56 protein-coding genes and 1 riboswitch (1 of these 57 only partly in view) are annotated in these 56346 nt (G+C 66.6%); of the genes, 33 read left to right on the top strand and 23 right to left on the bottom strand.

The genetic code is table 11. From position 1 onward, the window contains the following. The 5 genes from FQU96_RS26690 to FQU96_RS26670 all read left to right on the top strand — a co-directional run. Positions 1–936 carry the 3' portion of a carotenoid oxygenase family protein gene (locus FQU96_RS26690; RefSeq protein ID WP_146544416.1) on the top strand. It extends 558 nt beyond the left edge of the window, so only the last 936 of its 1494 coding nucleotides appear in the window; the start codon falls outside the window, past its left edge; it ends in the stop codon at positions 934–936. Positions 937–989: 53 nt separating this feature from the next. After that, a riboswitch (cobalamin riboswitch) is annotated at positions 990–1183 on the top strand. A gap of 82 nt (positions 1184–1265) precedes the next feature. Then, positions 1266–3230: a TonB-dependent siderophore receptor gene (locus FQU96_RS26685; protein ID WP_146544415.1), complete on the top strand. Its 1965-nt coding sequence runs from the start codon at positions 1266–1268 to the stop codon at positions 3228–3230. 216 nt (positions 3231–3446) lie between these two features. After that, on the top strand, positions 3447–4250 hold the full coding sequence (locus FQU96_RS26680; protein WP_178130722.1) for an ABC transporter substrate-binding protein: 804 nt from the start codon (positions 3447–3449) through the stop codon (positions 4248–4250). Beyond that, entirely contained in the window at positions 4247–5260 is a 1014-nt protein-coding gene (locus FQU96_RS26675; RefSeq protein ID WP_146544413.1) for an iron ABC transporter permease, read from the top strand. Before FQU96_RS26680 ends, FQU96_RS26675 begins: the two co-directional genes overlap by 4 nt. After that, positions 5251–6057 carry an ABC transporter ATP-binding protein gene (locus FQU96_RS26670; RefSeq protein ID WP_146544412.1) on the top strand — a complete coding sequence of 269 codons (807 nt, stop codon included), beginning with the start codon at positions 5251–5253 and terminating at the stop codon, positions 6055–6057. Before FQU96_RS26675 ends, FQU96_RS26670 begins: the two co-directional genes overlap by 10 nt. Here FQU96_RS26670 and FQU96_RS26665 read toward each other — a convergent pair. Then, complete coding sequence (locus tag FQU96_RS26665) at positions 6032–6379, bottom strand: hypothetical protein (RefSeq protein ID WP_146544411.1); 348 nt, start codon at positions 6377–6379, stop codon at positions 6032–6034. The two genes, FQU96_RS26670 and FQU96_RS26665, sit on opposite strands and share 26 nt — an antisense overlap. A gap of 103 nt (positions 6380–6482) precedes the next feature. Beyond that, positions 6483–7823 carry an MFS transporter gene (locus tag FQU96_RS26660; RefSeq protein ID WP_146544410.1) on the bottom strand — a complete coding sequence of 447 codons (1341 nt, stop codon included), beginning with the start codon at positions 7821–7823 and terminating at the stop codon, positions 6483–6485. 204 nt (positions 7824–8027) lie between these two features. Between FQU96_RS26660 and FQU96_RS26655 the strand changes: the two genes are divergently transcribed. Both FQU96_RS26655 and FQU96_RS26650 read left to right on the top strand, forming a co-directional pair. Continuing rightward, a complete protein-coding gene (locus tag FQU96_RS26655) occupies positions 8028–8345 on the top strand; it encodes a DUF1244 domain-containing protein (RefSeq protein WP_146544409.1) in 318 nt (105 codons plus the stop codon). A 283-nt stretch (positions 8346–8628) separates the two neighbouring features. Continuing rightward, positions 8629–8877 (top strand): DUF2312 domain-containing protein, encoded by a 249-nt coding sequence (locus FQU96_RS26650; protein ID WP_178130721.1) that lies wholly within the window; start codon positions 8629–8631, stop codon positions 8875–8877. Between the two features lie 22 nt (positions 8878–8899). On the opposite strand, the gene FQU96_RS26645 is transcribed toward FQU96_RS26650, so the two are convergent. Both FQU96_RS26645 and FQU96_RS26640 read right to left on the bottom strand, forming a co-directional pair. Continuing rightward, positions 8900–9391 carry a DUF2147 domain-containing protein gene (locus FQU96_RS26645; protein WP_146544407.1) on the bottom strand — a complete coding sequence of 164 codons (492 nt, stop codon included), beginning with the start codon at positions 9389–9391 and terminating at the stop codon, positions 8900–8902. A 54-nt stretch (positions 9392–9445) separates the two neighbouring features. Then, positions 9446–10060 (bottom strand): hypothetical protein, encoded by a 615-nt coding sequence (locus FQU96_RS26640; RefSeq protein ID WP_178130720.1) that lies wholly within the window; start codon positions 10058–10060, stop codon positions 9446–9448. A gap of 275 nt (positions 10061–10335) precedes the next feature. Here FQU96_RS26640 and FQU96_RS26635 point away from each other — a divergent pair, with 275 nt between their 5' ends. After that, the gene (locus FQU96_RS26635; RefSeq protein WP_218574874.1) at positions 10336–10947 is read left to right on the top strand and encodes a winged helix-turn-helix transcriptional regulator; all 612 of its coding nucleotides are present in this window, start codon (positions 10336–10338) and stop codon (positions 10945–10947) included. A 16-nt stretch (positions 10948–10963) separates the two neighbouring features. On the opposite strand, the gene FQU96_RS26630 is transcribed toward FQU96_RS26635, so the two are convergent. From FQU96_RS26630 to FQU96_RS26615, 4 genes are all read right to left on the bottom strand, one after another. Continuing rightward, positions 10964–11449 carry a DUF2147 domain-containing protein gene (locus tag FQU96_RS26630; RefSeq protein WP_178130719.1) on the bottom strand — a complete coding sequence of 162 codons (486 nt, stop codon included), beginning with the start codon at positions 11447–11449 and terminating at the stop codon, positions 10964–10966. A 97-nt stretch (positions 11450–11546) separates the two neighbouring features. Then, positions 11547–12314, bottom strand: a complete 768-nt coding sequence (locus FQU96_RS26625; protein ID WP_178130718.1) for a DUF429 domain-containing protein — start codon at positions 12312–12314, stop codon at positions 11547–11549. 1 nt (position 12315) lies between these two features. Next, positions 12316–12894, bottom strand: a complete 579-nt coding sequence (locus FQU96_RS26620) for a transposase (protein WP_146544402.1) — start codon at positions 12892–12894, stop codon at positions 12316–12318. Positions 12895–13060: 166 nt separating this feature from the next. Continuing rightward, a complete protein-coding gene (locus FQU96_RS26615) occupies positions 13061–16564 on the bottom strand; it encodes an indolepyruvate ferredoxin oxidoreductase family protein (protein WP_255468570.1) in 3504 nt (1167 codons plus the stop codon). Between the two features lie 203 nt (positions 16565–16767). On the opposite strand from FQU96_RS26615, the gene FQU96_RS26610 reads away from it, so the two are divergent. From FQU96_RS26610 to FQU96_RS26535, 16 genes are all read left to right on the top strand, one after another. After that, entirely contained in the window at positions 16768–17736 is a 969-nt protein-coding gene (locus FQU96_RS26610; protein WP_146544401.1) for an SDR family NAD(P)-dependent oxidoreductase, read from the top strand. A gap of 182 nt (positions 17737–17918) precedes the next feature. Continuing rightward, complete coding sequence (locus FQU96_RS26605; RefSeq protein ID WP_146544400.1) at positions 17919–18788, top strand: VOC family protein; 870 nt, start codon at positions 17919–17921, stop codon at positions 18786–18788. Between the two features lie 120 nt (positions 18789–18908). After that, positions 18909–19688 (top strand): ABC transporter ATP-binding protein, encoded by a 780-nt coding sequence (locus tag FQU96_RS26600; protein ID WP_146544399.1) that lies wholly within the window; start codon positions 18909–18911, stop codon positions 19686–19688. Further along, on the top strand, positions 19685–20392 hold the full coding sequence (locus FQU96_RS26595) for an ABC transporter ATP-binding protein (RefSeq protein ID WP_146544398.1): 708 nt from the start codon (positions 19685–19687) through the stop codon (positions 20390–20392). Before FQU96_RS26600 ends, FQU96_RS26595 begins: the two co-directional genes overlap by 4 nt. Positions 20393–20575: 183 nt before the next feature. Next, complete coding sequence (locus FQU96_RS26590; RefSeq protein WP_146544397.1) at positions 20576–21025, top strand: urease accessory protein UreE; 450 nt, start codon at positions 20576–20578, stop codon at positions 21023–21025. Next, entirely contained in the window at positions 21018–21698 is a 681-nt protein-coding gene (locus FQU96_RS26585; RefSeq protein ID WP_178130717.1) for an urease accessory protein UreF, read from the top strand. The genes FQU96_RS26590 and FQU96_RS26585 overlap by 8 nt, the downstream gene beginning before the upstream one ends. A gap of 13 nt (positions 21699–21711) precedes the next feature. Next, the gene (gene ureB, locus FQU96_RS26580; RefSeq protein WP_146544395.1) at positions 21712–22404 is read left to right on the top strand and encodes an urease subunit beta; all 693 of its coding nucleotides are present in this window, start codon (positions 21712–21714) and stop codon (positions 22402–22404) included. Between the two features lie 2 nt (positions 22405–22406). Continuing rightward, positions 22407–24113, top strand: a complete 1707-nt coding sequence (gene ureC, locus FQU96_RS26575; RefSeq protein ID WP_146544394.1) for an urease subunit alpha — start codon at positions 22407–22409, stop codon at positions 24111–24113. Further along, entirely contained in the window at positions 24110–24736 is a 627-nt protein-coding gene (gene ureG, locus FQU96_RS26570) for an urease accessory protein UreG (RefSeq protein WP_146544393.1), read from the top strand. Before ureC ends, ureG begins: the two co-directional genes overlap by 4 nt. 151 nt (positions 24737–24887) lie before the next feature. Then, positions 24888–25664 (top strand): urease accessory protein UreD, encoded by a 777-nt coding sequence (locus tag FQU96_RS26565; protein ID WP_178130716.1) that lies wholly within the window; start codon positions 24888–24890, stop codon positions 25662–25664. A 293-nt stretch (positions 25665–25957) separates the two neighbouring features. Continuing rightward, a complete protein-coding gene (locus tag FQU96_RS26560) occupies positions 25958–27160 on the top strand; it encodes an ABC transporter substrate-binding protein (protein WP_255468569.1) in 1203 nt (400 codons plus the stop codon). A gap of 128 nt (positions 27161–27288) precedes the next feature. After that, positions 27289–28152 carry a branched-chain amino acid ABC transporter permease gene (locus FQU96_RS26555; RefSeq protein WP_146544391.1) on the top strand — a complete coding sequence of 288 codons (864 nt, stop codon included), beginning with the start codon at positions 27289–27291 and terminating at the stop codon, positions 28150–28152. Next, on the top strand, positions 28152–29072 hold the full coding sequence (locus FQU96_RS26550; protein ID WP_146544390.1) for a branched-chain amino acid ABC transporter permease: 921 nt from the start codon (positions 28152–28154) through the stop codon (positions 29070–29072). The genes FQU96_RS26555 and FQU96_RS26550 overlap by 1 nt, the downstream gene beginning before the upstream one ends. A gap of 9 nt (positions 29073–29081) precedes the next feature. Next, positions 29082–29573, top strand: a complete 492-nt coding sequence (locus FQU96_RS26545) for a GAF domain-containing protein (protein WP_146544389.1) — start codon at positions 29082–29084, stop codon at positions 29571–29573. Positions 29574–29834: 261 nt separating this feature from the next. Then, positions 29835–31637: a M3 family oligoendopeptidase gene (locus tag FQU96_RS26540; RefSeq protein ID WP_146544388.1), complete on the top strand. Its 1803-nt coding sequence runs from the start codon at positions 29835–29837 to the stop codon at positions 31635–31637. Positions 31638–31805: 168 nt separating this feature from the next. Next, positions 31806–33161 carry an AarF/ABC1/UbiB kinase family protein gene (locus tag FQU96_RS26535; RefSeq protein WP_146544387.1) on the top strand — a complete coding sequence of 452 codons (1356 nt, stop codon included), beginning with the start codon at positions 31806–31808 and terminating at the stop codon, positions 33159–33161. A 12-nt stretch (positions 33162–33173) separates the two neighbouring features. Here FQU96_RS26535 and FQU96_RS26530 read toward each other — a convergent pair whose 3' ends face one another. The 4 genes from FQU96_RS26530 to FQU96_RS26515 form a co-directional block, all read right to left on the bottom strand. Continuing rightward, positions 33174–33791: a TetR/AcrR family transcriptional regulator gene (locus tag FQU96_RS26530; RefSeq protein WP_255468568.1), complete on the bottom strand. Its 618-nt coding sequence runs from the start codon at positions 33789–33791 to the stop codon at positions 33174–33176. A gap of 100 nt (positions 33792–33891) precedes the next feature. Further along, the gene (locus FQU96_RS42795) at positions 33892–35634 is read right to left on the bottom strand and encodes an ABC transporter ATP-binding protein (protein ID WP_146544385.1); all 1743 of its coding nucleotides are present in this window, start codon (positions 35632–35634) and stop codon (positions 33892–33894) included. Beyond that, on the bottom strand, positions 35631–37346 hold the full coding sequence (locus FQU96_RS26520; protein ID WP_146544384.1) for an ABC transporter ATP-binding protein: 1716 nt from the start codon (positions 37344–37346) through the stop codon (positions 35631–35633). The genes FQU96_RS42795 and FQU96_RS26520 overlap by 4 nt, the downstream gene beginning before the upstream one ends. A gap of 92 nt (positions 37347–37438) precedes the next feature. Beyond that, the gene (locus FQU96_RS26515; protein WP_146544383.1) at positions 37439–37918 is read right to left on the bottom strand and encodes an Lrp/AsnC family transcriptional regulator; all 480 of its coding nucleotides are present in this window, start codon (positions 37916–37918) and stop codon (positions 37439–37441) included. Positions 37919–38054: 136 nt separating this feature from the next. On the opposite strand from FQU96_RS26515, the gene FQU96_RS26510 reads away from it, so the two are divergent. Next, complete coding sequence (locus FQU96_RS26510; RefSeq protein WP_146544382.1) at positions 38055–38309, top strand: DUF6356 family protein; 255 nt, start codon at positions 38055–38057, stop codon at positions 38307–38309. Positions 38310–38313: 4 nt separating this feature from the next. Here the strand turns inward: FQU96_RS26510 and FQU96_RS26505 are convergent, their stop codons facing one another. Next, the gene (locus FQU96_RS26505; RefSeq protein WP_146544381.1) at positions 38314–39279 is read right to left on the bottom strand and encodes a tripartite tricarboxylate transporter substrate binding protein; all 966 of its coding nucleotides are present in this window, start codon (positions 39277–39279) and stop codon (positions 38314–38316) included. Between the two features lie 211 nt (positions 39280–39490). On the opposite strand from FQU96_RS26505, the gene FQU96_RS26500 reads away from it, so the two are divergent. After that, positions 39491–40114 carry a vancomycin high temperature exclusion protein gene (locus tag FQU96_RS26500; protein ID WP_218574873.1) on the top strand — a complete coding sequence of 208 codons (624 nt, stop codon included), beginning with the start codon at positions 39491–39493 and terminating at the stop codon, positions 40112–40114. 3 nt (positions 40115–40117) lie between these two features. Here FQU96_RS26500 and FQU96_RS26495 read toward each other — a convergent pair whose 3' ends face one another. Next, a complete protein-coding gene (locus tag FQU96_RS26495) occupies positions 40118–41086 on the bottom strand; it encodes an NAD(P)-dependent oxidoreductase (RefSeq protein WP_146544379.1) in 969 nt (322 codons plus the stop codon). A 169-nt stretch (positions 41087–41255) separates the two neighbouring features. Between FQU96_RS26495 and FQU96_RS26490 the strand changes: the two genes are divergently transcribed. The 3 genes from FQU96_RS26490 to FQU96_RS26480 are packed head-to-tail and all read left to right on the top strand — an operon-like array spanning position 41256 to position 44287. Continuing rightward, a complete protein-coding gene (locus FQU96_RS26490) occupies positions 41256–42410 on the top strand; it encodes a Re/Si-specific NAD(P)(+) transhydrogenase subunit alpha (protein WP_146544378.1) in 1155 nt (384 codons plus the stop codon). A gap of 13 nt (positions 42411–42423) precedes the next feature. Beyond that, on the top strand, positions 42424–42870 hold the full coding sequence (locus tag FQU96_RS26485; RefSeq protein ID WP_146544377.1) for an NAD(P) transhydrogenase subunit alpha: 447 nt from the start codon (positions 42424–42426) through the stop codon (positions 42868–42870). Between the two features lie 16 nt (positions 42871–42886). After that, positions 42887–44287, top strand: coding sequence for an NAD(P)(+) transhydrogenase (Re/Si-specific) subunit beta (locus tag FQU96_RS26480; RefSeq protein ID WP_146544376.1), 1401 nt, complete (start codon positions 42887–42889; stop codon positions 44285–44287). Positions 44288–44350: 63 nt separating this feature from the next. Here FQU96_RS26480 and FQU96_RS26475 read toward each other — a convergent pair whose 3' ends face one another. Both FQU96_RS26475 and rpsU read right to left on the bottom strand, forming a co-directional pair. After that, a complete protein-coding gene (locus FQU96_RS26475) occupies positions 44351–45355 on the bottom strand; it encodes a tripartite tricarboxylate transporter substrate binding protein (protein ID WP_146544375.1) in 1005 nt (334 codons plus the stop codon). A 178-nt stretch (positions 45356–45533) separates the two neighbouring features. After that, complete coding sequence (rpsU, locus tag FQU96_RS26470; RefSeq protein ID WP_119266477.1) at positions 45534–45737, bottom strand: 30S ribosomal protein S21; 204 nt, start codon at positions 45735–45737, stop codon at positions 45534–45536. A gap of 192 nt (positions 45738–45929) precedes the next feature. Between rpsU and FQU96_RS26465 the strand changes: the two genes are divergently transcribed. Beyond that, complete coding sequence (locus FQU96_RS26465; protein WP_178130715.1) at positions 45930–46565, top strand: COQ9 family protein; 636 nt, start codon at positions 45930–45932, stop codon at positions 46563–46565. Positions 46566–46569: 4 nt separating this feature from the next. Here the strand turns inward: FQU96_RS26465 and FQU96_RS26460 are convergent, their stop codons facing one another. The 7 genes from FQU96_RS26460 to FQU96_RS26430 form a co-directional block, all read right to left on the bottom strand. Beyond that, positions 46570–47460 (bottom strand): hypothetical protein, encoded by an 891-nt coding sequence (locus FQU96_RS26460; RefSeq protein WP_146544373.1) that lies wholly within the window; start codon positions 47458–47460, stop codon positions 46570–46572. A gap of 342 nt (positions 47461–47802) precedes the next feature. After that, on the bottom strand, positions 47803–48882 hold the full coding sequence (locus tag FQU96_RS26455) for a 5-(carboxyamino)imidazole ribonucleotide synthase (protein WP_146544372.1): 1080 nt from the start codon (positions 48880–48882) through the stop codon (positions 47803–47805). Continuing rightward, on the bottom strand, positions 48879–49400 hold the full coding sequence (gene purE, locus FQU96_RS26450) for a 5-(carboxyamino)imidazole ribonucleotide mutase (protein WP_146544371.1): 522 nt from the start codon (positions 49398–49400) through the stop codon (positions 48879–48881). The genes FQU96_RS26455 and purE overlap by 4 nt, the downstream gene beginning before the upstream one ends. Before the next feature lie 121 nt (positions 49401–49521). Next, positions 49522–50928 (bottom strand): trehalose-6-phosphate synthase, encoded by a 1407-nt coding sequence (locus tag FQU96_RS26445; protein WP_146544370.1) that lies wholly within the window; start codon positions 50926–50928, stop codon positions 49522–49524. Then, positions 50913–52703, bottom strand: coding sequence for a glycoside hydrolase family 15 protein (locus FQU96_RS26440; protein ID WP_146544369.1), 1791 nt, complete (start codon positions 52701–52703; stop codon positions 50913–50915). Before FQU96_RS26440 ends, FQU96_RS26445 begins: the two co-directional genes overlap by 16 nt. 1 nt (position 52704) lies before the next feature. Further along, on the bottom strand, positions 52705–53412 hold the full coding sequence (gene otsB / locus FQU96_RS26435; protein WP_218574871.1) for a trehalose-phosphatase: 708 nt from the start codon (positions 53410–53412) through the stop codon (positions 52705–52707). Between the two features lie 133 nt (positions 53413–53545). Then, positions 53546–53752 carry a YdcH family protein gene (locus tag FQU96_RS26430; RefSeq protein WP_119266469.1) on the bottom strand — a complete coding sequence of 69 codons (207 nt, stop codon included), beginning with the start codon at positions 53750–53752 and terminating at the stop codon, positions 53546–53548. A 140-nt stretch (positions 53753–53892) separates the two neighbouring features. Here FQU96_RS26430 and FQU96_RS26425 point away from each other — a divergent pair, with 140 nt between their 5' ends. From FQU96_RS26425 to FQU96_RS26415, 3 genes are read left to right on the top strand one after another with little or no spacing between them, the layout of a single operon-like run. Further along, positions 53893–54456: a TIGR02444 family protein gene (locus FQU96_RS26425; RefSeq protein ID WP_146544367.1), complete on the top strand. Its 564-nt coding sequence runs from the start codon at positions 53893–53895 to the stop codon at positions 54454–54456. Further along, the gene (locus FQU96_RS26420; protein WP_146544366.1) at positions 54456–55871 is read left to right on the top strand and encodes an FAD-dependent oxidoreductase; all 1416 of its coding nucleotides are present in this window, start codon (positions 54456–54458) and stop codon (positions 55869–55871) included. Before FQU96_RS26425 ends, FQU96_RS26420 begins: the two co-directional genes overlap by 1 nt. Positions 55872–55926: 55 nt before the next feature. Beyond that, complete coding sequence (locus tag FQU96_RS26415; RefSeq protein WP_146544365.1) at positions 55927–56259, top strand: helix-turn-helix transcriptional regulator; 333 nt, start codon at positions 55927–55929, stop codon at positions 56257–56259. Positions 56260–56346: the final 87 nt, after the last annotated feature.

The raw sequence follows: 56346 nt of genomic DNA, 5'->3' as shown, positions 1-56346 counted from the left end.
GTCTGGCGCGATGATCTGAAAGGCATGCCGTTCAGCGCCCACCCGCGTCAGGAGCCTGACGGCACGCTGTGGAGCTTCGGCTATGCGCCGCAAGCCGACCTGCTGGTGCTGTATCATATCGGCGCCGACGGCACGCTGAAGGCGGCCAAGGCGCTGCCGGTACCCGACGTCGGCATGGTGCATGATTTCATGGTCACCGAACGGCATCTGGTGTTCCTGCTGCCGCCGATCCACTACGACCGCGACAAGGTCAGAGCGGGCCTGGCGTTTGTCGACTGCTATGTCTGGCGGCCGGATCAGCCCGCGCGTGTCCTGGTGGTCGACAAGAATTCACTCACGGTCACGCGGCGGCACGAGCTGCCGGCGTGCTTCGTGTTCCATTACGGCAATGCCTTCGAGGAGGCCGACGGCACGATCCGCTTCGACTGCGTGCACCATCCCGATCCGCGGGTGATGACCGAGACCACGCGGTACGTCATGCGCGGCGAGGCGCGGCCGTCGCCGGCCACCGCGACCATGCTGGTGCGGCTGGGCCCGTCGGGCACCACCGACACCCGGATGCTGGCCGGCGGCGTCGAGTTCCCGCGCGTCGATCCGCGGCGGGTCGGTCGGCGCCATGGCCGCGTGTGGAGCGTGTTGCTCGACAGCCTGGTCGGCGCACCCAGCGCCGGTGTCATCCGCTGGGACCTCGAGGCCGGCACGTCCGACAGCCACCGCTTCGGCCCTCAGATCCTGGTCGAGGAGCATGTCTACGTGCCTCGCCGGGATGGCGCGGAAGGCGAGGGCTGGTTGCTGGGTACTCACCTCGACGCCAGGGCCGGCGTCACCCGCCTGGCGGTGTTCGACGCGCTCAAGCTCGCGGCCGGACCGCTGGCCGTGGCCAGCCTGCCCTATCCGCTGCCGCTGGGCCTGCACGGCAATTTCGTGCCAGGCTGATAGGGCCGCCGCCCAGGGAAAGGGTAAGCTTGACGGCGGTCAGGGTCCTCTCTATCGCTTTTTGCATCGACGGTCCCCGCCAGGGGACAAGGGAACGCCGTACGGTCTTCGGACCCAATCGGCGGCTGTGCCCGCAGCTGTGAGCGGCGAGCGCAGGTCCATCGTGCCACTGGGCCCCGGCCCGGGAAGGCGGACCTGACGCGGCGACCCGCAAGCCAGAAGACCTGCCGTCGAGAGCGTCGTCTTCCCCCGGACGGGAACATCCGATGGGACGGTCATCCGCACGATGACGCGCCGGTGCGTGTCTATTGCTTGCGGAGATCCGTTTGATGACGTTCGATTCTGGTTACTGCCGTCGTCCCAGATGCCTGACCCTGACATCTGCCTGGGCGATCACGGCGGCGTTCGCGACGGCAGCCCAGGCCCGGCAGGCGCCCCCGACCGTCCTGCCCGAGACGGTCGTCACGGCCGATCGCACACCGGTGCCGGCCCAGCAGGTCAGCGCCTCGGTGACGGTCATCACGGCGGCGGATATCGAGCGCCTGCAATATCGGACGCTCAACGATGCGCTGGGCGCGATCCCCGGCACCACGGTGGTTCAGTCCGGCGGGCCGGGCAAGGCCACCAGCATCTTCCTGCGCGGCACCAATGCCAACCACACCCTGGTGCTGGTCGATGGCGTGCGGGCCGGTGACCCCAGCCAGATCAACGGTGCGCCCAACTTCGCCCACTTCCTGCTCGACAATGTCGACCGCATCGAAGTGGTGCGCGGGCCGATGAGCACGCTCTACGGCTCCGATGCCGTCGGCGGCGTGATCAACCTGATCACCCGCAAGGGCAGCGGCCCCTTGAAGGCGACGGCGTTCGCCGAATACGGCAGCTTCAATACGCTCAACGCCGGCGGCGCCGTGCGCGGATCCGAGGGGCGCTTCAACTACAATCTCGCCGTGCAGGGCACCACGACACGCGGCTTCTCGGCTGTGCCGTCACGCTACACGGTCGGTGTCAAGAACGAGGATGACGGCTACCGCAACCTGTCGTTCAACGGTCGCTTCGGCTTCGACCTCGCCGACAATTTCCAGCTGTCGCTGTTCTCGCGTCTCGGCTGGTCGCGCACCCAGTACGATGCGTTCCTGAGCGAGGATCCCAATCTGCGCGAGCGCGCGCGCCAGATCTCGCAGCGCCTGCAGGCCGACTGGCAGCTGTGGGACGGAAGGTGGAAGCAGACCTTCGGCGTGTCGTTCGTGCAGGTGAACCGGCGCGACCTCGACGGCACCGACGCCATCAACGGCGTACCGTTCGCGCCCGACAACCGCAACCGCGGCCGGCGCTGGCAGTTCGACTGGAAGAACGACGTGCGCCTCTCGGACGAGATCGGCGTGGTGTTCGGCCTCGATGCCGAGCGCATTTCGCTGCGCACGCGTCCCAGCCGGATATCCGAGTCGACGGGCACGATCGGTGGCTATGTCAATCTGCGCTGGACTCCGACCGAGGCGTTGTCGCTGACCGCGGGCGGCCGCCTGGAGCATCATGACGATTTCGGTACCGCCGCGACGTTCCGGGTCGGCGGCACCTACGCCTTCAAGGAAACCGGCACGCGCCTGCGCGGCGCCTTCGGCACCGCCTTCAAGGCGCCCAGTCTCGATCAGCTCTTCCTCGATTTCCCGTCGTTCGGTTTCTTCGCCAACCGCAACCTGAAGCCCGAGCGCAGCATCGGCGGCGAGATCGGCGTCGACCAGAGCTTCTGGGGCGGGCAGGTGAAGGTCGGCGTGACCCTGTTCCGCAACGACATCCGCAACCTGATTGCCAGCACGGCGCTGGCGTCGCAGGACCCCGCCTGCAATTTCGGCTGCACGACCCTGGCCAACATCGGCAAGGCGCGCACGCAGGGCGTCGAGGCTTCGCTGGAACTGCGGCCGTGGGAAAACTTCTCCTTGCGCGTCGACTATACGTACACGGATGCGAAGGACCGCAAGACGCATGAGCCGTTGGTGCGGCGGCCCCGCCATGCCGTCGACATCGCGGCCAACTGGACACCGTTGCCGCGCTGGAACCTGGGTGCCGAACTGACGCATCGCAGCGGGCGTACCGACCGCGACTTCTCCCAGTTCCCCTCGCCGATCACGCATCTGGAGGCGTATCGCACGCTGCGGTTCACCACCAGCTACGACATCACTGACGGCGTGAAGGTGTTCGGCCGGGTCGAGAACATCTTCAACAAGAACTACGACAGCCCGCTGGGCTTCCAGACGCCGCATGTCGGCGGCTATTTCGGCGTACGCGTGTCGTTGTAGCATCAGGCCCTCTCCGGCCAGCGGAAGAGGGATGGGCCCATGGCGCGCCGCGCCAGGGGAGGGTGAGGGATCAAGGTCGAGGTCTATGTGATCGAGCGGCACACGATACAGCAGAACAAGACGTCGTCCTTGAGCCCTCATCCGGCCGTCGCGATGCGACGGCCACCTTCTGCCGCTGGCGGGAGACGGAAAGCGGCGTGCCTCCTGTCGCTCCTCGTGCTCTTGTTCGCCACGCCCGTCGCCGCCAGCGAGCCGCCGGCACGGGTCGTGTCGATCAATCTGTGCCTGGATCAACTGGTCCTGGCGCTCGCCGCGCCGGGCCAGGTCGTCGCCGTCAGCGACATGGCGCACGATCCCCACCTGTCGGCGCAATGGCAGGCGGCGCAGGCGTTGCCCGCCGTGCGCGTGCGTGTCGAGGAGATCCTCGCCCAGCGGCCCGATCTGGTGTTCCTCGATGCCTTTGCGCCATCCCATGTCGTCGGCCTGCTGAAGCGTGCCGGCGTGCGGCTGGCTCAGTTTCCCGAAGCGTCGACGTTCGACGACGGCGTGGCACGTGTGCGGTCGCTGGCGACAGCGTTGGGACGACCGGAGGCCGGCGCAACATTGGCGCAGCAGATGCAGGAACGACGGGCCGCGCCGGCCGATGGCGAGCATCGACCGCTGGCCGCGGTCTGGCAGGCCAACGGCTTTTCCGTCGGCCGCGGCACGTTGCAGGACGATCTGCTGCGGCGCGCCGGCTTTCGCAACCTCGCCGCCGAACGCAGCGCCGGTCCCTTCGAGCCGCTGCCGCTGGAGGCCCTGGTGCGCGCGGCGCCCGAGCTGTTGATCCTCGAAAGCCCGGCCAGCGATCGGCCGTCGCTGGCTGAAGCCCTGATGACCCACCGTGCCGCGCGCCAGGCGTTTGGCACAACGCGAACGCTGGTGATGCCGCATAGCCTGTGGCTGTGCGCCGGTCCGCAGAACGTGGCGGCGCTGGATCGCCTCGCCGCGGCACGTCGTTCGCTCGAGCGCCGCCGATGACGCCGTCGCGTCGATGGACCTGGGCGCTGGTCGCGGCACCCGTGGCGGCGCTGGCCATGATCTCGATCGTGGTTGGCCCGGCCGGCCTGCCCTGGGGCACGGCGATCCGGGACATCCTGTCGGGACACGACAGCGTGCCGGCGCTGATCCTGCTTGAGATCCGGCTGCCCCGTGCGCTGCTCGGTGCCGTGGTCGGTGCCGCGCTGGGCATGGCAGGCGCCGCCATGCAGGGCTTGCTGCGCAATCCGCTGGCGGAACCCGGTGTGCTGGGTGTCTCGGCCTGCGCGGCGTTCGGGGCTGTGATCGCGTTCTACAGCGGCCTGGTGCGGCTTTTTCCCGGCGCGCTGCCGATCGCCGCGATCCTGGGTGCGCTGCTGGGCACGGCGGCTTTGTTCGCCTGGGCCGGTCGTGGCGCCACGGTGGCGACGCTGCTGCTGGTCGGCGTGGCGATCAATGCGCTGGCCGGCGCCGCCACTGCGTTCGGCCTGGCGCTGTCGCCCAACCCCTATGCCTTCTACGAGGTGATGTTCTGGTTGATGGGCTCGCTCGCCGATCGCAGCCTCGATCATGTGGCGATCGCGCTGCCGTGCGTAGCGCTCGGCGCCGTGCCGCTGCTGTTGATGCGCCGCCGCCTGGACGGCTTGTCGCTGGGCGAGGAGACGGCGCTGGCGCTGGGCATCGTGCCGTCGGCGGTGGCGCGCTGGATCGGACTCGGTACAGCGCTGGCGGTGGGTGGTGCCGTGGCGGTATCGGGCGTGATCGGCTTCGTCGGCCTGATGGCGCCGCACGCCATCAGGCCGTTCGTCGGCTATCGGCCCGGCGCCACACTGATCGCGTCGGCCGGCGCCGGCGCGGCGCTGACCCTGGCGGCGGATATCGCTGTGCGCTTGCTGCCGACGGGACGGGAACTGCAGCTGGGTGTGATGACGGCGCTGCTGGGGGCACCGTTCCTGGGTTGGCTGGCGGTGCGTCGCCGCAGCAACGGCGCGGCAGGCACGTCGTGGCTCTGATCGCGCAGGGCCTGCGGCGGGCACTGGGTCGCAGGCTGGTGCTTGACGCTGTCGACGCTGAGATCGCGGCCGGTACGATCACAGGGTTCGTCGGCCCCAACGGCGCCGGCAAATCGACATTGCTGCGGATCCTGGCCGGCATCGACACGCCCGACGCCGGCACCGTGCACCTCGACGGCGCGCGGGTGCAGTCCTTCACGCCATCGGCGCGAGCGCGGCGCATCGCGCACCTGCCGCAGGTCGCGCAGCCGCAGTGGCCGTTGTCGGGCCGCGACGTGGTGACCCTGGGACGCCTGCCGCACGGCGCCGGCTTCGACCGTTTGTCGCCGGCCGACGCGCGCGCGGTCGATCGCGCCATGGCCCGGACCGGTACGGCGGCGTTCGCCGACCGAAGGCTCGACCAGTTATCGGCCGGCGAACGGGCGCGTCTGATGTTGGCTCGTGCGCTCGCCACGGAAGCGGACGTGCTGCTGGTCGACGAGCCGACCGCGGCGCTCGATCCGGCCTATCAGATCGAGGCGATGACGGCGCTGCGCGCCGAGGCCGATCGCGGTGTTGCCGTGGCCGTGGCCTTGCACGACCTCGCGCTGGCAGCACGCTTCTGCGATCGTCTCCTTCTGCTGGCCGGCGGCAAGGCGCTGCGCTTCGGCGCGCCGTCGGACGTGCTGACGCCCGCTGCGCTGAAGACAGCCTACGGCGTGACGTTTGCGCTGGTGGCGTTCGAGCAGCACGATCTACCGATACCGGTATCGCGGCCCACGCTTGCGGGTTCTAGTGATCCGAGCCGTGCAGGATGACGTCGCGCAAACCGGTATCGTAGGCCACACCTGCCGCCGTCAGTGTCGGTGTATCGATCATGCCGTTGGGAACGACCAGGCCCTTGCGGGCCAGGGCGATGTAAACCGATGGATTGTGCAGGCCGGTGGCATCGCTGCTCATCACCACGCGGCGACCGACATGGAAGTGATTGCCGTGCGGCTGGGGCAGGGAAGAGATGGTGACGTTGCCGGTGGCGTCGTCGGTAAGGGCAATCTCGGGATAGCGCGCCAGCTCCTGCAGCAGGGTGAGCGTCCTGAGCTGCAGGCCGTTGAGGTTGAGGGGATTGAGCTTCTTGGCCATTGCGTGCGGTTCCGTTGCGCGAAGCTGGCTGCCCAGCCGAGAAATACAGGCATTATACTAGTGCATCGGCGCAAACCATCAATCCGTGGCCAACGGCCGCCGGCTACAGCCGGGTCGATGATTTGCCCTCGACCACGATCCCGATCAGCAACAGACTGATTGCCGCCAGCACGGCGCAAGCAGCGGTTACCGAGAACAGAGCGCTGTGCGACCAGCCCTGGGCCAGCAACATGCCGCCGACCATGGGGACCAGGGTTGCGCTGATGCGTCCGCCGATTCCCTGGCTCCAGCCGATGCCGGTGGCGCGCGCGGCCGTCGGATAGTATCGCGCGGCGAGCGCCGTCAGCGCAGCCTGTCCACCGACGACGAAAATCCCGCACACGAAGACCACGACGAACACCAGCGGCGCCATGGCCATCGCCGGGGCGATCAGCAGGATCGCGACCGCAGCGACGAGGAGTCCGGGCGCGAGCACGCGGGCAAATCCGACGCGGTCGATGAGCCATCCCAGGACCAGCATGCCGACAAGGCCGCCGGCGTTCAGGATGGCGATCGCACGGCCGATGGCGGCGAAGGTGAAATCGGCGCTCCTGAGGGCGAACGGCAGCCAAGTGGCCAGGGAATAAGCGACCGCCAGAAGGGCGAAATGGGCGAGCCAGATCAGCAGGGTTCCGCCCGCACGGCCGGCGTCGAAAAGGTGCGCCACCGGTACGCCGCCGACCGGCTCGTTCGCCAGTACGAAACGCGTCTGGTCGCTGAGCGGCAAGGTCGGATCGAGGCGATGCAGCAAGGCGCGGATTCGGCCGGCGTCCTTGCGCTGGGCGACCAGGAACTGCACCGACTCCGGCAGGAACAGCAACATCAGTCCGGCGACGACCATTGCGGCGGCACCGGCGGACAGGAAGACAAAGCGCCATCCGTAGGCATCGGCGAGGATCGCCGACAGGGTCGACCCCAGGAACGTCCCGATGATCAATCCGCACCATATGATCATGACGACGGTCGCGCGGACGCGCCGCGGCCAGTATTCGCTGACCAGGGCGACAGCACCCGGCATGAGTCCACCCAGGGCCAATCCGGTGATGAAGCGTACCAGGAACAGCTGGCCGACACTCGTCACGAACGAGGCTGCCAGCATGCCGACAGCGGACAAGGCGAGCACGCCGATCAGCACAGGCCGCCGCCCCAGTTTGTCGGCCAACAGACTGAACAGCAGCACGCCCACGATCAGGCCCATCGCGCCGGCCACGGCCACCGTGCCCACCATGGTGGGAGTCATGGCCAGGTCGGCCATCAGCGCCGGTGCGAGGGCGTTCATGGCCTGGGTGGCGAAGCCGTCGATGATCAGGCAGAGGGCGCACAAGACGAAGACGCCAACCCGGGTAGCCCCCAGCCGGCCATGATCGATGACGGCCGAAACGTCCAGATCATGACCTGCGGTCATCGTGTGGGTCCCTTTCGACCTTGCCGATCCATGCCATGCCGCCGATATGAAGGCCGACGAGACCACGTCCCAGGTGCTGCGAAGATCGTCATGTCATAGCGTAAGAGAAGGCGATACGCTGCCCTTTCAAGGTTCATTGGACTGAAAGAAAAAAGCAGACATATCAATCCGTTGTGGCCGTTGCGCCGACAGAGGAGAGGTGTGATGGACGTCAAGACCCGGACCGAGCTCGAGGCCGCCGCTTTTCGCCGGCTGGTCGATCATCTGCGCGAACGTACCGATGTGCAGAACCTGGATCTCATGAATCTCGCCGGCTTCTGCCGCAACTGCCTGTCGCGGTGGTATCGCGAAGAGGCCGCCAAGCAGGGCGTCGAGATCCCCGATCCCAAGGCGCGCGAGATCGTCTACGGCATGCCCTACGACGAGTGGAAGACGAAATACCAGAGGGAAGCCTCGGCCGAGGGCAAGGCGCAGTTCGAGAAGAGCTTCGCCGCCGCCGAGCAGAAGCACAAACACGGGTAAGGCAACCCCGCGTCATGGCGAGGGCAGCCCCTCCGTCATTCCGAGCGTAGCCCCTCCGTCATTCCGAGCGTAGCGAGGAATCTTTCAGCGGACATCGACCAGACAGCCCTGAAAGATCCTTCGCTGCGCTCGGGATGACAACGGTGCGGCCAAGCGCGGCCTTACCCCCGTTATCCCCATCATTCCCGTCACGCTGTCATTGAACCGACACCGGCTGCGCGCCTAGGGTCGGCGCTCCCCGTGGTCCTGTTGGGCGAGGAGCGTTATGCCGGACGGCAGCCCCATGAAGCAGAAACCCTCCAACATTGCTGCCGATCGGCTGAAGTCGTTCGTCGAGCGAATCGAGAAGCTGGAGGAGGAAAAGAAGGCGATCGGCTCCGACATCCGCGACGTCTACAGCGAAGCCAAGGGCACCGGCTTCGACGTCAAGACCATGCGCACGCTCATCAAACTGCGGAAGATGGATAGCGCCGAGCGTGACGAGCAGGAAACGCTGCTCGACGTTTACAAGCAGGCATTGGGGATGATCTGACGATCAGGCCGGTCATCGCGCCTCAGCGTACGCGCGTCCAGGTCTGTGATCGGCCGAACAGCGGCACGCCGACATAACCGCGCAGCAACAGGGTACCGTCGGCCTGAAGCTTCAGGTTGGCGCGATAGGTCTTGCCATCCTCGGCGCTGTAGATGGTGCCGTCCTCGAAGATGTTGGGGTCGCTGGTCGGCTTGAAATCATAGAGAAACACCAGGTCGAGCAATCGACGAGTGCGCTGCGCCGGGTCGGGATTGCGGAAATCGACGGCCTGCTCCGCGGCCACGGGCTTGCCGTCCGGTCCGTGGGGATTGAGCAGCTTCGCCAGCCGCCCGCACACCGGTCCGCGACCTTGCGCCGCGCACGACCAGATCTCGACATGCGCGTTCTTCGATTCGAGAAGCCAGACGCCGTAGACCGACGGGCCGGCAGCCCGTGATGGGCCGTCGGCGCTGATCGCGCCCGCTGCCAGTCCAAGAACGGCAACGCTTACCCGGATTGTTGCCCGTGGCCACATCACGGCCTCCTGTTCGACTGAAGACTCTCGTTCGCGGAGTCGGTTCCTTCGGGCCTAGGCAGCGGCGACTGCAGCAGAACGCAGCCGCGCGAGCTGCAGCAGCGACACAACGTGCACGACGATCCACAGCGGCACGGCGAAGGTCGGTATCAGGCTGAGTGGAAACGCCCCCATGTCAGCCCCGGGGCTGGCGCTGGCGAAAAAGCCGAGCGCGGAGGCGCTGGTCAGTACGCCGGTGCCGATCGCGCCGACGAAATCAACCAGCCCGGCAACGTTGAGCCAGAGCACCTGGCGCTGCCATCCCGGCGACTGTCGGGCGATCGCACGCACGACAAATGGTGCCGCCAATCCCACCGCGAGATCACCCACACCGGCCGGATAGGCGAACAGGCCGGGCAGCATCTCGAAACTGAACAGCACCAGGAACATGCCGCCGATCACCCGCCAGCCCTGCAGGGCGGTCAGCAGACGCAAATCGATCGACAGCGCGAAGGAGCGGAAGCGGCGGGATCCACGATAGGCGATCACGAAGGCGAGCGGCGGCGTCAACAGCGCCACCAGCAGCGCAAGAGGCGGCTCGGAAGGCGATCCGCGAAAGACATTGGCGGTTCCCGTGATCCAGGTGATCGCAAGCCAGAGGGCGACCGCGACGACGACGGCACGGGCCATGCCTCGATCTTGCGCCGCTCCGGTCGTCGCGTTGCCCGATGGATCGCTCATGACCGCTTTCGATGCGGTTGCCGACAATGGATTCACGGTCTGCTCCTGCGGTCTTCGATTTCGATGGGGGATGATATAGGTGCATATACACCTATATGGACCGACTCTGACCCTGGTGCCTGACAAGTATGGTCATCATACTTCTATTTTGCAAGTGGGCACTATCGAAAACGAAAACGAACTGATAGGGTACAGCCATGAAGCGGTACAAGCAGTTCTGTTCCGTGGCCCGCGCGCTGGACGTCGTTGGCGATCGCTGGGCGCTGCTTGTCGTCAGGGAACTTCTGCTCGGACCGCGGCGCTATTCGGACCTGCTTGAAGGACTGCCGGGGATCGGCACCAACGTGCTGTCCACCCGCCTGAGGGATCTGCGGGCGGCGGGCATCGTGGTCCATCGCCGGACACCCAAGCCGACCCCGGCGACGGTGTATGAACTCACGGCCGATGGGCGGGACCTGCGATCGGTTGTGGACGCGCTGGTCCGATGGGGCGCGCGCCGACTGACAGCGCCTGACACCGACGATATTCTCGATCCCCGGTGGTTCGTCGGCTCGCTCGCAGCGCTCATCGACGGAAAGACTCTCGTCGAAGGCACGACCTATCGGCTCGATGTCGACGGCGCCCCGTTCACGCTCGACGCTCGGGGTGGCGATATCGCCGCGAGCCACGGCCCACCGCCGGCTGCGACGGCGACGCTGAAAGGAACGCTGCGCGATTTCTTCAATGCCACCCGGGGCGACAAGACCGCGGCCCGGCGTCTTGTCGTCGAGGGCGACGTTCGTGCCGCCAACAAGCTCCTTGCGGCGATGACGGGTGCGGCCACCAGAACAACCTAGAAAACCAGGCGCCCGCTCAGCGCACGGGTGTCCAGGTCTGCGACTTGCCGAACATCGGCACACCGACATAGCCGCGCAGCAAGAGCGTGCCGTTGGCCTGAAGCTTCAGGTTGGCGCGATAGGTCTTGCCGTCTTCGGCGCTGTAGATGGTCCCTTCCTCGAAGGTGTTGGGGTCGCTGGTCGGCTTGAAGTCGTAGAGGAAGACCGCGCCCAACAGGCGACGGGTTCGTTGTGCCGGGTCGGCGTTGCGGAAGTCGACGGCTTGCTCCGGCGGCACCGGATTGCCGTCCGGTCCGCGCGGGTTGAGCAGCTTCGCCAGCCGCCCGCACACCGGTCCACGCCCCTGCGCGGCACAGGACCAGAGCTCGACATGGGCGCTCTTCGTTTCAGTCAGCCAGAGGCCGTAGATCGCCGGGTCGGCGGCCGATGTCGGGCCAGCGATCAGGCCGGCGGCCAATCCCAGCACGGCAGCCCACATGCGGCTCTTGGCCTGTCGCCCCATCACAGCCTCCCGTTGATTTTGTCTTTCATGCCGCGCGCAGGATAGGAGCGCACGACGCGGAAACGCAAAATGTTTCGGAAGAAGGCGACGCCGGATATCAGTACCAGATCGCCATCGGCAGGCCGAACCTGTCGCGACCGATCGTCCCTGGCAGACGCGTTGCGTCGCCGCCCTGAATGAGCAGCGCCGTGCGACAGACCGCGGCGGCATCCAGGGCATCGTCGATGCCGGCGGCGGTCGCGCGCAGCCCGGTCTCCTGGCGATAAGCCGTCCAGGCCTTGGCCGCGGCACCGAACCCGTGCCGCGCCAACAGCTGCTGCCGCAGACGTTGTCCCTCCGCCGTGCGCTTGGGCGCCAGAGCCGGCTGGCTGTCGTTCATGCGCATGAACGCCAGTTCCGGGTGGGCCTCGAAGACGCGCTCGACCAGGGCTGGGCGCGATCGCAGCAAGGCATCGAGTTCGCGCATCTTGGGAAACAGATGAAACGCCTGGCGGGTCAGGCCGACACCGTTTGGTCCGCTGCGGCGATTGATGGCGCTGGCGTCGGCATGCGTCGTGGCCTCCAGCGCGCCGCGGCAGGGCGTTGGAAACACCGATGACGTCTTGCCCACCAGCAGGCCGCGCGCGTCCCGCTCGCAGGGGCGGCCGCCGTGTTCGGCACAATCGGCGAAGCCCGTCGGCATATCGATGGCGACGATGCTTGGCTGCTCTTCGGCATCGACGACTTCGGCCAACCTCAGCGCGAAGTGAAAGCGCCAGGTCCCGGACTCGACGTGTCTGAGGACGGCGATCCACCCAGCACGACAGCCGTCCACACCGGCGACCCAGGCTTCTTTTCCCTGGGAGCGCGGGCGTCCCGCCCGCATCTTATGTCCCCGGTGTACGGCCGAAGCCGCGACGTCCCGCACTGCTCCAGAGCCATTCGTCCGCATCGTGTGCAAGTCCAGCTTTGACTGGGTTGTGCTCAATGTAGTGTATCGACGTTTCGAAATGTCCCTGGTCCCGGATGTAACGATCGAAATAGTCGGGAGCCCAAAAGGACCCCTCTCTTTCAAGAATGGCATTTGCGCGTTTCGCCGTGAACGATTTCCAGCTTTGCACGATGGCGGATAGACCGTTGCCCTCCAGTGGCTCGATCAGAGCGTGGACATGATTGGGCATGATGCACCACGCCAACATGCGGTAGCGACCACCATCAAAGTACAGCAGAGCCGCTTGGACGAGTCCGGCAACACGCGCCTCGCGCAAGGCACAGGCGCCCATGCCTGCATCAAGGGTTGCATCGGCCATCTTGCGTCGGCCACGTGGGTCAGGCGCTTGATCAAGCACGTATGACGGCAGGCTGTCGGCCAGGCGAAAGATCACCGACTGAATGACGTTGGCAGCATCGAAATGGGGGAGATAGCCGCGTGAATGCCAGCCCTTGTGTGGATTGGGTTCGGTCATCGTGGTTCGTCCTGCTCGTTATGCAGGGTATCGCGATGACCTGGTCGTTTCTACAACCGATAGTTTCATTCTTGGGAACACGAGCCTCCGGCCCGCTCATGTCAGACGAAAGCCTTGATGCGGGCGGGACGCCCGCGCTCCCAGGAATAATGCTTCGCTACCAGCGTTACTCCGCCGCCTGCTTCAGCGGTTCGGGGTTGCGGAAGGTGGCGAGCAGGGCGGCCCATTTCTGGCGCACCTTCTTCAGGTTGGCGTCCTTGACGTGGCCAAAGCCGCGGATCTCATCGGGCAGGGCGGCGAGCTGGACGGCAATGCCGTGGTTCAGCGGCGAGAGCTTGCCCAGGATTTCCGCGATCAGCGCCGCGTACTCGCCGATGAGCTGACGCTCCATGCGCCGCTCCTCGGTGCGGCCGAACGGATCCAGACGCGTGCCGCGCAGGAACTTCAATCGCTTCAGCATCGCGAAGCCCGTCATCATGAAGGGTCCGAAGACCTGCTTCTTCAGATGGCCGGTGCGGGCGTCGCGCTCGGCCAGCAGCGGCGGCGCCAGGTGGAACTTGAGCTTGTAGTCGCCCTCGAACTGGCTGTGCACCTGCCGCAGGAACGTGCCGTCGGTGTAGAGGCGCGCCACTTCGTATTCGTCCTTGTAGGCGAGCAGCTTGGCATAGCCGCGCGCCACCGCTTCGGCCAGCCCGGTCGCGTCGGGCGTGCGCGCGGCTTCGGCCGCCGTCACCTTGTCGACCAGCGCCGTGTAGCGCTGCGCGTAGGCTGCGTCCTGGTAGGCGGTGAGGTGCTTCACCCGCGTCGCCACGATCTCGTCGAGCGTGCGCGACAACGGCGCCGGTTCGGTCGCCGCCACGACGGGCCTTACATGCTTCTGCACGGCCGGCAGGTCGTGCGCCGCGCGGCGGCCCCACAGGAAGGCCTGTTTGTTCATCGCAACCGCCGCACCATTGAGCTCGATGGCGCGTTCCAGCGCCGCGGCCGAGATCGGCAGGGCGCCCTTCTGGTAGGCGAAGCCCAGCATGAAGAGATTGGTGGCGATCGAGTCGCCCAGCAGCGCCGTGGCCAGCGCCTGCGCATCAAGGAAGTCGCAGGCGTCGGCGCCGGCCGCGGCTTCGATCGACAGGCGCAACACCTGGTCCGGAAACTTCATGTCGGGGTGACGCGTGAAGTCGCCGGTGATGGTGGCGTGCGTGTTGACGACGGCGCGCGTGGTGCCCTGCTCGACCTTGCTCAGCGCATCGGGATAGCCGGCGACGGCGATATCGCAGGCCAGGACCAGGTTGGCGCCGCCGGTGCCCAGGCGCACGGCCTGGATCGCTTCGGGCGTGCGGGCGATGCGCACATGGCTCATCACGGCGCCGCCTTTCTGCGCCATGCCCATCTGATCGAGGATCGAGGCGCCCAGGCCCTCCAGGTGTGCCGCCGTGCCCAGCAGTGCGCTGATGGTGACCACGCCGGTGCCGCCGATGCCGGTGATCAGGATGCCGTAGGGCTGCTCGGCGACCGAGGGCAGGACCGGCTCGGGCAGATCAGGCCATTCCTGGCCCGCGCTGCCGACCTGGCGGTCGCCCTTGCCCTTGCGCAGGCGGCCGCCTTCGACCGTCACGAAGCTGGGGCAGAAGCCTTCCAGACAGGAGTAGTCCTTGTTGCACGAGGATTGGTCGATGGTGCGCTTACGCCCGAACTCGGTCTCGATCGGCACCACGGACAGGCAGTTGGACTTGGCTGAGCAGTCGCCGCAGCCCTCGCAAACGGCCTGGTTGATGACCACGCGGCGGGCCGGATCGGGAAACTGGCCGCGCTTGCGGCGCCGGCGCTTCTCGGCAGCGCAGGTCTGATCGTAGATCAGCACCGACACACCCTTGTGCTCGCGCAGATCGCGCTGGACCTCGTCGAGGTCGCGCCGATGGTGGAAGGTGACGATCGGCGCCCAGTCCAGGCCCGGCGGATACTTGTCGGGATCGTCGCTCACCAGCGCAATGCGCTGCACGCCCTCGGCATGGACCTGGCGGCTGATCTTCCACGGCGTGAGATCGCCATCGTGCCGCTGGCCACCGGTCATCGCCACGGCATCGTTGTAGAGGATCTTGTACGTGATGTTGGTGTTGGCGGCGACCGCCTGGCGCAGCGCCAGGTAGCCGGAGTGGAAATACGTGCCGTCGCCCAGGTTCTGGAAGACGTGCGGCGTGTCGGTGAAATGCGACAGCCCGACCCACGCGGCGCCTTCGCCGCCCATCTGGGAGTAGGTGAGCGTGTCGCGGTCCATCCACAGCGCCATGAAGTGGCAGCCGATGCCGGCCATGGTGTGCGAGCCCTCGGGGGCGCGCGTCGAGGTGTTGTGCGGGCAGCCCGAGCAGAAATAGGCCGGCCGGCTCAAGCTGGGCGCGTTGCGCGCCGGCGCCGATTGGCGGCGGGCCAGCAGCGCGAGCCTGCGGCTCACCGGCAGCGGCAGATGCTCGACGCCCAGCCGCTCGGCGATGACCTGCGCCAGCTTGGCCGGCTGCAGTTCGGCGGTGACCGGCAGCAGCGGCGCACCGCTCTCGTCGGTCTTGCCGACGACGCGCGGTCGGCGGTCGGCCGGCAGGTTGAACAGCAGATCCTTGATCTGCGGCTCCATCACCGGCCGCTTTTCCTCGACGACCAGGATCTGCTCCAACCCGTCGACGAAGCGGCGCAGGCCCTCCGGCTCGATCGGCCAGGTGAGGCCCACCTTGTAGACGGCAAGACCCAGGCGCTGCGCTTCGGCGTCGTCGATGCCGAGGTCGTCGAGTGCCTGGCAGACGTCGAGATAGCCCTTGCCGGCGGTGATGATGCCCAGTCGCGCGCCGCGACCGCCCGTCGTGACCCGGTCCAGTCCGTTGGCGCGCCAGTAGGCCTGTGCCGCCGGCAGCTTGAAATGATGCAGGCGCCGTTCCTGCTCCTGGAAATTGATATCGAGCGCGCGCAGGTTCAGCCCGCCCGGCGGCATCTCGAAATCGCCGGGCAGCACGATGGACACGCGTCCGGGATCGACGGCGACGATCGTGGAGGAGTCCGCCAGTTCGGCGACGATCTTGAAGCCTGCCCAGCAGCCGGCATAGCGCGACAGCGCGAACGCGTGCAGCCCCAGGTCCAGCACGTCCTGGGCGCTGGCCGGGTTGACCACGGGCATGGCCGCATCGATGAACGCCAGCTCGCTCTGGTGCGCGACGGTCGAAGACTTGGCGGTGTGGTCATCACCCGCCAGCGCCAGTACGCCGCCATGCTGGGAGGTGCCGTTCACGTTGGCATGCTTGAAGACGTCGCCGGTGCGGTCGACACCCGGTCCCTTGCCGTACCACATGCCGAAGACGCCGTCGTAGCGGGCGCCCGGCAGCAGACGCAGTTGCTGCGTGCCCCACAGTGCCGTCGCCGCCAGGTCCTCGTTCACGCCGGGCTGGAAGACGATGTGGTTTTTCTCGAGGAACGATTTGGCCTGCCACAGCGCCTGGTCGAATCCGCCCAGCGGCGAGCCACGATAGCCTGAGATGTAACCACCCGTGTTCAATCCGGCGGCGAGATCGCGCTGCCGTTGCATCATGGGTAGGCGCACCAACGCCTGGATACCGGTCAGGAAGACGCGGCCGGACTCGAGAGCATATTTGTCGTCGAGAGTAGCGGCAGCGATGGGACGAGTGACGGCCACGGCCGAGCCCCCACGCAGGTTTAGGTCAGTACTGCTAACTCTTTCTGCGAACCGTTACAATCTACGGTGCAATGCGACATCAATAAAAGACGCGACATGTCCAGGATCGCAAAGGGACCGGCGCGGCGTTACCGCAACTGTTCAAAACGCGCAAAGAAATTAGTGGCTTTCGCAGCCGCGAAGCGGGCAGAGTGCGCGCCTTCATGACTGTCCTCGTTACCGGCGCCGCCGGCTTCATCGGCTATCACGTCTGCCAAGCGCTGCTGGCGCGCGGCGATGGCGTGCTCGGCTTCGACAATCTCAACCACTACTACGACCCGGCGCTGAAGCAGGCCCGCCTGGCCGGATTACGGACCAATAACCGGTTCGAATTCGTCGAGGGCAGCGTCGCCGACCGGGCGCGCGTGCAGCAGGTGGTCGAGCAGCATCCCGACATCACCGGCATCATCCATCTCGCGGCCCAGGCCGGGGTGCGCTATTCGCTGGTCGACCCCTACGCCTATGTCGAGGCCAACGTGATGGGCCACCTGGTGATGCTGGAGACAGCCCGTCACCTGCCGGGGCTGCAGCACCTGGTCTACGCCTCGTCGTCGTCCGTGTACGGCGCCAACACCAAGATTCCGTTCGCGGTCGGCGACCCGGTCGACCATCCGCGCTCGCTCTATGCCGCCACCAAGCGCGCCGACGAACTGATGTCGGACACCTACGCCCGGCTGTTCGGGCTGCGGCTGTCGGGACTGCGGTTCTTCACTGTCTACGGGCCCTGGGGCCGGCCCGACATGGCGCCCTACATCTTCTGCCGCGCGATTTTCGCCGGCGAGACGATCCCGATCTACAATCTCGGCTTCGCCAAGCGCGACTTCAGCTTTGTCGACGACATCGCGCGCGGGGTGCTGGCCTGCTACGACCGGCCGGCGGCCGAACCCGGCCATCGCCTGTACAATTTCGGCGCCCATCGCAGCGAGGAGCTCATGCGCTTCGTGGCGCTGCTGGAGCGTGCGGCCGGCCGCAAGGCCCGTATCGAGCTCAAGCCGGCGCAACCCGGCGACATGACCGAAACCTACGCCGACATCGATCTGACGACCCGCGATCTCGGCTGGATGCCCACGACCACCATCGACGAGGGCATCCCCCGGTTCGTGCATTGGTTCCGGCAGTATCATGGCTGTTAGTCGTATTCTTACCTTCCCCCGCTTGCGGGGGAAGGTGGCGCGCAGCGCCGGATGGGGGATGTTGCTGCGGAGGCGATGCTCTTGATACGCCCAAGTCGTTGGAGCATCCCCCATCCGCCCTTCGGGCACCTTCCCCCGCAAGCGGGGGAAGGTAAAGAATATCGCTCCCAGGGACGCTAACCATGGCCCGCAAACTCGACCACATCGTTCTCTGTGCACCCGATCTGGACGTGATGCGGCAGGCCTACGACCGGCTGGGCTTCACACTGACGCCGCGCGCCGTTCATCCGTTCGGAACCCGCAATCACCTGGCGCAATTGCAGGGCAACTTCATCGAGCTGCTGTCGATCGACGATGTCGCCCGCATACCACCCGACGCCGCCGGGCAATTCAATTTCGGTGGCCGCGCCCGCGACTATATCGCGGATCGGCACCAGGGCCTGATGATGGTGGTGCTCGCCAGCGCCGATGCCGACGCTGATATCGCGGAATTCCGCGCCAAGAAGCTCGAGACGTATGAGCGTCTCGATTTCGGCCGCGACGCCATGCTGCCCGACGGGCGGACCGTGCGGGTCGGCTTTTCGCTGGCCTTCGCGACTCACACCGAGATGCCGGAGGCGACGTTCTTCTGCTGCCAGCAGCGTCATCCGCCCGAGCTCTTCTGGAAACCGGACTATCAGCGTCACGCCAATGGGGCGCATCGCCTGGTCGAGATCGTGATGGTGGCGTCGGAACCGGCATCCGCCGCGACCCATGTCGCGCGCGTGCTGGATGCGCCTGAGGCGGCGATCGAGGGTGGCGTGGCCGTCGGCGCGACGAGCGATCGTGTCAGCGTGTTGACGCCAGCGGCCTTGGCCGCTCGGTTTCCCGAACTGGCGTCGATCGACACCAGCACGCCACGCTTCGTCGCCTATCGCGTCGTTGTCGATGATCTGCGGCGGGCCCGCAGCGTGCTTGACGAGGGCGGCGTATCCTCCAGGTCGACCGCCAACGGCATCGTGATTCCGCCGGAACACGCCTGCGGAGCTGTCGTGGAACTGGTTGCCGCGTAGCGATCCCTTCCCCCACACGCTAACATCGCGAGCGAAGCGAACCCTGGGAGCGCGGGCGTCCCGCCCGCATCTTCATGAGCGGCGGGACGCCCGCGCTCTCGGGAATGGAGATCGACGACGTTGAAACAAGGTAAGGACGCCGCACTGCTGTCGATCACGGGTCTGCGCCGGGCATTCTACGGCCTGGAGGTGCTGCGCGGTGTCGACCTTACCGTACGGGGCGGATCGATCACCGGCCTGATTGGTCCCAACGGCGCCGGCAAGACCACGCTGTTCAATGTCGTGTCGGGCCTGGTGCCACCGGACAGCGGCAGCATCCGGTTTGACGGCCATGAGCTTGCCGGCGCGGCGCCCGAGGTCATCAGTGCCGCAGGCCTGGTGCGCACGTTCCAGGTCGCGCGCGGCTTTCCCAAGCTGTCGGTGTTCCAGCACCTGATGCTGTATGGCCGCCACCAGCCGGGCGAGGGGTTGTTGCCGGCGCTGCTGGGCACGGCGGCGACGCGCCGGCGCGAGGCGCAGCTGGCCGAGCGGGCGTTCGAGATCGCGCGCCTGCTCAATCTCGAGCGGGTGATCGACAATCCGGCGTCGGCCCTGTCGGGCGGCCAGAAGAAGCTGCTGGAGATCGGCCGCGCGCTGATGGCCGAACCGCGCCTGGTCCTGCTCGACGAGCCGACCGCCGGCGTGAACCCGGTGTTGAAAGCCGAGATCGCTCAGCACCTGCGCGCGCTGCCAGCGCGTGGCATCAGCGTGCTGCTGATCGAGCATGACATGCGTTTCATCGGCGAGCTGTGCGATCCGGTGATCGTCATGGCCGAAGGGCAGGTGCTGGCCGAGGGCACCTTCGATACGGTGCGTGCCGATGCGCGGGTGCGCGAGGCCTATATGGGTGTGCGGGCATGACGTTGCTCACCGTCGATGGGCTGCGCGGCGGCTACGTGGCGGCCGACGAGATCGTGCGTGGTGCGTCGCTGTCGGTCGCGCCCGGCGAGATCGTGTCGCTGATCGGGCCCAACGGCGCCGGCAAGTCGACCTTGCTGAAGCTGATCGCCGGCCTGCTGCGGCCCAGCGCCGGGCGTGTGTCCCTGCAGGAGTCCGAGATCGCCGGCCTGCCGGTGACAGCGATTGGCCGGCTGGGCCTGTCGTTCGTGCCGCAGGAGCACAACGTCTTCGGCACGATGACGGTGCGCGAGAACCTCGAGATGGGCGCCTACCAGGAGCCCGGCCGTGTGCGCGAGCGCATCGAGGCGCTGTTCGCGCGCTTTCCCGTGCTGGCGCAGAAGCGCCGCGCGCAGGCACGCACATTGAGCGGCGGCCAGCGCCAGATGCTGGCCATGGCTATGGCGCTGATGACGGCACCGCGCCTGCTGCTGCTGGACGAGCCGTCGGCCGGGCTGTCGCCCAAGGCGGCCGAGGAGCTGTTCGACATCATCGTGGCGCTCAATCGCGACGGCGTGGCGATCCTGATGGTCGAGCAGAATGCAGTAGAGGCCTTGACGGTCTCGGCGCGCGCCTACGTGCTGGTGCTGGGCCAGGTGGCACGTGAAGGGCCGGCTTCGGATCTGATGGCCGATCCGTCGGTGCGCGACCTGTTTTTGGGTGGTTAGTCGCGTCCTGAGCGAAGTGAAGGACCCTGCGGTGGTGCGGACAGTCCGTCATGTCGAGCGCAGCGAGACATCTCCTGGTTACAGAGCCTCGTTTCGCAGGAGATCCCTCGCTGCGCTTGGGATGACAGCGGGGTCTCATATTGCGCAGCCGTGCCAGCCGCCGGTAAACTTCAGCCACGCGACATGAGCGATCCGATCGTCATCGAGAGTATCATCGGCGCACGCGGTGATGGGGCCATCGCCGAGCGGTTGCATGACATTGGCCATCACGGCGTGGTCGAGACCCTGGTCGTCGCACCTGTCGATCTGCCGCGGCGGCGGTTTCACGCCCATACCGATGCCGGAACCGCCTGCTTCGTTGCGCTGCCCCGCAGTGCCCAATTGTTCGATGGCGCCGTCGTCCATCTCGATGCGCACCGCGCCATTGTCGTGCGGGTCGGTGAGCAACGCTGGTTGCGCCTGATGCCGAGCGACAATGCCGCCTTGGAGCTCGGCTACCTGGCCGGCAACTTGCATTGGCGAGTCCGGTTCGATGACGGTTGTCTGCTGGTCGCGATCGAGGGTCCGGTCGAGGGCTACCTGGCGCGGCTACGGGACTTCCAGGAACGCGGCAAGGTCAGGATCATTGAGTGACGCCACGGATGTCCTGCTGACGGCCCTTCAGTTCGGCGACGGCCAGTTCCCGGGCGGCGGCTTCGCCTTCTCCTGGGGCCTGGAAGCGCTGGTGACTGACGGGAAGCTCTCGCGCAATGATTTCCCGGCTTTCGTCGACGGACAACTGCAGCATCGATGGGCGACCTTCGACCGGATTGTCGTCGCGCATGCCCATGCCGCGGCGTCAGATATAGACCGCCTGCTTGAGCTCGACGATCTGGTTGACGCTCTGATGACAGTGGACAGCGCCCGCGTCGGATCGTGTCGCGCCGGCCGGGCGCTTCTGGGCACCCATGTCCGTCTCGAGACGCTTGGCGCAGTCGCCTTCAAGGCCTCTGTCGATGCGGCGCGGGCACACGGACATCTGCCGATCGTCCAGGGCGTGGTGCTCAAGGGCGTCGGCCTCGATGCAGCCACGGCGCTGGCGGTCAGTGCCTATATGATGGCGCAGGCCCTGTGCACGGCGGCAATCCGGCTCGGACTGATCGGGCATCTCGACGCGCAGCGTACGCTGGCGCGCATCAGGCCACGGATGGCGCAGCTTGCAGCACAGGGTCAAGGCGGTCTCGACGACATATCGACCTTTGTCCCGGTCAGCGACATTGCGATGCTGCGGCATGCGGGCCAGGCGCAGCGGTTGTTCTCGAACTGAAAGGCGGCGGCGGATGAACCTTTCCCCCACGGAGTACGATCGCCTGACGATCTTCATGGCGGCGGAGCACGCTCGGCGATTGCGCACCGCCGGCGTGCGGCTGTCCCATCCCGAGGCGGTGGCGTTGATCGCCGACGAGATGCTGCTGGCGGCGCGCAAAGGCATGACATACGAGGCGATCGTCGACATGGCGGGCCAGATGCTGACTGGCGATGACGTCGAGCCCGGTGTCGCTGCCATGGTGGACATGGTGTCGGTGGAAGCGAATTTCGCGCAGGGCACGAAGATGGTCATCGTCTTCCGGCCGATCGCACCGGGGCGCGACACGGTCGACGACGTCGAGGCGGGCGAGATCATCGCCGCATCCGGCGAGATCGAGCTCAACGCCGGTCGTCCACGCCTCGAGCTGGATGTGCTCAACACCGGAGACCGCGATATCCAGGTCCGCAGCCACACCCACTTCTTCGAAACGAACCGGGCGCTCGACTTCGATCGCAGCAAGGCCTTCGGTATGCGGCTGGACGTCGGTTCCGGCAGCGGCGTGCGCTTCGAGCCGGGGCTGCGCAAGCGCGTCAGCCTGGTGCCCATGGGCGGCGCGCGGGTCGTGCACGGCCAGGCGGGCCTGACCCGCGGCACCCTCGATGACGATGCCGTGCGCCAGGCGGCGCTGGCCGCGGCGCGCCGCGACGGCTACCGGGGCGCTTGATCATGGCGAGGATATCCCGCCGGGACTACGCGGCGACCTACGGCCCGACCACCGGCGATCTCGTGCGTCTGGGTGACACCAGCCTGCTGGCCGAGATCGAGCATGACTTCACCGTCTACGGCGACGAGCTCACGACGGGCGCCGGCAAGGTCATGCGCGACGGCGAGGGGTTCCAGGTCAGCGGCACCTATGCATCGGGTGCGTTGGATTCGGTGATCCAGAACGCCACCATCATCGATGCCGTCCAGGGAATCGTGAAGGCCGATATCGGCATCCGCGACGGATTGATTGTCGGCATCGGCAAGGCCGGCAACCCCGACATCATGGACGGCGTCGATCCCAGGCTGCGCACGGGACCCAACACCACGGTCTTCCACGGCGAGCCCTATATCATCACGGCCGGCGCCGTGGAGGCGCATGCGCATTTCCTGTGTCCGCAGCAGAACGATCATGCGCTGGCCGGCGGCACCACCACCATGATCGGCATGTCGCCGGGGCCGCATTTCGACGTCAGCTGCTCAGGCCCCAACGTGCTCGGCCAGCTCATCCAAGGCACCGATCATGCCTGCCTCAATTTCGGCTTCCTGGGCCGCGGCTGCTCCGAGCCGGGCGCCGTGGAAGAGTCGGTGGCGGGTGGCGCGCTGGGCGTGAAGATCCACGAGGATTTCGGTGCCTCCGGTGCCGTCATCGACGGCGCGCTGGTGGCCGCCGATCGCAACGATTTCTGCGTGAACCTCCACACCGACACGATCAACGAGTTTGGTTTCTGTGAGGACACGCTGCGCGCCATCGGCGGGCGCACCATCCACATGTACCACACCGAGGGCGCCGGCGGCGGCCACGCGCCCGATCTGCTGCGGGTCAATGGGCAGGCGAACGTGCTGCCGTCATCGACCAATCCCACCAATCCCTATACCGCCTATGCCCTCAACGAGGGCCTGCCGATGACCATGCTGGCCCACGTCATGAACTGGCGGCTGGCCGAGGACCTTGCCTTCGCCGAATCGCGCATTCGGCCGCAGAGCATGGCGGCCGAGGATTTCCTGCACGACATGGGCGCCATCTCGATCTTCGCCACCGACACCCAGGGCATGGGACGATTGGCGGAGAACGTCGCCAAGTGCTGGCAGCTGGCCAGCGTCATGAAGGACCGCGTCGGGCGGCTGCCGCAGGAGAAGACCGCGCGCGCCGATAACGAGCGCATCAAGCGCTACGTCGCCAAGTACACGATCAACCCCGCCATCGCCGCGGGCATCGACGGTTATGTCGGCTCGATCGAGTCCGGTAAGATGGCCGATCTGGTGTTCTGGAAACGCGCGTTCTTCGGCATCAAGCCGTGGCTGGTGATGAAGCGCGGCTTCATCGCCTGGGCGCCGATGGCTGACGGCAATGCCAGCCAGATCGGCAGCGAGCCGCTGATCCAGCGTCCGATGTGGGGTGCCACCGGTGTTTCGCCGCAGCATCTGGGCGTCACCTTCGTCTCGCGGCTGGCGGTGCAGGCGGACGTCAAGCGCAAGCTCGGGGTCGGCAAGGCGATGTTGCCGATCCGCTCAGTGCGCCAGCTCGGCAAGCGCGACATGGTCCGCAACGATGCGCTGCCGCAGATCGAGGTTGATCCCGCCACCTTCGAGGTGCGGGCCGATGGGCAGCTGCTGATGTGTCCGCCGGCGTCGGTCGTGCCCCTCAGCCGGAAGTACATGCTGCGATGAAGACGAAGGGACAGGGCGCCGCCCGCATCGGGATCGGCGGACCGGTGGGTTCGGGGAAGACGGCGCTGCTCGAGCGCCTTATCCCGGTGCTGCGCGGCCGCGGCATCCAGATCGCCGTGATCACCAACGATCTCGTCACACACGAAGACGCCGAGCGCCTGCGGCGGGCCCAGCTGCTGGAGCCGGAGCGGATCCTGGCGGTGGAGGCGGGCGCCTGCCCGCACACCGTGATCCGCGAGGATCCGACGCTCAACATCGAGGCTGCCGACAGCCTCGATCGGGCTTTCCCGGACCTCGACCTGATCCTGATCGAGAGCGGCGGCGACAACCTGGCCTCGACCTTCTCGCTCGATCTCGTCGATTATTGGCTGTTCGTCATCGATGTCGCCGGCGGCGACGACATCCCGCGCAAGCGCGGGCCCGGCGTGATCCAGTCCGACCTTCTGGTCATCAACAAGGTCGACCTGCATCCCTATGTCGGTGTCGATCTGCCGCGCATGCGTGCCGAAGCGCTGGCGGTACGCAACGGTCGCCCGGTGGTGTGCACCAACTGTCGTGCCAACGAAGGCATTGCCGTCGTCGCCGATGCGCTGTGCAGCGCCGTGCTCTACCGCGGCGCATGACGGGTGAAGTCCCTGGGAGCGCGGGCGTCCCGCCCGCATCGACGCGGAGCGACGAAACATGAGCGGGCGAGATGCCCGCGCTCCCAGCGATAAAACCCGCGAGGGTGAATGGCAGCTCGACCTGGCGTTCGAACGTGTCGGCGTTCGCACGGTGCTGGCCCGACGTCATGTCAGCTATCCCTTCAACGTCACGGCCCCGCTACAGACAGGCGCGTCGTCGGCTGATGTGATCGTCCAGTCGGTCTCGGGCGGCGTCTATGGCGGCGAACGGCTCGGCCAGTGCCTGAACGCCGGGAAGGGGGCGCACGTCGTTATCAGGATGCCCTCCGCAACGGTTGTCCATGCCGCGCGCAACGGCGAGATGGCGTGTCAGACCGTGTCGCTGCGGGCGTCGGAAGACGCGTCCCTGTCATACCTGCCGCGTCCGCTGATTCTGTTTCCCTCCAGTGCCTTCCAGCAGGTGATGGAGGTCACGGTGGCGGAAAGCGCCACGGTATTGATCCGTGACGGGTTCCTGCTGCATGACCCGCAGACGATGGCGTCGGGCGCGCGCGATCTGCGGGCTCATCTGACCGTGCGCAAGACCACCGGCGCGCTCGTTGCAGTGGATCGGATGCGCATCCATGACGGTGTGATTGATGCCGCGTCGCCAGGCGTGACCAACGCCTTCCGTGCCTTTGGAGCGGTGTGGCTCATCCGGCGGATGGACGCGAGAGCGTGCCAGGCAATCAAGGCGGCCATCGCGTGCTTCTTCAAGGGCCGCGATGATTGCTACGGGTCGACCACTGCGCTGCGGGATGGTGGTGGCGCCGCCGTGCGTGTGGCGGCAATCGACGGCGGCGCGCTCGATGCGGTTCTGGACGCCGTTGTCGGCACGTTGCAGAACATGGGCCTCGATCAGGCCGAATCGGTCCGCGAGTCGTCCTGAATTTCCAAGTTTTTCTTGTTCTTATATTGAGAACGTGTTATCAGTTCGTCGATCCTAAACATGTGCAGGGCGGCTAACGGGGCAACGCGAGGTATGGCGGCACGCGGACTCACGACCTTCTACAAGTCCGGTCATTTGAGCAATTTTCGAACATTTCAGTCATTGTTGTCATTGTTGTCACGCAATTCGCGAGGCCGGTTTTGTCCCCGGGACGCTTGGTGACCTAACGCTAGAACGCCCGACCGGCCCAACCTATGCTGCGCATCAACAAATGATCCTAGGGGGAGCTTCACGTGACTGACCGTTCCATACGCATGACTCGTCGCGCAGCGCTGGTTGCTGGCACCGCCGCGTTGGCCATGCCTGCCGTCGTGCGCGCGCAAGGCGATCCGATCAAGCTCGCGACCTTGACGCCGCTCACCGGCGCCGGTGGGCCCTATGGCCCGGTGATGGCCAAGGCCGCGGCCGCCGTGATCGAGGACGTCAACAAGGCCGGCGGTGTGCTGGGCCGCCGTGTGCAGCTGGTCAGCGAAGATGACCAGACCAACCCGGAAGCCGGTGTCCGCGCGGCGCGCAAGCTGATCGATGTCGACAAGGTCTCGGCCATCGTCGGCACCTGGGCGTCGTCGGTGACGACGGCGGTGGCGCCGCTGTGCTGGGAAAGCAAGACCATGCTGTGCACGGTCTCCGGTGCCGACAGCATCACGCAGCTGCCACATCAGGGATACCTGATCCGTACCCAGCCCAACTCGACCTTGCAGATCTCGCGGGTTGGCGAGTTTCTCTTGTCGATCGGCGCCAAGCGCGTGTTCCAGATGATCCCGCAGACGCCGTTCACGCAGACCAGCATCAAGACCCTGGAGGCTACCCTCAAGAAGGGTGGCGGCGACCAGGGCAGCCTGATCTACGACGACAAGAAGCCGACCTATCGCACCGAGGTCGACCAGGCGCTGCGCTTCAATCCCGATGCGATCTTTGCCGCCGGCTACACGCCCGACACCGTCGTCCTGTTGAAGGACCTCTATCGTGCCGGATTCAAGGGCAAGGTCATCGGCCTGGCGTACTCGATCAACCAGAAGCTGATCGATCAGGTCGGCCAGGCCGAGGTGGTGGAGGGCGTCCACACGTTCGCACCCTCGCCGGCGGAAGGCGCGACCGCCTACGACCGCGTGAAGAAGATCGTCGGCATGGAGAACCCCGATCCCTACACGTGCCAGGTGTACGACCACGCCAACCTGGTCCTGATGGCGATCGCCGCCGCCAAGGACGCGACGGGCACCGCCATCCGCGACAGCGTGCGCAAGATCTCCCAGGGCGGTGGCAAGACGGTGGACAACGCCGTCGACGGCATCAAGGCCATCGCCGCCGGCGAGAAGGTCGACTATATCGGCGCCAGCGGGCCCTGCGACTTCGATGACAAGGGCGACATCATCGATTGCAAGTTCCGCTACGAGCAGATCAAGGCCAACAAGCTCACGTTGCTGAAGATCGCGTGATGGTGTTGGGCGTTGTTCGGACCGCGGGCGTCCACGCCCGCACCGGCGCGTCAGCGCCGGCTTCTTGTTCGCTCGCTGCTGCGCTGCGAGCGAATGCGCGCGTGGACGCGCGCGGTCCAAAGTAGGCCATGGACTCCTTCCTCCAAGCAGCGTTGAACGGCTTGGTCGCCGGCACGATCCTGGCGTTGCCGGCCATCGGTTTCACGGCGATGTTCGCCGTGCTGCGCTATCCCAACTTCGCGGTGGCCGCCTTCGCCACATTGGGCGCCTATGGCGGCTGGATGGCCAACGCCTGGCTGGGTTGGCCCGTGGTCGCGGCCCTGTTGGCGGCCTTCGTGCTGGCCGGAATCGTCGGCGGGCTGGCCGAGCGTGTGGCGCTGGAGCCGTTGCGGCCGGCCGGCGCGCTGACCGTCGCCATCGCCGCCATCGCGCTCAACGTCATCATCGAGAACATCCTGCGCTTCTCGTTCGGCAATGACCTGCGCGGCTACGATCTGCCGCTGGCGCGCGACATCCGCTTCGGCAGCCTGCGCGTGGCACCGCAGCAGGTCGAGAACCTGATGCTGGCGCTGGCGGTGATGGGCGTGCTGTTCGCCTTCCTCGCCTTCACCCGTATCGGCAAGGCGATGCGGGCCACGGCCGACAATCCCGACCTGGCGCGGCTCAAAGGGATCGAACCGCGCCGCGTCGAACTGCTGGCGGTGTTCGTGGGGGCCGGCTTGTGCGGCGTCGGCGGCATGCTGCTGGGCCTGGATACGTCGGTCGATCCGCTGACCGGGTTCCGCATCGTGCTTTCGGTGTTCGCCGCCGCCGTGGTGGGCGGGCTGGGCAGCATTCCCGGCGCCGTGGCCGGTGCCCTGTTGATCGGCCTCGCCGAGGAGTTCGCGACGCTCGCGATCGCGCCCACCTACAAGAGCGCCGTGGGTTTCGTCGCGATTCTGCTGGTGCTGACCTTGCGGCCGCGCGGGCTTTTGGGCGAGCGAGCCTACTGATGGCGGGCTGGGCCAACTACCTCGTCTTCATCGTCGCCACCGGCGGCTTCTACGCGCTGCTGGCGCTCAGCCTCAACCTGATCTGGGGCGGTGCCGGCATGGTCAATCTCGGCCTCGCCGGTTTCTTCGCGCTGGGTGCCTATGCCTCGGCGCTGCTGACCATAAACCTGGGCGTGCCGATCATCGCCGGCATTGCCGGCGCGCTCGTCGTCGGTGCCGTCGGTGGTTACGTCGTGACCATGTCGACGACGCGGCTGCGCGGCGACTACCTCGCGATCGTCACCCTGGGCTTTGCCGAAACGATCCGCCTGATCGCCAACAACGAGATCTGGCTGACGCGCGGCAGCGACGGCATCTCGGGCATTCCCGGACCGCTCAAGGCGGCGCTGGGCGGTTGGTTCAACGTGGCCTATGCCGTGGGTACCTTGGCGATCGTGGGCCTGGTGTGGTTCCTGCTGCGCCGGCTCGATCTGTCGCCCTACGGTCGCGCGCTGCGTGCCGTGCGCGAGGATCAGCAGGTGGCGCAGGTTGCCGGCAAGCGCATCCTGCGCTTCAAGATCGAGGCCTTTGCCATTTCGGCCGCCATCGCCGCCCTGGCGGGCGCGCTCTACGGCCATTTCAACAGCTACGTCGCGCCGGACATTTTCCAGCCGCTGATCACGATCTACATCTTCCTCGCGGTCGCCGCCGGCGGCGTCGGTCGCGCGTCGGGCGCCGTGCTGGGTGCCTACCTGGTGATCTTCTTCCTGGAGTCGACGCGGTTTGCCGCCGCGGCCATTCCCGGCCTGTCGCCGGTGCAGCATGCCGCCATTCGCGAAATGCTGATCGGCCTTGCCCTGATCCTGGTGCTGCGCTGGCGGCCGCAGGGCATCCTGCCGGAGCAAGTTCCACCGGCGCCCCGACCAACGCCTACGACATGAGTGAGGATCATGACTCCCTTTCAACGCTGTCTCGATGCGCTGAAGCAACCCGGCCAGCCGCAACCCTTCTATGCCGCGCTCGATCAAGCGGTGCGGGACACCGTCGGCCACATCCTGTTCACGCTCCTGTACCGCTCGCCCGATGGCAGGAAGGCCAAGCGCATCTACACCAACATGCCGACGGAATACCCGGTCGGTGGCTTCAAGGAGATGAACGCCACGCCGTGGAGCGCGCACGTGATCGACGGCTTGCAGGCCTATATCGGCTACACCGCCGATGACATCCGCTGGGCCTTCTACGATCACGAGCTGATCAAGTCGCTGGGCTGCGACTCGGTAATCAACATGCCGGTGATCTATGACGGCCGCGTGCTGGGCACGATGAACCTGCTGGCCGGCGCGCGGCACTACAGCGAGACCGACGTCCCCCGCCTGGAGCCCTTCACCGCCCTGCTGATCGGCCCCTTCCTGCAGGCCATCGAGGCGGACCCCGACCGTTGACCCCTCTCCGCCCACGCAGTGGGGGGAGAGGGAGGGGCCCGCGCTTGGCGCGGGAGGGTGAGGTGGGTGCTTCAGCACAGGCGGTTGACCTTGTGAGAACGGGGCTCGCTTCAACGCCCACCTCACCCTCCCATCGCTGGCGCGATGGGCCCCTCCCTCTCCCCCCGCTCGCGGGCGGAGAGGGAGCCCGTGGTGGGGAAGGATTCCTTGGCTTTGGGCCGCCAAGGCCCCATATCTGGCGCTCATGCGCGGGAGCAGGATATGACCATTGTCTATGCACCGGATGGTGCGGCCGCCGCCCAGCTGGGCGATCTGCCGACCTGGGATCTCGGCGATCTCTATGGCGGCATGGATGCGCCGCAACTGCGGACCGACCTGGAGTCCATCGATGCCGACGCCAAGGCTTTTGCCACCCGCTATGAAGGCAAGCTCGCGAGTTTGACGGGCGATCAGTTGGCCGAGGCGATCGCCACCTACGAGCAGCTGCAGGAACGGCTGGGCCGCATCGGCTCCTACGCCTCGCTGCTCTATGCCGGCGACATGAGCGATCCCAAGATCGGGCAATTCCAGCAGAACATCCAGGAGCGGATCACCGCGATCACCACGACGTTGCTGTTCTTTGCGCTGGAGATCAACCGCATCGAGGACAAGGATCTCGACGCCAAGCTGTCATCGGCGGCGTTGGCCAAGTATCAGCCCTGGCTGCGCGATACGCGGTCCTTCCGTCCGCACCAGCTGTCGGACGATCTGGAGAAGCTGCTGCACGAAAAGCAGCTCAGCGGCCGCAACGCCTGGAACCGGCTGTTCGACGAGACCATGGCGCGGCTGCGCTTTCCGCTCGACGGCAAGGACCTGACCTCGGCCGAGATCCTGCACCTGCTGTCGGACCGCGACGGCAAGGTGCGCGAGCGGGCGGCCAAGAGCTTCGGCAAGGTGATGGGCGACAACATCCAGGTGTTCGCCCTGCTGACCAATACGCTCGCCAAGGACAAGGAGATCGAGGACAAGTGGCGGCACTTCCCGCGCCCGCCGTCGGCGCGCAACCTCGCGAACCAGGTCGAGGATGACGTGGTCGATGCGCTGGTGGCGGCGGTGAAGGACGCCTATCCGCGCCTGTCGCATCGCTATTACAAGCTCAAGGCCAAGTGGTTCGGCGTCGATGTGCTGGACTACTGGGACCGCAACGCACCGTTGCCCGACGCGGATGACCGCACGGTCGCCTGGCCCGAGGCGACCAAGACCGTGATCGATGCCTACGCCGCGTTCTCGCCCGACCTGGCGGCGGTCGGCAGCCGCTTCTTCGCCAATCGCTGGATCGACGTGCCGGTGCGTCCGGGCAAGGCGCCGGGCGCCTTCGCGCATCCCTGCGTGCCCTCGGTGCATCCGTATCTGCTGCTGAACTACCAGGGCAAGGTGCGCGACGTGATGACCTTGGCCCACGAGCTGGGCCACGGCGTGCATCAGGTCCTGGCCGGGCCGCAGGGCTACCTGCAGGCCGACACGCCGCTCACCTTGGCCGAGACGGCGTCGGTGTTTGGCGAGATGCTGACCTTCCAGGCGCTGCTGAAAAGCGCGCCCGATGCCCGCACGCGCAAGGCGATGCTGGCGTCCAAGGTCGAGGATATGCTGAACACCGTGGTGCGCCAGATCGCGTTCTACGATTTCGAGGCCCGCCTGCACGATGAACGCCGCAAGGGCGAGCTGACGGCCGAGCGTATCGGCGAGGTATGGCTGGCGGTGCAGACCGAGAGCCTCGGGCCGGCGCTGCGCTTCGGCCCCGAGTACGCCCACTACTGGGCCTACATCCCGCACTTCATCCATGTGCCGTTCTATGTCTACGCCTACGCTTTCGGCGACTGCCTGGTGAATTCGCTCTATGCCGTCTATCAGGCGGGCGCGCCGGGTTTCCAGGCCAAGTACCTCGACATGCTGCGGGCCGGCGGCACCTTGCGTCACAAGGAGCTGTTGGCGCCGTTCGGTCTGGACGCCAGCGATCCGGCCTTCTGGGGCCGCGGCCTCGAGATGCTCGCGGGCTTCATCGAAGAGCTGGAGAGGATGGGGTGATGCATCTGCATTCGCGGCACGCGGTCTTCTACCTTCCCCCGCTTGCGGGGGAAGGTGGCGCGAAGCGCCGGATGGGGGCTGTTGCAGCGATGGCAATGCTGATCGAGCACCCCCCATCCGCCCTCCGGGCACCTTCCCCCGCAAGCGGGGGAAGGTAAGGCGCGCGCCATGCCCCGCGACGACGAAGACAACAGCCTGTTCGGCCGGGTCGGCCGCTACGCCAAGGTCGGCGTGTCGGTCGGCGGCGTGGCGGCGCGTCTGGCCGGGCAGCGTTATCTCGGGTTCGACGTCGATCGCGACAAGAACGCATCCGAGCTGCGCGCGGCGTTGGGCGGCCTGAAGGGTCCGCTGATGAAGGCGGCGCAGCTGCTGTCGACGATTCCCGACGCCTTGCCGTCAGAGTATGCGCGCGAGCTCTCGCAGCTGCAGGCCAACGCGCCGGCCATGGGTTGGGCTTTCGTGAAGCGCCGCATGGCGGGCGAACTGGGGCCGGCGTGGCAAACCAGGTTCAGCCGGTTCGACAAGGATGCCGCGGCGGCGGCGTCGCTGGGCCAGGTGCACCGTGCCGTGCTGACTGACGGGACCCCGGTGGCGTGCAAGCTGCAGTACCCTGATATGGCCTCGACCCTGGAGGCTGACCTCAATCAGCTCAAGGTGATCTTCGGTATTGCACGGCGCATGGACATCGCCGTGCACACCACCGAGATCTTCAAGGAGATCGCCGACCGGCTGCGCGAGGAGCTCGACTATCGGCGCGAGGCCCGGCACGCCAGGCTTTATGCGCACATGCTGGCCAACGAGGCGCATGTGCACGTGCCGCAGATCGTCGACGACCTGTCGACCGAGCGGTTGCTGACCATGCGATGGCTGGACGGCGAGAGCCTGCTCGCCTGGAAGGACCGCCCGCAGGAAGACCGCGATCGGCTCGCCTACAACATGTTCCAGGCCTGGTATGCGCCGTTCTATTTCCATGGCGTCATCCACGGCGATCCCCATCTGGGCAACTACACGGTGCGGCCCGACGACGGCGATGTGAACCTGATGGATTTCGGCTGTGTGCGCATCTTCCCGCCGAGCTTCGTGAAGGGATCCATCGACCTCTACAAGGCGCTGCTGGCCGACAACGAGGAACTGGCCGTCGCCGCCTACGAGCTGTGGGGCTTCAAGCAGCTGTCGCGCGAGATGATCCGGGCGCTGAACCGCTGGGCGGCCTTCCTTTACGGTCCCTTGATGGACGACCGGCCGCGGCGCATCGCCGAGGGCTCGGCCGGCCAGTATGGGCGCGAGACGGCCAACTCGGTGTTCGGCGAGATCCGCAAGCTGGGCGGTGTCACCGTGCCGCGCGAATTCGTGTTCATGGACCGTGCCGCGATCGGGCTGGGCTCGGTGTTCATCCACCTGCGCGCCGAGATCAACTGGTACCGCTTGTTCCAGGATCTGATCGGCGATTTCGACGTCGATGTTCTGGGCGCGCGGCAGCAGGCTGCCCTGCAGGCCGTTGGACTGCAGGCATCGGTTGCCTGAGCGGTCGTCGCCTTATGTGATTACGACGGCGCGGCGGAAGAAGGTGTCCAGCGTGCGCACCAGCGCGGCGCGATTCACCTTCGCCTTGGCAGCGACCGCATCGTCGACAGCGCCGTGCAGCGCGTTGAACAGCATGACGGCCGTCAGGCGCGGGTCTTCGACCTGCCAGGCACCGGCCTGCGCGCCCTGGTCGAGGAGCGTGGCGAGCTGATCGACCGCCGGGTTGTCGTGCTTGCCGCGCCGGTCATCAGGGCGGAACTCGTGGAAGACGACGTCGTGCAGCGCCACCTGATCGAGATAACCGTTGACGCCGGCGGTGATCCAGGCCCGCAGCCGGCCGGCCCAGTCATCGCGATCGCGCCGATCCATGGCTGTTTGGAGACGGTCGCAAAATCCCATCACGAAGCGCTGTTGCAGTGCGAGCAGCAGGGTCTCTTTCGAGTCGAAGTGCAGATAGAACGTGCCCTTGGCGACATCGGCCGCGGCCACGATGTCGTCGACGCTGGTGGCCGCAATGCCCTTCTGCAGGAACAGTCGTTCCGCCGCATCCATCAGCTCTTCGCGGCGCACTTCGGCAGGCTTGGTGCGCGGGCGCGCCGCGACGACGGGTGGCGAGTCTGTCCCCGCCACGCGCCGCGTCCGTTGTGATCTCAGCATCGCGCCGAGGACGGAGTCATCTCTTTCATATGACTGTAGTGGCCTATGGCCGGAACCTTGGCAAGACAGATGACTAGGCGATCACCTCGGGCGCCGCGACAAGGCGGGCGTATGTGCCCCGGCGCGCCAGCAGGTCCTCGTGTCGGCCCTCCTCGACAATGCGGCCGGCGTCGAGAACGACAATGCGGTCGGCGCTGCGGATCGTCGACAGGCGGTGGGCAACGACCAGCACGGTGCGGTTCCGCCGCACCTCGGTCATCGCGGCGTGCAGCGCCTGTTCGTTCTCGGCGTCGAGGTTGGAGACCGCCTCGTCCAGGATCAGGATCGGGGCATCGCGCAGGATGGCGCGCGCGATCGCCAGCCGCTGGCGCTGGCCGCCCGACAGCCGGGCGCCGCGCTCACCGCAGATCGTGTCGTAGCCCTGGGGCAGGGCCAGGATGAAGTCGTGGGCCTGGGCCAAGCGTGCGGCTTGTTCGACCTCGGCCTGGGATGCGTCGGGACAGCCGAGCCGGATGTTGTCGGCCACCGTCTCGTTGAAGAGGTGGACGTCCTGCGGCACAGCCGCGATCAGGGTACGCAGCGCGCCCAGCGGCAGGTCGCGCACATCGACGCCGCCGATGCGCACGGCGCCACTGCCGGCATCCCAGAAGCGCAGCAGCAGATTGGCGCAGGTGCTCTTGCCGGCGCCGGAGCGGCCCACCAGCGCGACGGTCTCGCCCGGCCGGATGGCGAGGCTGAGATCGCGCAGGACGGCGCCGCGTCCGCCGCCGTAGCCGAAGCCGACATGCTCGAACTGGACCGATGTCTCCACCGGCACTGCCTGGCGGCCATGGTCGGCGACCTGCGGCTTCTGGTGGATGATCGACAGGATGCGCGCGGCGCCGGCCCGCAGCTCTCCAAGCTTGCGCGCGGTCTGGGTGACCTCGGTGATCGGGGCCAATGTCGCGCCGGCCAGCACGATGACCAGTGGGAACAGCGCCAGCGGCAAGTCGCCCTGCGAGACCAGTACGATTCCGACGATGGCGGCGGTCAGCACGGCGAGCGCCAGCAGGACATCGATGGCGGCCTGTTCGAGGCCCGAGCGCGAACCATAGCGACGCTGCTCGATCGCCACGGACCGGGATCGCACGGCCAGGCGATGGAGATAGGATTGCGCGAAGCCGAAGATGGCCAGTTCACGTTGGCCCTGGATGCCTTCGACGACATCGGCGTTGAGCGCGCCCAGGGCGGTCAGCAATGTGCGGCCTTGCTCGCCGGCGCGCCGTGCGAGCCAGAACGGCACGGAAGCCAGCAGCGGCAGGAACGGCAGCAAGGCCAGTGCGACCCACGGATTGACGGCGGCGAGCGCGATCAGGGCACCCAGCGGCACGATAACGGCGCCGATGTAGTCGCCCAGCGTATGGGCGTAGAAGATTTCCATCAGTTCGGCATCGGCGGTGGCGACGGCGGCGAGCTCGCCGGTGCGCTGGCCCAGCACGTAGCCCGGCGCTGCCCGCTCCAGCCCATCGTAGATGCCGACCTGCAGGATCTCGATCAGCGCGAAGGCGAGGTCGTGCGAGACATGCGCCTGCCACCAGCGCGCGATGGCCGCCACCAGGACCAGGCCGCCCAGCCACCAGAAGCCGGGGACGAGGCTGGCGGGCGTTGCGCCGGTGACGGCGCTGCCGACCAGCCAGGCGCCGATGCTCAGAGCGGCGGCCGTGGCCGCCTGGGCCAGGATGCCGGACAAGATCGTCAGCAGCAGCACGGTCTTGCGCGCCGATACCAGCGGGATCAGTCCCCACAGGCTGGGTGCGCGTGATGCCATCGTCGTCATGCCGCTTCTCCCTGCGCGAACGTCAGCTTGGAATAGAGGCCGCCGCTGGCGGCCAGGGCCGCATGGCCGCCTTGTTCCACGACCTTGCCGTCCTGCAGCACCAGGATGCGGTCGGCGCTGCGGATGGTGGAGAGGCGATGCGCGATGACCAGCGCGGTGCGCCGGCGCGCCAGCGTCTCCAGCGCATCCTGGATGGCGCGTTCGCTCGCCGGATCGACGTTCGAGGTCGCCTCGTCGAGCAGCAGGATCGGCGCGTCCTTCAGCAGGGCGCGCGCGATGGCGATGCGTTGGCGCTGGCCACCGGACAGATGCGCGCCGCGTTCGCCGACCTCGGTGGCATAGCCCTGCGGCAGGCCGGTGATGAAATCGTCGATGTGCGCCGCCTTGGCGGCGGCGTGGATTTCCGTTGTGCTGGCATCCGGCTTGGCAATCCGCAGGTTGTCCTCGACCGTGCCGTGGAACAGGTAGACGTCCTGGGAGACGACGCTCACCAGCGACCGCAGCTCGGCCAGTGTCATGTCGCGAAGATCGACACCGCCGATGCGGATCATGCCGGCCTGCGGATCGAAGAACCGCAGCAGCAGCGCCACGACGGTCGACTTGCCGGCGCCCGAGGGACCGACCAGGGCAACGAATTCGCGCTCCTTGACCGTGAACGACAGGGACGACAGCGCCGGCGCATCCTCGCCATAGGCGAAGGTGACGTTGTCGAAGCGGATATCGCTGCGTGAAGGCAGCGGTTTTGCCGTGATCGGCTCGCGCACGAGCGGCCGTGCATCCAGCAGATCCGCGATCGGGCCGACCGCACCGCTGGCGGACCAGGCGGTATGGAATTCCTTCTCCAGGCGGTCGAGCGGGCGAAACGCTTCGCGGGCGAGAAACAGGGTCATGAACAGCGCGACGGGCGCCAGGTCGCCGGCCGAGACGCGCCAGGCATTCACGGCCAGGACCACCGCGACGCCGCCCAGGCCGATCAAGCCGGTCAACCCGGTGCGCATCAGTGTCACGGCCAGTGTCGTCATCGATTCGCGCCGCAGCACGGCGGCGCGGCCGGCGAGTTCGGCGCGGCGACGCGCCGTGGCATCGAAGGCTTTGAGCGTGACGATGCCCTGCAGGCTGTCGAGGAGGTAGGCGGCGAACGCACCCATCGCGGCGAAGATCCCGGAGGACTTGGGCATTCGCCAGCGCAGCCACAGGTGATCGGCGATCGGCAGGGCGACGACGAAGGCACCCAGCAGGATCGCCGATCGCCAGTCGACGTAGGCCAGGCACAGCAGGACGCCGGCACAACTCGCCACCGCGACGAAGATCGTCGGCAGATAGCGGCTGTAGTAGCTCTCCAAGGCCTCGACGCCGGTGACGATCGTGGTCTGCAGGTCACCGGTCTGACGTTGCGCTGCGTAGCCAGGCCCGAGGTCCAGCAGCTTGCGCAGCAGTCGCTCGCGCAGGTGCTCTTTGGTGCGCCGGGCCGTCCGCTGGGCGGCGATCTCGGTCGCCCAGACCAGGATGCCGCGCATGCCGACCACGGCGGCAAAGGCGATGATCCAGGTGATCGCCGCCGACAATGCTTCGCCGCGAAACAGGGCCGCCAGCGCCAGGGCGAGGCATAGGCCTTGCGCCACATAGCAGGCCGTCACCAGGAGACCGAGCATGACACTGACGGCGATTGGACCGCCGATCGGTCCTGCCAGGGTCAACAGCTTTCTGTCCATGATCGCCATCCCCTCGATTGCGAGGTGGCAGACAATGACTGACTATCGGTCAGTCGTCAATGCAATTGAGAATGGATCGCATTTAGTTCGGCTTAGCGATGCACCGAAACGAACGACAGCGGCAACTCGGTGGTCGATTTGATCTCTTCCATGGCGAACATGGACGTCACGTCACTGAGGTCGACCTTGGCGATCAGTCGCTTGTAGATGGCGTCGTAGGCAGCGATGTCAGGCAATACCAGGCGCAGCAGATAGTCGATCTCGCCGCTCATGCGATAGCAGTCGACGATCTCGGGAATGTCGGTTACGGCCTTGGCGAATTTCGCCAGCCATTGCGCGTTGTGCTGGTTGGTGCGAACCGCGACGAACACCGTGACGCCGGCGTTGAGCGCCGCGCGGTCGAGCAGGGCGACGCGGCGGCGGATGATGCCGGCCTCCTCCAGCTTCTGGATGCGCCGCCAGCAGGGCGTGGTCGAAAGGCCAACCTTGGCGGCAACCTCCGCGACCGGCAAGGTGGCGTCGCGCTGCATGAGGCGCAGAATCTTCAGGTCGAATTCATCGAGAGATATCATTCTACGATCCTGCCCTATGGCGACATGATTTTCCTACAAACTGGCAAAACCGGCGCAAATCAGCAAACCCTTTTCCGCCCGGGAATCTAGTCTGGAGACAGGTTCGCAACGGCGACCTCAATTACCAGGAGTACTCATGCGTAAGCTCTTCGCCGCCTTCGCCGATCATCCTGCCACCGTGGGCGAAAGCTACGGCGAGCATATGGGCGTTGCGTTCAGCTTCGGCGGCCGCATGATCCTGGCGGGCCTGGCCTGCCTGCTGCACGGCCTGCTGCCGTTCCTGTTCGTGAAGACCGGCAGTACGGCGATCAGTGGTCTGCATCAGGAAATGGTGGCCCACCGGCGGCGGGATCACCATCCTGCGGCGGCGGTGACGAGTCCCGCCGAGTAGGCGGCTAGTCGATGCGGCCGATCCGGCGCACCACGTCGCCCAGCCGCGCGGCATCAGCCTCGAAGAATTTTCCGAACGCGGGCGCATCGAGATAGGCGACCGGTGAACCGGCGGTCGCCAACGCCGACTTCACGCTGTCGTGGTTGACGGCCTGCCGCAGCGCCTCGCGCAACTTGGTGACGATGGGCGCCGGCGTTCCGGCCGGCGCGAAAACACCCGACCAGATATAGTATTCGACGTCGTAGCCGAGCTCCTTGAGCGTCGGCACGTCCGGCAGTTGCGGCAGGCGCTGCGCGCTCCAGCTTGCCAGCGCCCGCAGCTTGCCGGCGCTGATGTTGCCGGCGGCGACGGAAGGGCCAAGCAGGCCGAGCTCGACTTCCTTGGCGAGGATGGCGCGCAATGCCGGGCCACCGCCATTGTAGGGCACGTGGCTCATCTTGATGCCGGCCACGGCCGCGAACATCTCGGTCGCGATGTGATAGGTGCCGTAGTTGCCGGATGACGAGTAGGGGATCAGGCCCGGCCGCTGCCGGGCGGCGTCGACCACATCCTTCAACGTGCGATATGGGCTGTCGCTGGTGACGACGAGCAGGGTCGGGTCGGCGGTGACGCGTGCCAAGGGCAGCAGCTGGTTGAGCTCGAACGCCGCGGGCCGCGCGAACAGACGATCGGCTTCGGGCAAGGTCGAGATGCTGGCCAGCCCCATCAGCAGGGTGTAGCCGTCGGCCTTGGCGGTTGCCACGGACGCCGTGCCGATCGCGCCGCCGGCACCGCCTTTGTTGAGGACCACGACGGGCTGGCCCAGCATCCGTTCGAGCGCTGCGGCCACAGGTCGCGCCGAGACATCGGCGACGCCGCCGGGCGGGAACGGTACGACCATGGTGATGGGCCGCTGCGGGTAGGCGTCATCGGCGCGTGTCTGGCTGACCGCCACGATGACCATGACCAGGGCGGCAAGAATTGTGCGCATCCGAGGCTCCAGGGCAGAAACGACGTGATCGATCGACAGGCATTTTGCGCCGGGCTGCGGGGTTTGTCGCGGCAGGTGCCTTAAGTTTGCCCATCCCTTGCTGATATCCTGCCATTTCTCGCGAAGATCAGGGAGCATCATGCCGCCACGCCGTCTTTTTCAGCGTCAACGTCCCCGTCGGCGATGGCTCAGGACCACTTTGGCTGTGACGTTGACGGCAGTTATTGGCGTCGGCGCTGTTCTGTGGGCGTGCGACTGGTGGATCGATCATGCGGCGCTACCCTATACAACGGACCGTGTCGATGCCGTGCCGCCAGCCGACGTGGCATTGGTGCTGGGCACAGCGCCGCGGGTCGCCGGTCAGCGCCGCAACCTCTATTTCGAGTATCGCCTGGACGCCGCCGCCGAACTGCAGAAGGCGGGCAAGGTGAAGTTTCTGTTGGTCAGCGGCGACAACCGTTACCGCGACTATGACGAGCCGACGGCGATGCGCGACGGCCTGATCGCGCGCGGTGTGCCGGCCGACGCCATCTATCGTGATTTCGCGGGCATTCGCACGCTCGATTCGGTTCTGCGGGCGCGCGACGTCTTTGCCCAGACGCGCTACGTCGTCGTCTCGCAGGGGTTTCACAATCATCGCGCCATTTGGCTCGCGCGGCAGAACGGGATCGAGGCCTATGGTTTCGACGCCCGGGACGTGTCGTTCGACGCTGCGCCGCAGGTCTGGGTGCGCCAGTATCTATCGGCCGGCCGCGCGGTGTACGACGTCCTGGCCGGCTCGACGGCCAACCACGGCGGGCCGCGCATCGAGATCGGCAGCGTGCCGCCGAATTAGCCGTCATTGTTCCTGCGGTACCGGCGTGATCGGTGATTCACCCGCAAAGTGAGCCTGAAGGTTGCGCAGCACCAGATCGGTCATGCCGCGCAAGGCACGTTCAGTGCCGCCGCCCAGGTGGGGGGTCATCACGACACTCTCCACCGTCGGCAGGCGCGGGTGCACCGGCGGTTCCTGCTCGAACACGTCAAGGCCGGCGCCTTCGATGACGTGGGCCACCAGTGCTTCAGCGAGCGCCGCTTCGTCGACCACCGAGCCGCGTGAGACGTTGACCAGATGACCGCGCGGCCCCAGCGCGCGCAGGAACTCGGCGTTGACCAGGTGCCGGTTGGTATCGTCGGCGCGACAGGCGACGACGACATAGTCGGCCCACTGGGCCAACGCCAGGGGCGTCTCGAAGTATGCGTAGGGGACGTCGTTACGTTGCCGGCGATTGTGGTAGCCGATCGTCATCTCGAAGGCTGCGGCGCGTGTCGCCACGCGTGTGCCGATGGCGCCCAGCCCCAGGATACCAAGCTTGCCGCCGCCCAGGCCGGCAACGGGTCCAAAGCGGCCGGACAGACGCGCGTCCCATTTGCCGGCGCGGATGAAGCGATCGGCTTGTGCGACGTGGCGCGTCGACGCAAGCAGCAGCGCCATCGCCATGTCGGCGACGTCGGCGGCGTTCACATCGGGGCTATGGGTTACCGCGATGTTGCGTCGGCGTGCAGCAGCAAGGTCGATGCGCTCGAAGCCGGTACCAAAGCAGCAGATGATCGACGCGTGCGGCAGGGCTGCCATCAGTGCATCGCTGGCGCCGATGCTGCCCACCGTCACCAGCGCGCGTGTCCGTGCCGCCATGTCGGCGGTGACCAGATCCGGGTCAGGCCTGGGGATCGAGCCGACGATATCAAAGGCGGCGCCGAAGGCGTCGCGAGTCGCACGCGCGAAGCCGAAGCCCAGCAGAATGCCAGGACGATCGTTTGTCTGCATCACGCCAATTCCCTCAACAACCAGAACGGATAGGAAACGTTAGCACGAAGGATGCCGCGGCGGCTCGTGGTGCGACACGAAAGAGGTGCAGCGTCGCACGAGGGTTGGCAAATTCCGTTGCAATGCGGCATGTTGCGCCGCGAAAACCCACAGGGACAGGTCCGCGCTGATGAAAATCGCCATCCCGAAGGAACGCCGGCCCAATGAAACGCGCGTTGCGGCGACGCCGGAGACCGTAAAGAAGTTGAAGGCGCTTGGTTTCGACGTCGTGATCGAGTCAGGTGCGGGGGCAGCGGCCGCCTATCCGGATGCCGACTACACGGCGGCCGGTGCCACGATGGCGGCCGATCCGGGCGCCACCTACGAGCAGGCGGATATCGTCTTCAAGGTCCAGCGGCCGATGATGGCGGATGAGGGCGACCTGGCCGAGGTCGACCTGCTGCGGCCGGGCACGACGCTGTTCGCGCCGCTGGGCGCGCTGGTCAACCGCCCGCTGGTCGAGGCGCTGGCGGCGGCCAAGGTCGATGCCTTTGCCCTGGAACTGACGCCGCGCATCACGCGCGCGCAGTCGATGGACGTGCTGAGTTCGCAAGCCAATCTCGCCGGCTACAAGGCGGTGATCGACGCGGCGGCAGAGTTCTCGCGCGCTTTTCCGATGATGATGACGCCCGCCGGCACCATTGCGCCGACCAAGGTCTTCATCATGGGCGTGGGTGTCGCCGGCCTGCAGGCCATCGCCACGGCGCGACGCCTGGGCGCGGTGGTCACGGCCACCGACGTACGGCCGGCGACCAAGGAGCAGGTCCAGTCGCTGGGCGCCAAGTTCATCGCGGTCGAGGATGATGAGTTCAAGGCTGCCGAGACCGCCGGCGGCTACGCCAAGGAGATGTCGGCAGCCTACCAGGCCAAGCAGGCCGCCCTGGTTGCCGACCATATCAAGGCGCAGGACATCGTGATCACCACGGCGTTGATCCCGGGTCGCAAGGCGCCTGTGCTGGTCACCGAGGACATGGTGAAGTCCATGAAGCCGGGATCGGTGATCCTCGACATGGCGGTCGAGCAGGGCGGCAACTGCCCGATCTCCGAGTTCGGCAAGACCGTGATCAAGCACGATGTGAAGCTGATCGGTCCGGCCAACCTGCCGGCCGGCCTTGCCACCGACGCCAGTGCATTGTTCGCGCGCAACCTGCTGAACTTCATCACGCCGCTGGTCGACAAGGAGACCAAGGCCTTGAAGATCAGCACCGACGACGAAGTGGTGAAAGGGTCGCTGGTCACGCAAGCCGGCGCCATCGTGCATCCATCGCTGACCACTGCGGCTTGACGGGAGACCAGGCATGAACGACGAACTTGCAGGTCGCGCCGCCGCGATCGCCAAACAGGCTGCGGAATTGGCCAAGTCATTGTCGGCATACGCCGACGCGGCCGCCGCCGCGGCCGCAGCGCCGGTGCAGCCGGCGGCGGCAGCCAGCGGCCATATGCCGTTCATCACCCTGCTGACCATCTTCGCGCTGGCCTGCTTCGTCGGCTACTACGTGGTCTGGCGCGTCACGCCGGCGCTGCATTCGCCGCTGATGGCGGTCACCAATGCGATTTCGTCGGTGATCGTGGTGGGCGCACTGCTGGCGGCCGGCCTGGCCGGTGGCACTGGCGCGGAAACCACGGCCAAGATCTTCGGCTTCGTCGCCGTGACGCTGGCAGCGGTGAACATTTTCGGCGGCTTCATCGTGACCCAGCGCATGCTGTCGATGTTCAAGAAGAAAACCGTGCCGGTGAAGAAGTAGGGCGGAGAAGCAGGCAATGACTCAGGAACTCGCGTCCTACGGCTACCTGATCGCAGCGATCCTGTTCATCATGTCGCTGCGGGGATTGTCATCGCCGGAATCGGCCCGCGCCGGCAATCTCTACGGCATCATCGGCATGGTGATCGCCATCGGCGTCACTGTCGCGATGCCCGGCGTCATGAGCTGGTGGCTGATCCTGGCCGGGCTGGTGATCGGCGGTGCTATCGGCACCTTCATCGCCATGCGCATCCAGATGACGGCGCTGCCGCAGCTGGTCGCCGCCTTCCACTCGCTGGTGGGCCTGGCCGCCGTGTTCGTGGCCGCCGCCGCGTTCCTGGCGCCCGAAGCCTTCGGCATTGGGGTACGCGGCAAAATCGCCACCGGCAGCCTGATCGAGATGGGCCTGGGCACCGCGATCGGCGCCATCACGTTCACCGGCTCGATCATCGCGTTCGCCAAGCTGCAGGCGATCATGTCGGGCGCACCGCTGGTGTTCCGCGGCCAGCACGCGCTGAACGCAGCGCTGGGCATCGCGCTGGTCGCGCTGCTGGTGTGGTTCGCGATCAAGGGCTCGCCGGTTGCCTTCATCCTGCTGATCGTCCTGTCGCTGACCTTGGGGTTCCTGCTGATCCTGCCGATCGGTGGCGCCGACATGCCGGTCGTGGTCTCGATGCTGAACTCCTACTCCGGCTGGGCGGCGGCCGGCATCGGCTTCACCTTGGCCAACACGGCGCTGATCGTCACCGGCGCGCTGGTCGGCAGCTCGGGTGCGATCCTGAGCTACATCATGTGCAAGGGCATGAACCGCTCGATCTTCAACGTGATCCTGGGCGGCTTCGGCACCGATGGCGGCACCGCGGTGTCGGCGGCCAAGAGCGACAAGCCGGTCAAAGCCGGCTCAGCCGAGGACGCGGCGTTCCTGATGAAGAACGGCGGCAGCGTCATCATCGTGCCGGGTTACGGCATGGCCGTGGCGCAGGCCCAGCACGCGCTGCGCGAGATGTCCGACCTGCTGAAGAAGGCCGGCGTGCAGGTGCGCTACGCCATCCATCCGGTGGCGGGCCGCATGCCGGGGCACATGAACGTGCTGCTGGCCGAAGCCAACGTGCCCTACGACGAGGTCTTCGAACTCGACGAGATCAACCGCGATTTCGCCGCTACCGATGTTGCCTTCGTGATCGGCGCCAACGACGTCACCAACCCCGCCGCCAAGACCGATCCCAAGAGCGCGATCTACGGCATGCCGATCCTTGAGGTCGACAAGGCCAAGACGGTGCTGTTCGTGAAGCGCGGCATGTCGTCGGGCTATGCCGGCGTCGACAACGAGCTGTTCTTCCGCGACAACACCATGATGCTGTTTGCCGACGCCAAGAAGATGACCGAGGACATCGTCAAGGCGCTCGAGCACAGCCACTAATTTCCTGGGAGCGCGGGCGTCCCGCCCGCATCAAGAGCGGGCCAGAGGCCCGCGGTCCCAGGTTCATCCCTTGGCGAGTCCGGCCTTCATCAGGATCGGCCTGATGTCGCGGAAGTATTTTTCCGCGAAGGCACGGTAGTCGGCCGGGCTCTTGTACCAGGGGCCCTGGATGTACTGATCCAGCAGCTTGTCGTGCGCCGGATCGGCCATGGCTTCCTTGAAAGCGTCGTGCACGGCCGTGATGATCGCCGGCGACAGATCCTTGGGGCCGACCAGTCCATAAGGGCTGAGGCCGACGGCCTTGATGCCGCGCTCGGTGAGCGTGGGGGCGTCGGGGAAGCGCGGGAAGCGTTCCTCGGTCGCCATGGCCAGGATACGCGCCTGCTTGGCCTCGACGAACGGTGCCCACTGGGCAGCGTCCGAAATGAAGTCGATGTGGCCGCCCATCAGCGCCTGCATCCACTCGGCGCCGCCCTTGTAGGGGACCGAGGTGAACTTCGCGCCGGTCGCCTGCTCGACCTCGATCATCAGCAGCTGGCCGGTGCCGCCGGCACCGCTGGTGCCGTAGTTGTATTTCTCCGGCTCGCGCTTGCCGGCCGCGATCAGCTCCTCGATGGTCTGCCAGCGCGAGTCGGTGCGCACGACGATGCCCATGGTGTAGGCCGACAGGCCGATGATGTAGGCGAAATCGCGCAGGGGATCCCAGCTGGTCTCCTGGTAGTGCGGATAGCGCAGGCTGTTGATGCTCATGCAGGCCAGCGTATGGCCGTCCGGCTTGGCATGCTGCATTTGTGCCGCCGCCAACGTGCCGCCGGCGCCCAGCTTGGGTTCGATCAGCACTTGCTGACCCAGCGTCTTGGTGGCGCGTTCGGCCAGGAAGCGCATATGGATGTCGGTGACACCGCCCGGCGCGAACGGATTATAGATCGTGATCGGACGGCTGGGCCGCCAGGCGGTCTGGCCGCGGGCGATGGCGGGAGCAGCCAGCACAGCAGTCGCGGCAAAAGCCGCGAAGCGGCGGCGGCCGATCGGCGACAAAGAGCGGAGGGGCGTCTGGCGGCGCGACACGATGCGGTCCTTTCGTAAGGTTGGCGCCAGCGACTACGCGAGTCGCCCGTCGCGATCAATCGAGCGTGGCCGGTGGACTCCGCACTGCGGGCCGGCAGACCGCCGTCGAAACGGAGGGTGCGAAAAAGCAAAACCCCCGCCAAGGCGGGGGCTTCGACAGGATCCGAACGTCGGAAGGCTAGTAGCCCTCGCGCTCCATACGCTTGCGCATCAGCTTGCGCACGCGGCGGACGGCTTCCGCGCGCTCACGCGCACGCCGTTCCGACGGCTTTTCGTAGTTGCGACGCAGCTTCATCTCACGGAAGACGCCCTCGCGCTGGAGCTTCTTCTTCAGCACGCGCAGCGCTTGATCGACGTTGTTGTCGCGAACCAGGACCTGCACTTGTTCTCACACTCCTCTCTGGAATGGGGTATCGAGCCGGGCAGACCCAGCACAGGGGGCGGGTGGTAACACAGCTTGCGGGGGATGGGAAGCCCGGGAGATTCGGTATTAAAGGCTTATTTCGCCTGCGGTGAGACCTACGAAAAGCCAAAAAATTCCTATATCTTGAAGAGGTTAGCCAGGAGCCTGCCGATGGACGACAAGCATGACGCCGGCGATGAGTTGCGGGACCGGGTCCTTGATGCCGTCCTGTTCAACGTCGCTTTCGACGGTTGGGGGCCTGCGGGCGTCCGGGCGGCCGTCCGCGATGGTTCGATCACGGCGGAGGACGCCGCGGTCGCCTTTCCCGGCGGTGCCGTGGAAATGATCGCCTATCACAGCGCCCGGGCGGACCGCCGGCTGGTCGAAGAGCTGGAGCGGCGCAACATTGCCGGATTGAAGATCCGCGAGCGGATTCCCTTGGGAGTCCGTGTGCGGCTGGAGCAGAACGCCGCCCACCGCGAGGCCGTGCGGCGCGCGCTGACCATCCTGGCGCTGCCCATCCACGCGCCGCTGGCGGCCCAGCTGCTCTATCGCACGGTCGATGCCATCTGGTACGCGGCGGGCGATCGTTCGGCCGACTTCAGCTTCTACACCAAGCGGGCGACCCTGGCGGCGGTCTACTCGTCGACCGTGCTCTATTGGCTCAATGATCGGTCCGACGGCATGTCGGCAACCTGGGCCTTCTTGGATCGACGCATCGAGGACGTGATGCGGTTCGAGCGCCTGAAGACCCAAGTCCGCGATTTCGGGGCCCGGTGGCGACCGGGCCCCGGTCCGGCACGCTAGGCGATCACCGCGGGCACTTGGGGCCCGAGCAGCCTGGACTCGCCGGTGGTGGTGGTGGCGGCGGCGGCGGTGCACTCCGTGCCGGTGCAGGCGCCGGGGCTGGTGATGGCGCCGGGCTCGAATATGACTTTTCCGGCGGTGAGTATGACGGCGCCGGTGGTGGTGAGTACGACGGTGCCGGTGGCGGGCTCGAGTACTTCACCGGCGGCGGCGAATAGGCCGGAGGAGGCGGTGGCGGCGGTGCCGCCGGCCGGGCGACAGGCGGCGGTGAATAGGAAGGCACGTTCTTTTCCCGCGGCGCTGGCGTCGAGTAGGAGGGCGGGCTGTACGATGGCGGCGTGTAGGCCGGCGGCGTATACGCCGGCGTCGGGGCCGCGGCTGCCGGGTACCGTTTGTCCGGTATGGCAGCGGGCGGCGGCGGTGGCGGCGCTGTCGTTGACCCCCCGCCAATCGGCTTTGTCGGCGGCGGCGTCACGGGCGGTGCGTCGCTGAGCACCCGGCACCGTCCGCCGCTGGGCATCTGGCCTGGCGGGCAGAGCGGTCGTGCAGCATGGCCACCGCCGCCACTCGCGTTCGTTCGTCGCCAGCGATCCCAGCGATGGCGGCGCCAGTAGTAGTCGTCATCGTACCAATACGGCGCCGGGTAGGCCGAGGATGGATAGGCATCAACCGGCGGATAAGGATTCGGGGTTCGTCCTGGATAGCCGCTGCCGCGCGCGATCATTGGATCGCCACTGCCGGCCGGCGCCAAAGCCAAGGTACACGGCTGCACCGCGCCGCCGCCCTGCGGCACGATACGGCCATTGGCTGTCAAGGAGCGCCCCAACAGGGTGCCGCTGAAGCTGGACAGCAGCGGCTGACCATCGGGCCCGATGCCGCGGCCGGTCAGGACCACCGTACCGCTGCCATCGATCGTTCCGTTCAGGATTTCATCGTTGTTTTCGGTCGCTCGCGATGCCTTGACCCGGCCACGACTTATAGTTGCAATCGCCGGTGCCGTGAATGCGGCGGCACTGGCGTTGCCGGCACATTGCCATGTGCCCTCCCAATCGCCATCCCAGCCAGCCTGTTGTGCGGATGCCGGAATGACAGCGGTTGAAGATAACAGGAATGCCAAAGCGAGACTTGATGTCGTGCGCATGGACAGTCACTCCCTACCACTTTAAGTGGAGTATTGTTCTTGACTTTAGGGAGATTTGACTGTCTTTGCGGCGCAATCAAGGCGGCCTGTGATCGCCTACAGAATCAGGCGATTGACGTGGCCCATCTTGCGTCCGGCGCGCGCTTTGCGCTTGCCGTAGAGATGAAGCTTGGCGCCGGGTTCCGCGACGATGCGTGGCCACTCGCTCACGTCATCGCCGATCAGGTTGGTCATCACCACCTGGCGCGCCTGAAGGTCGATCGCGCCCAGCGGCAAGCCGCACACCGCGCGCACCAGTTGCTCGAACTGGCTGGTGAGGCAGGCGTCCTGGGTCCAGTGGCCCGAGTTGTGCGGGCGGGGCGCCATCTCGTTGGCCAGCACGCGCCCGTCGCGGCCGATGAACAATTCGACGCACAACATGCCGATCAGGCCGAACGCTTCCGCGGCGCGTTGTCCCACGGCCTCGGCCTGGCGCAGCAGCGCATCGTCGAAACCGGCGGGGACCGTCGTGGTGTGCAGAATGCCGTTGCGATGCACGTTGCGGCCGACCGGAAAACAGCGTGCGTCGCCGGCGGCGTCGCGCGCCACGATCACCGATGCTTCGGCAACGAAGTCCACCAGACCTTCGACGATCAACTCGCGATGGCCCAACGCCGCCCATACCGCGGCAAGGTCGCTGCCGGCGTCCAGCCGCGCCTGACCCTTGCCGTCGTAGCCTTCAGTCGTGGTCTTGGCGATCGCGGGCAGGCCCACCTGTCGCACCGCGACGATGAAGTCGGCCTCGCTGGCGGCCAGCGCGAACGGCGCCACCGGGACACCGATGCCTTCGAAGAACGCTTTCTCGCGACCGCGATGTTGGGCGACGCGCAACAGCTCGGCGCCCGGGCGCACCGGCACCAGCGTTTCCAGGAACGCGACGCACGCCACGGGCACGTTTTCGAATTCGTACGTGACGACATCGACCTTGCCGGCGAATGTGCGCAGCGCGTTCTGATCCTCGTAAGGCGCGCGGGTCCACGCGGCCGAGACCGACGCGGCCGGCGACTCGGCGTCAGGCGCGAAGATGTGGCAGCTGTAGCCCAGATTGGCGGCCGCCAGGGCCGTCATGCGCCCGAGTTGTCCGCCGCCCAGGATGCCGATGGTCGATCCCGGTGCCAGCGCGCCCGATGTGCTCACGTTTCCTTCTCGTTGGTCGGATGGTCAGCGACGGCGTTGGTCTGGCGCGCGCGCCAGGCTTCGACGGCAGCCATGATCGTGGGATCGGACAGACCTACGATGCTGGCGGCCAGCAGGCCGGCGTTGGTGGCGCCGGCCTTGCCGATCGCCAGCGTGCCGACCGGGATGCCGCCGGGCATCTGCACGATGCTCATCAGGCTATCCATGCCCTTGAGCGCCGCGCTCTCGACCGGCACGCCCAGCACCGGCAGCGTGGTCATCGATGCGGTCATGCCCGGCAGATGTGCCGCACCGCCGGCGCCGGCGATGATGACCTGCAGTCCGCGGTCCTTGGCCGCCGACGCGTAGTCCATCATCCGCCGCGGCGTGCGGTGCGCCGAGACGATGCGTGCCTCGAACGGCACGCCCAGCGCCGTCAGGACATCGGCGGCGTGCCGCATCGTGCTCCAGTCGGATTGGCTTCCCATGATGACGCCCACCAGGGGGCGTGTCGCTGTGCGGGTTTTTCTTGTCGCCATGCCTCGTCTCGTGCCGCCCGGTCGCAAAATGGGCCGCGCCGAGGAGCGGCGAGTATAGAAATGAACGTTGCCGCCGCAAGTGCCCTGGCAGCGCAGGCGGGACGCCCGCCTTCCCAGGGGATCAAGGCACGACGTCGACCGGCTGCGGTTCGGCGACGTTGGGGATGTCCTGCAGCGCATCGAGCATGCGCCGGCACCAGGTCTGGGCCGTCACCGAGCGGACGCGGTCGAGCAGCGCGGCATGGCGCGCAATGCGCTCTTCGGCCGGCATCGACAGGGCCAGATGCAGGCTCTCGGCGATCTCGTCGGGATCGAACGGGTTGACCATCAGCGCTGCGTCCAGCTCGCGGGCCGCGCCGGCGAAGCGCGACAGCACCAGCACGCCGGGGTCGGCGGGATCCTGCGCCGCGACATATTCCTTGGCGACCAGGTTCATGCCGTCGCGCAACGGCGTGACCAGGCCGACCCTGGCGATGCGATGAAAGCCGGCGAGCGTGCTGCGCGACATGCTGCGGGTCATGTAGCGCAAGGGCACCCAGTCGAATTCGGCGAAGCGGCCGTTGATGTTGCCGGCCAGCTGGTCGAGCTCGCGCCGCAGCGTCCGGTACTGGTTGACATCCTGGCGCGAGCGCGCTGCGATCTGCAGGAAGCTCACTTTCAATCGGTGATCGGGAAATCGGCTCAACAGGCGGCGGAAACCCTCGAAGCGATGCGTCAGCCCCTTGGAATAATCCAGCCGTTCGACACCGAAGATCAGCGCACGGCCGACCAGGCTCTCGCGCAGGCGGCGTGCTTCCTGGCTGCGCGCGGTGCGTCGCGCGTCCTGCGCGAAGCTATCGGGATCGATGCCGATCGGATTGGTCAGCACGGAGATCGTCCGTCCGTCGCGGAAAATGCGGCGGCCATCGCCGATCTCGATGCCCAGCAACTGATGCAGGCAGTCGAGGAAGCCCAGGCGGTCCGGCTCGGTCTGGAAACCGATCACGTCATAGGCACACATCGCTTCCAGCAGGTGCTCGCCGCGCGGCAGCGCCGCGAAAACGCTGGCCGGTACGAACGGCGTGTGCAGGAAAAAGCCGACACGGTTGCGAATGCCCAGCCGCCGCAGTTCGTCGGCGAACGGCATGAAGTGATAGTCATGTACCCAGATCGTATCATCGGGCCGCAGCAGCGGCGCGAGTGCCGCGGCGAACTTGCGGTTCACCGCGAGATAGCCCTCGAGATACTCGCGGCGGAACTCCATCAGGCCGATACGAAAATGAAACAACGGCCACAGCGAGCCGTTGGAGAAACCGACATAGAAGCGATTATAGTCTTCGGTGGATAGATCGATGGTCGCGTAAGTGACCGACCCGGTCCTGTTGATGCTCACATCTTCAGGCGCATTCTGCCCGCTCGTCTCACCGCTCCAGCCAAACCACAGCACATCGCCGCGCAAAGCCTCGCGCAGGCCGACCGCCAGCCCGCCGGCGTCCGGCGTGCGGCCGGATGCCGGGACGCGGTTGGAAACGACTACGAGGCGCCCCATAGGCCCTCCTCCCAGCTCCGGCTGAGCCGCATCGCCGACAGGATGAGCCCGACCATGGAATACGTCTGGGGAAAGTTCCCCCACAGTGTGCCGTCACGCGGATCGATATCCTCGGACAGCAGTCCCACATGGTTCCGCCGTGCAAGAATATTCTCGAACAGTTCTAACGCTTGTTCCCGCCTTCCGGTTGCGGTCAGGGCATCGAGATACCAGAACGTGCATACCAGGAACGCGCAATCCGGCGGGCCGAAATCGTCGGCCTCGTCGTAGCGCATGACGAAACCGTTGCGCAGCAGGCGCTGCTCGACGATCTTGACGGTGTGCAGGAAACGCGGGTCATTGGCCTGCACGAAGCCGATTTCCGGCAACAGCAACAGCGACGCATCGATCTCCTGGCCGCCGAAACTGCCGGCAAACCAGCCGTCGGCATGCAGGGAACGGCGCATGATCTCGTCCTTGAGCGCCGCGGCGCGGCTTTGCCAGTCGGCGGCGTCTGCCTGCTGGCCGACGCGACCGGCGATCAGGCTCATGCGATGCAGCGCCGCCCAGCACATCGCGGCCGAGAACGTGTGCACGCGCTGGCGGCCGCGGAACTCCCAGATACCGGCATCGGGTTTCAGGGCATCCTTGGCCGCGCGTTTGGCAATCGGCTTCAGCAGGCGATAAAGATCGGCACCGCCGGGACTGGGCAAGCGTCCGTCCCAGAACATCTGGGCGGTCGCGAGGATCAGCGAGCCATAGACATCGTTCTGCCGCTGGCTGGCGGCGGCATTGCCGATACGCACCGGACCCATGCCGCGAAAGCCCGCGAGCGCCGTGGCTTCGATCTCGGTCAGCGAACTGCCGGGAACGATCGGGTAGAGCGGCATCATCGGTACGGTGCTCTGGCCCAGCACGGCGGCCAGCAGGTAGCGGATATAGTTCTCCATCGTGCGCGTGGCGCCCAGGCGGTTGAGCGCGTTGACGGTGAAAAACGAATCGCGCAGCCAGCAGAAGCGATAATCCCAGTTGCGGCCGCTGTCGGCCGACTCGGGCACCGATGTCGTCAATGCCGCGATGATGCCGCCGCTGTCCTCGAAACTGCACAGTTTCAACGTGACGGCGGCGCGAATGACCGCGTCCTGCCAGTCGAACGGAACGGCAAGCCCGCGCACCCAGGTTTGCCAGTAGGATGTCGTCTCCTCCAGCACCTCGCGCGCGAAGGTGTCGGGCTTGTCGGGCAGCGTCTCGTCGGGTGCCAGGAACAGGTTGATGGGGCGGTCGAGAACGAACTCGACCTCCTGCAGCAGGAACGTGATGGGCATATCCGTGGTGACACGGACCGTCAGTCCCGGCGAGGTGTAGCGGATGTGATTGCTGCCCGGGATCGGGTGCGCAGGAATGGCGCCATGATCATAGGACGGGCGGATCCTGACCTTGATGCGACAATGGCCGGACATCGGTTCGATGCGACGTACCAGCATCGGCGGCCGGAAGGTGCGTCCGAAGCGCTCGAAACGCGGCGCGAAATCATAGATGCGGATGCGCGCGCCATGGCGATCCTCCAGGATCGTCTGCAGTACGGCGGTGTTGCGCACATAGGCCTGCTCGGTGCGCGCGACGTCGCGCAGCTCCACGTCCATGAAGCCGGCATCCGGCGCATCGCCATTGAGCAGCGCATTGAAGATGGGATCGCCGTCGAGTCGCGGATGACAGTGAAAGACATGTCGCCCGTTGCGGTCCACCAGACTGGCGATGGCGCAATTGCCGATGGGGGCCAGGTCGAGCTGCCTCATCTCATGCCTCTCCGCTTTGCGTTGCTGCGGCACTGAGCCATTGACGGACACGCGCAGCGCTGCCGCCAAAAGTGTCGGCGACGTCCAGGCCGATGCCACCCAGCCGGCGCGCCGCGACACGCCCGCTCTCATCGGTCACATCATCGCCGATAAAAATGGGGATACGTCCATTGAACGGGGCCAGTGCCATCAGGCGTTCGATCGCCAGCCCCTTGTCGGCGTGACGCGGCCGTAGTTCGAAGGCGAAATGGGCCTTGAGGATTTCGTAGTCGTCGGCGCGCTCGCGGGCCAGTTCGCTCAGCAGCGCATGGACATCGGGACCGCGATCGGGTGCCAGCCTGTAGTGCAGCGCCAGCGAGTACGGTTTGGGTTCGACGATGGTGCCAGGCCATTGGCTGCATGCCGCCTGGGCGCGGGCGATCCAGTGGGACGGCAGTGCCGACACCGGCGCCAGAGCCTGTTGAGAACCGTCGGGCAGTCGGGCGGACGCACCATGATTACCGGCAACCGGCAACACCAACGGCGCCAGCAGTCGATCAATGTCGTCAAGCGGGCGCCCGGTGACAATGGCGAGGGCACCGTGCAGCCAGCCGTGGAGGCGGCGCAGGACGTCGACCAGACCTTCAGGCACCACGACGGCCGTCGGCGTCAGGGCAAGATCGAGCAGCGTTCCGTCGAGATCGAGGAACAACGCACAGTCGGATCGCAACGCCGGCGGTTGCGAGGGAGGCCCAGGGGGAGGGGGAGAAGATTCAATTGCCGGAGGACTCGTCATCCGGGAAACATCGTGTCCCGGCGCCGCGCGGTCAACCTATTGCTTACATTGTGAAATTCACAGACAACTAGGCGATGATATCGGGAATTAACTTGCTTTCGAGTACCGCAATCTGGTCCTTGAGGCCCAGTTTGCGTTTTTTGAGGCGCTGGAGCTGGATCATGTCGAACGGCGCCTTCTCGGCAAGCCGCGCAATCACTTCGTCCAGGTCACGATGTTCCTGTTGTAGCGCCGCCAGTTTGGCGCGGATGGCGTCGAGATCGAGTTCTTCCATCGGATGCAGCCAAACCCCTCCAGACGCTACCCTAGCAAAGGAACGCCCCCGGGTGTACGGGTCTCGTGCGTCGGCGCCAAGCGGTCTTTGGCGCGATTGCGGGGTGGCGTCTCTGCGATGATGGCCATGATGGCCCGGCGATGAGCGATTTCCTGCCGCATCCGTTCTGGAACTTTTCACTCGAGGTCTATGCCGCCGAGGGTGTCGCCGTGTCGTGCCTGGCCTTGCAGGAGCGGCGCCAGGCCAATGTCAACGTCCTGCTGCTCTGCGTGTGGCTCGGTGCATCCGGCCGCGGCACCCTGACCGTCGATCGCCTCAAGACATTGCTGGCGGAGATCGAGCCGTGGCAGTCCGGCGTCGTGCGTTTGGCGCGCGCGATGCGCCAGCGCATCAAGGACGGCGATTGGTCGACCGTGCCGGCGGAAACCGTGCAGGCCGCCCGCCGACGGGTCGCTGACGCCGAATTGGCGGCCGAGCATGTCGAGCAGCTCATGCTGGCGGCGCACTGGCCGCTGCCCGGCGATCGCGACCGGCCGTTGCACCAGCGCTTGCGCGCCGCCGTCGGCAATCTCGGCGTCTACGCCGTCTGCCTTGGTGTGACGCCCGACGCACGTGATCGCGAGTCGCTGCTGCCGCTGGTGGCCGCGGCATTCCCGACTCTGCATGAGATCGAGGTCGAAGGCGCTCTGGGGATCACCCGCTGATGGCGCCAGCCCGCCGGACCGCCAGCTGGTCGATGGCCACAGCCGATGGTCCGCGCGAGCGCGTGGTGGTGATCGGTGCCGGGATGGCCGGGTTGGTCGCGGCGCGCCTGCTGCACGACAGCGGATTCGACGTGACGGTGCTGGAGGCACGCGATCGCATCGGCGGGCGCGTGTGGACCGAGAACACGCTGGGTGTGCCCATCGATGTGGGCGGATCGTGGGTCCATGGTGCCGATGACAATCCCCTGACGGACTGGTGTGCGGCGCTGGGAGTCGACCTGGTCGAGACGCTGGGCGATCGTCACCTGATCGTCGACGGTACACCGATGAGCTACGCCGACACGCAACGACGCGCATGGCGGGGACGGCTGGCACTGTCCACGGCGCTGCGGCTGGGTGCTTGGCGGGCGCAACGTCTGGCGGCGCACGGCCAGCCGCGTGCGGTGTCGTTGGGGGCAGCCGCCGAACCGGTCCTGCGCGCATCGTGGCTGCCCGAATTCGATCGACAGGTCATCGCCCAACTCGTGTCGATGGGTGAGGGCGTGCAGGGCGCGCCGGCCGATCGCCTGGCGATCGAAGAGTGGTTTCCCAACGACGGCTTCAAGGTCAACGCCATGCCGCGGGGTGGGTTCGGCGCACTTCTCGATGATGCGGCCCATAATCTTGCCATCCGGCTCGATACGCCGGTGCGGCGCCTGCGCTGGTCGGACGCCGGCGTGACGGCACAGACTCAGGGCGGCGAGGTCACGGCCGATCGTGCCGTGGTGACGCTGCCGGTCGGGCTGCTGCGCGACGACGCCATCACGATCGAACCACCGATGCCGGCCGATCAGCGCGCCGCAATTGCGCGCATCGGCTATGGCGATGGCGTGCTGGGCAAGATCTACCTGCGGTTCCCGCGTGCGTTCTGGCCGAAAGGTATCTACCGCTTTCAGTCCCTGCCGCCATCGTCGGAGGCGCGCGGCGCGTTCAACACCTGGCTGTCGCTGGAACGCGAGACCGGTGCGCCGATCCTGCTGAGCTTTGCCAACGGGCGGGCCGCCGTGCGCCTGGAACGCACGTGCAGCGACGAGGAGGTTCGCGATACCGCCATGGCGACGCTGCGCCGGCTGTTTACCGACGTGCCCGATCCGGTCGGCTGTCGCTATACCCGATGGCTCACCGACCCCTGGGCCATGGGCAGCTATTCCTATCCTGCCGTCGGCAGCCTGCCCGAGGACCGCGCGGCGTATGCCCGACCGTTGGGAGAGCGCGTTTTCTTCGCCGGCGAAGCGACCGAGCGCGACGACTACGGTACGGTTCATGCCGCGCTGAACTCCGGCGAACGCGCCGCTGAAACCGTGTTTCGGCTGGCCACCGGCATTGCGCCGTCGCGCCAGGAGCGGCCGTGGCGCGCGGGGCGACAGCCGGCTTGACGGCCTGGCGCGGCACAGCCACATTACAATTTAATAGCTGTTCAATTGTGAGAGCATGCGCAAACCAGTCGTAAAGACCCAACGTCTCGACTTGCCGGAAGACCGCGCCACGCAGCTCGCCGACCTGTTCCGGTTGCTGGGCGACACCAGCCGGCTGCGCATCGTCGCGGCCTGCCTGGAGCAGCCGACCGCCGTCTCGGCGATCGCCGAGAAGCTCGACCTGTCGCTGTCGCTGGTCAGCCACCACCTGCGGCTGTTGAAGGCAGCACGCATCGTGCGGGCCGAGCGGCAGGGCAAGAACGTCTTCTACGCCGCCGATGACGAACACATCCGCCGTGTGATCGTCGACATGCTGGAACATGTCGCCGAGCAGCGGGACGAGGACTGACGCTACGCCTGGGAGCGCGGGCGGGACGCCCATAGGCGCTAACTTACGATAAACGGCGGGAAGGATCTCCTGCGTCGCCGTCGTGGC

It is taken from the genome of Reyranella sp. CPCC 100927 (assembly GCF_007859315.1).
Classification (GTDB): domain Bacteria; phylum Pseudomonadota; class Alphaproteobacteria; order Reyranellales; family Reyranellaceae; genus Vineibacter.
This window is presented reverse-complemented; position numbering and strand designations above follow the sequence as displayed.

Excerpts from the sequence above, each read along its gene's own strand:
- FQU96_RS26685 (WP_146544415.1), top strand. The coding sequence starts at position 1,266 with ATGACGTTCGATTCTGGTTACTGCCGTCGTCCCAGATGCCTGACCCTG.
- FQU96_RS26675 (WP_146544413.1), top strand. The coding sequence starts at position 4,247 with ATGACGCCGTCGCGTCGATGGACCTGGGCGCTGGTCGCGGCACCCGTG.
- FQU96_RS26665 (WP_146544411.1), bottom strand. The coding sequence starts at position 6,379 with ATGGCCAAGAAGCTCAATCCCCTCAACCTCAACGGCCTGCAGCTCAGG.
- FQU96_RS26660 (WP_146544410.1), bottom strand. The coding sequence starts at position 7,823 with ATGACCGCAGGTCATGATCTGGACGTTTCGGCCGTCATCGATCATGGC.
- FQU96_RS26655 (WP_146544409.1), top strand. The coding sequence starts at position 8,028 with ATGGACGTCAAGACCCGGACCGAGCTCGAGGCCGCCGCTTTTCGCCGG.
- FQU96_RS26650 (WP_178130721.1), top strand. The coding sequence starts at position 8,629 with ATGAAGCAGAAACCCTCCAACATTGCTGCCGATCGGCTGAAGTCGTTC.
- FQU96_RS26645 (WP_146544407.1), bottom strand. The coding sequence starts at position 9,391 with ATGTGGCCACGGGCAACAATCCGGGTAAGCGTTGCCGTTCTTGGACTG.
- FQU96_RS26640 (WP_178130720.1), bottom strand. The coding sequence starts at position 10,060 with ATGGCCCGTGCCGTCGTCGTCGCGGTCGCCCTCTGGCTTGCGATCACC.
- FQU96_RS26630 (WP_178130719.1), bottom strand. The coding sequence starts at position 11,449 with ATGGGGCGACAGGCCAAGAGCCGCATGTGGGCTGCCGTGCTGGGATTG.
- FQU96_RS26625 (WP_178130718.1), bottom strand. The coding sequence starts at position 12,314 with ATGCGGGCGGGACGCCCGCGCTCCCAGGGAAAAGAAGCCTGGGTCGCC.
- FQU96_RS26620 (WP_146544402.1), bottom strand. The coding sequence starts at position 12,894 with ATGACCGAACCCAATCCACACAAGGGCTGGCATTCACGCGGCTATCTC.
- FQU96_RS26610 (WP_146544401.1), top strand. The coding sequence starts at position 16,768 with ATGACTGTCCTCGTTACCGGCGCCGCCGGCTTCATCGGCTATCACGTC.
- FQU96_RS26605 (WP_146544400.1), top strand. The coding sequence starts at position 17,919 with ATGGCCCGCAAACTCGACCACATCGTTCTCTGTGCACCCGATCTGGAC.
- FQU96_RS26595 (WP_146544398.1), top strand. The coding sequence starts at position 19,685 with ATGACGTTGCTCACCGTCGATGGGCTGCGCGGCGGCTACGTGGCGGCC.
- FQU96_RS26590 (WP_146544397.1), top strand. The coding sequence starts at position 20,576 with ATGAGCGATCCGATCGTCATCGAGAGTATCATCGGCGCACGCGGTGAT.
- ureB (WP_146544395.1), top strand. The coding sequence starts at position 21,712 with ATGAACCTTTCCCCCACGGAGTACGATCGCCTGACGATCTTCATGGCG.
- ureC (WP_146544394.1), top strand. The coding sequence starts at position 22,407 with ATGGCGAGGATATCCCGCCGGGACTACGCGGCGACCTACGGCCCGACC.
- ureG (WP_146544393.1), top strand. The coding sequence starts at position 24,110 with ATGAAGACGAAGGGACAGGGCGCCGCCCGCATCGGGATCGGCGGACCG.
- FQU96_RS26555 (WP_146544391.1), top strand. The coding sequence starts at position 27,289 with ATGGACTCCTTCCTCCAAGCAGCGTTGAACGGCTTGGTCGCCGGCACG.
- FQU96_RS26550 (WP_146544390.1), top strand. The coding sequence starts at position 28,152 with ATGGCGGGCTGGGCCAACTACCTCGTCTTCATCGTCGCCACCGGCGGC.
- FQU96_RS26545 (WP_146544389.1), top strand. The coding sequence starts at position 29,082 with ATGACTCCCTTTCAACGCTGTCTCGATGCGCTGAAGCAACCCGGCCAG.
- FQU96_RS26540 (WP_146544388.1), top strand. The coding sequence starts at position 29,835 with ATGACCATTGTCTATGCACCGGATGGTGCGGCCGCCGCCCAGCTGGGC.
- FQU96_RS26535 (WP_146544387.1), top strand. The coding sequence starts at position 31,806 with ATGCCCCGCGACGACGAAGACAACAGCCTGTTCGGCCGGGTCGGCCGC.
- FQU96_RS42795 (WP_146544385.1), bottom strand. The coding sequence starts at position 35,634 with ATGACGACGATGGCATCACGCGCACCCAGCCTGTGGGGACTGATCCCG.
- FQU96_RS26520 (WP_146544384.1), bottom strand. The coding sequence starts at position 37,346 with ATGGACAGAAAGCTGTTGACCCTGGCAGGACCGATCGGCGGTCCAATC.
- FQU96_RS26515 (WP_146544383.1), bottom strand. The coding sequence starts at position 37,918 with ATGATATCTCTCGATGAATTCGACCTGAAGATTCTGCGCCTCATGCAG.
- FQU96_RS26510 (WP_146544382.1), top strand. The coding sequence starts at position 38,055 with ATGCGTAAGCTCTTCGCCGCCTTCGCCGATCATCCTGCCACCGTGGGC.
- FQU96_RS26505 (WP_146544381.1), bottom strand. The coding sequence starts at position 39,279 with ATGCGCACAATTCTTGCCGCCCTGGTCATGGTCATCGTGGCGGTCAGC.
- FQU96_RS26495 (WP_146544379.1), bottom strand. The coding sequence starts at position 41,086 with ATGCAGACAAACGATCGTCCTGGCATTCTGCTGGGCTTCGGCTTCGCG.
- FQU96_RS26490 (WP_146544378.1), top strand. The coding sequence starts at position 41,256 with ATGAAAATCGCCATCCCGAAGGAACGCCGGCCCAATGAAACGCGCGTT.
- FQU96_RS26485 (WP_146544377.1), top strand. The coding sequence starts at position 42,424 with ATGAACGACGAACTTGCAGGTCGCGCCGCCGCGATCGCCAAACAGGCT.
- FQU96_RS26480 (WP_146544376.1), top strand. The coding sequence starts at position 42,887 with ATGACTCAGGAACTCGCGTCCTACGGCTACCTGATCGCAGCGATCCTG.
- FQU96_RS26465 (WP_178130715.1), top strand. The coding sequence starts at position 45,930 with ATGGACGACAAGCATGACGCCGGCGATGAGTTGCGGGACCGGGTCCTT.
- purE (WP_146544371.1), bottom strand. The coding sequence starts at position 49,400 with ATGGCGACAAGAAAAACCCGCACAGCGACACGCCCCCTGGTGGGCGTC.
- FQU96_RS26445 (WP_146544370.1), bottom strand. The coding sequence starts at position 50,928 with ATGGGGCGCCTCGTAGTCGTTTCCAACCGCGTCCCGGCATCCGGCCGC.
- FQU96_RS26440 (WP_146544369.1), bottom strand. The coding sequence starts at position 52,703 with ATGAGGCAGCTCGACCTGGCCCCCATCGGCAATTGCGCCATCGCCAGT.
- FQU96_RS26430 (WP_119266469.1), bottom strand. The coding sequence starts at position 53,752 with ATGGAAGAACTCGATCTCGACGCCATCCGCGCCAAACTGGCGGCGCTA.
- FQU96_RS26425 (WP_146544367.1), top strand. The coding sequence starts at position 53,893 with ATGAGCGATTTCCTGCCGCATCCGTTCTGGAACTTTTCACTCGAGGTC.
- FQU96_RS26420 (WP_146544366.1), top strand. The coding sequence starts at position 54,456 with ATGGCGCCAGCCCGCCGGACCGCCAGCTGGTCGATGGCCACAGCCGAT.
- FQU96_RS26415 (WP_146544365.1), top strand. The coding sequence starts at position 55,927 with ATGCGCAAACCAGTCGTAAAGACCCAACGTCTCGACTTGCCGGAAGAC.